The following is a 55,724-nucleotide window of genomic DNA, read 5'->3' on the forward strand; positions in this document are numbered from 1 at the left end:
CGCGCCACGGCGGCGCCGCGCCGGGTTGAGCAATGTCGGGGGAGAGACGCAAGACTACGGCGTTTGCGCCGGGCGGGGCAAGCCCGCCGCCACAGGAAATCCGTCTTGAAAACTCGCCCTGAAAATTCGTTCTGAAAATTCGTCCTGGCGGCGAAGCGTGATTCACTTTCCGCGCAAAGGCTATAACGTGCGCCGACTCGGGTGATGAGGGGACGGCATGGTGACGCGCGAGGCTGAAGGGGTGGACAAGCGGCTCGATGCGGCGCGGCGGCTGCTGCGGCACGTCGGTGACAGGCTGGGCGCCGACCTGTCCGTCAGGCTGTGGAACGGTGAGACGATCCCGCTCGGGCCCAAGGCGAACGGCGATCTCGTCTTCTCCATCGCGGCGCCGGAGGCCGTGACCCGCCTCGTGCGCTCGCCCCGGCTGACGACGCTGGTCGAGCTCCTGGCGGCCGGCGACATCGACCTGCACGGCGGCACGCTGCTCGACGTCGCGGCGCGTCGCGGCGAGGCCAATACCAAGGGCCTCCTGAAGCGGCTCGACAAGGGGCTTCTCATTCGCTCCCTGCTGCCGTTCCTCTTCGGCCGGGCGCACAAGCCGGCCGGGAGCCATGCCTATCAGGGCGCCCAGGTCGACAAGGACGCCGCCGGCCGCGACAACAAGGCCCTCGTGCAGTTCCACTACGACCTGTCGAACGCCTTCTACGGCCTCTTCCTCGATCCCGAGATGCAATATTCCTGCGCCTATTTCCCGCGCTGGGACGCCGGCATCGAGGAGGCGCAGAAGGCCAAGCTCGACATGATCTGCCGCAAGCTGCGGCTGAAGGAGGGCGAGCGCTTCCTCGACATCGGCTGCGGCTGGGGCGGCCTCGTCTGCCACGCGGCGCAGCATTACGGCGTCACGGCGCACGGCGTGACGCTGAGCGAGGCGCAGCTCGCCTTCGCGAAGGAGAAGATCGCCCGCCTCGGCCTTCAGGACCGGGTGACGGTGGAGCTGAAGGATTACCGCGAACTCACCGGCAGCTTCGACAAGATCGCCTCCATCGGCATGTTCGAGCATGTGGGGCTCGACAACCACGGCGCCTATTTCACCAGGATGCGCGAGCTCCTGCGCCCGCGCGGCCTCCTCCTCAACCACGCCATCACGCGCCCGGCCAAGAAGTCGGCCCGCGCCTTCCGCAGGAAGCGGCCGGAATATGCGGCCATCGTCAACTACATCTTCCCGGGTTCGGAGCTCGACCACATCGGCGGCTCGGTGACGAGCCTCGAGCGCTACGGCTTCGAGGTGCACGACGTCGAGGCCTGGCGGGAGCATTATGCGCGCACGACGCGGCTGTGGTGCGAGCGCCTCTACGCCAACCGCGAGGCGGCCGAGCGCGAGGTGGGGGCGGCGAAGACGCGGCTGTGGCTGCTCTACCTTGCCGGCGTCTCGCTCGGTTTCGAGCGCGGCACCATCGGCATCTTCCAGACGCTCGCCTCCCGCCGCGCCAAGGGCCCGTCGGGCCTGCCCCCGACGCGCGAGGACCTTTACCGGTAAGGCCGCTGCGAGCGCACTCGTTGCCCGAACGCATCGAGCGCGAGCGGAATGCGACCTCCCCACCCGTCCTGGCCAGGCTCGTCCCGGCCATCCATGCCCTTCAGTCTGGTGCCGGCGTCACCGGCGTGGATGCCCGCGACGAGCGCGGGCATGACGGCAGGGCAACGGCGTGCCGGTGTTGGGCTGGGGGCCAAGCACGACCTCCCCACCCGTCATGGCCGGGCTCGTCCCGGCCATCCACGCCTTTCAGCCTGGCGCCGGCGTCACCGGCGTGGATGCCCGCGACGAGCGCGGGCATGACGCAGGGAAACGGCGTGCCGGTGTTGGGCCGGGCGCGGAGCACAACCTCTCCTCCCGTCATGGCCGGGCTCGTCCCGGCCATCCACGCCTTTCAGCCTGGCGCCGGCGTCACCGGCGTGGATGCCCGCGACGAGCGCGGGCATGACGCAGGGAAACGGCGTGCAGGTGTCGGGCTGGGGGCCGAGCACGACCTCCCCACCCGTCCTGGCCGGGCCCGTCCCGGCCATCCACGCCTTTCAGCCTGGCGCCGGCGTCACCGCGTGGATGCCCGCGACGAGCGCGGGCATGACGCAGGGAAACGGCGTGCAGGTGTCGGGCTGGGGGCCGAGCACGACCTCCCCACCCGTCCTGGCCGGGCTTGTCCCGGCCATCCACGCCTTTCGACTCCGCTCCAGCGTCACCGCGCGGATGCCCGCGACAAGCGCGGGCATGACGGTGGAGGGGGCGGAACGGGACGGGGAGCGTCGGCCTGCGCCGGGCGCTTCGGCGGCACCCGGCCGCTATGGCAGCACCACCACCGGCGTGCCGACGGCGACGCGCTCGAAAAGGTCGATGATATCGGCGTTGTGCATGCGGATGCAGCCGTAGGACGCGAACCGGCCGATGGAATCGGGCCGGTTGGTGCCGTGGATGGCGTATTCGTCGCCGGTCAGCGTCAGGGCCCGCTCACCCATCGGGTTCTGCGGCACGCCGCCGGGGATGACGTCCGGCAGGTGCGGGTTGTCGCGCTTGACCTCGGCGGGCGGCGACCAGGCCGGCCTGACGTATTTGCCGTCGATACGGGCGATGCCGCGCCATTGCTTGCCCGGCTTGCCGACGGCGACCGGATAGCGCAGTGCGACGCCCTCGCCGGCGACGAAATAGAGCCGGCGCTCCTTGGTGCGCACCACCACCGTGCCCGGCGCGTAGCCGGAGAAGGACACGATCTCCCGGCTCTTTGCCGGCGCCGCCAGAAGGGCGAACGCGACCGAGGCCGCGCTCGCCGCCATCACAATCTTCATCGTCGCCACCCTGTTCGTCTTCTCGCGAACGTCGGTGGCGATTGAAGCCTCACGGCGGTGAACAGGCTCTTGCCGGAAAACGGCTTTCGGCCGCGAGGGTGAACGGCCGGTTACGTCCGCTGGTTGACGCCGATGAGGATCAGGGCGCCCGTACCGAAGAAGAGGACGAGCACGGCGAGCCCCGCCGTCTGCGTGCCGCTCGCCTGCGTGGCGATGGCGACCATGGTCGGCGCGAGGAAGGACGTGACCTTGCCCGACAGCGCGAAGAGGCCGAAGAACTCGCCCGCGCGCCCTTGCGGCGCGAGGCGCACGAGGAGGCTGCGCGAGGCCGCCTGCATGGGTCCCGCCACGAGCCCGATGAGGAGCCCGAGCCCGAGATAGACCTTCTCCGGCAGGCTCGCATAGAGCCCGTCGCCCGGCTGCGGCGGCTCCGCCGGCACGATGAAGAGGATGCGGTCGCTCGACAGCGACAGGATGCCGATGCAGCAGGCGATGAGGACGCTGAGCGCGCCGAGGATGACCGGCTTCGAGCCGATGGCGTCGTCGAGGCGCCCGCCGACGAAGGCGCCGATGGTGCCGGTGATGGTGAGCAGGATGCCGAAGATGCCGATCTCGATGGTGCCCCAGCCGAAGACGCCGGCCGCGTAGATGCCGCCGAAGGCGAACAGCGCCACGAGCCCGTCCTGGTAGACCATGTTGGCGAGGAGGAAGCGCATGACCGAGCCGTGCCGCCTCGCATGGGCAATCGTGTCGGCGAGCGCGCGCACGCCCCGCCCGGCCGCCTCGCGCAGCGAAGCTCCCGTTGCCGGGACGTCCGGCGTCAGCAGGAACATGGGCATGACGAAGACGACGAACCACAGCGCCGTCAGCGGCCCCGCCGCCCGGTCGCCTGCGGCGGTCGCCGGATCGAGGCCGAAGAGCGGGACGAGGCCCAGGAGCGTGCGCCCGGTCTCCGGGCTCGCGGCGAGGAAGCCGAGCGTGACGACGAGCGAGATCAGCCCGCCGACATAGCCGGTGGCCCAGCCGGTGCCGGACAGGCGCCCGAGCTTCTCCGGCGGCACGAGGCGCGGCATCATGGAATTGTTGAACACCGTCGCGAATTCCGCCCCGATCGTGCCGATGGCGAAGGCGACGAGGGCGAGCGGCACGGCGAAGGGCACGCCCGGCGCGGCCCACCACAGGGCCGCGCTGGCGAGCGCCATCATGGCGCCGAAGGCGGCGATCCACGGCTTCTTCGGCCCGCTCGCATCGGCAATCGCCCCGAGGACGGGGGAGGCAAGGGCGATGGTGAGCCCCGCAAGGCCCGTCGCATAGCCCCACAGCGCCTGCCCCTCGGCCGGGTTGGCGGCGAGGCGCGCGGCGAAATAGGGCGCGAACACGAAGGTCGTGATCAGCGTGAAGAAGGGCTGGCAGGCCCAGTCGAAGAAGAGCCAGGCGACGACCGAGCGCCGGGGCGGATAGGCCGCGGCAAGGCTCGGCTCGGGCGGCGCGTCGGTCGTCACGGCGGTCATCAGCGCTCCAGGATGGTGCTGTCGGGCGCCAGCCGGTCCTGCCAGCCGTGGCGCACGAGTTCGGGATCGAGGTGTTCCTCGCAAGGATAGCCGACGCACAGATAGCCGATGAAGCGCCAGTGTGCCGGCACGTCGAGCGCCGCCGTCAGCTCGCCGGGATCGAGGATCGAGATCCAGCCGACGCCGAGCCCGGCTGCCCGCGCCGCGAGCCAGAAGGTATGGATCGCGGTGACGACGGAATAATGCAATGTCTCCGGCATGGTGCGCCGGCCGAGGCCGTGACCGGTGTCGGCCCCCTCGTCGCAGAAGGCGGCGATGTGCACCGGTGCTTCCGCGAGGCCTTCCAGCTTCAGCCGGGTGTAGAGCTGCGCCCGCTCGCCGGCATAGTCCGAAAGGGCCTCGGCGTTGCAGCGCTCGAAATTGGTGCGCACCGCCGCCCGCCGGGACGGTTCGTCGACCATGACGAAGCGCCACGGCTGCGCATTGCCGACGGACGGCGCCTGCGCGGCGAGCGCGAGGAGGGCGCTGATCGCGTCCCTGTCGACGGGCGTCGGGAGGAAACGGCGCACGTCGCGCCGCCAGGCGACGAGTTCCGCGAGGCGGGCGCGAAAGGCCGCATCGAACACCGGCGGCGCGAAGCCGCCGGTGCCATGGCCCGCATCAGCCACGGGCGAGATCGCCGAGCAGGCTTGCCGCCACCGTCAGCTTCGACAGCGTCAGCCCGGAGGCGGCGATGGTCTCGACGGTGTTGCGGATGCGGGTGACCTCGCTGCCGCGGCGCTCCTCCCACGCCTCGATGGCCTGCGGCCCGGAGCCGTCGGCGACGATCTCGGCCGTCAGGCGGCGGTGAGCGTCGGACAGGCCGTCGATGGCCCGGTCGAGCGCCAGGCGGTCGTAATAATCGGCCACCTTGATCTCCCGTCCCTGCGCGGCGAGCGCCCCGAGCCGGAAGATGCCCTCCACGGCGAAATGCGTGGCGGCCACGTCGCGCACCGGCCGGCCGGCGAGCGTGGCGACCCTGACGATGTCGGGGCCTTCCGCGAGCACGGGCAGCGCCGCGAGGCGTCCCGCGAGCTCCTCCGGCACGCCCTGGGCCACGAGCGCCTCGGCGCGCTCCCTGAGCCCCTCCCGCGCAGCGGCGGGCAGGATGGCGTCGAGATAGGCCGCGATCTCGGCCAGCCCGTCGCGGTAGCGCGCCACGACGGCATCGAGATCCTCGCCGGCGAGATCGACATTGCGGATGAACCAGGCGAGCTGGCCGATCAGCATGTCCTGCAGCTCGCCGTAGAGCCTGAGCTGCAGCGCCCCGCTGACCTTGCCGTCGAGGGCATCGATAGCGGCGTTGAGCTCGGTGAGGCCGAAGGCGTCGCGCGTCGCTGCATAGGCCGTGGCGATCGCCGGCGCGTCGGCGCCCGTCTGGTCGGCGAGCTTCGTGACGATGGTCGGCCCGCCGCGGTTGACGATGGCGTTGGCGAGCTGCGTCGCGATGATCTCGCGCCTCAGGCGATGGCCTTCCACCGCATCGGGGAAGCGCTCGCGCACCGGCCCCGGCATGTAGCGCGCCAGCTCGCGGGCAAGATACGGCTCGTCCGGCACGGTGCTGTCGAGCAAGGCGTCGTGCAGGGCGAGCTTGGCATAGGCGAGAAGCACGGCGAGCTCCGGCCGCGTCAGGCCCTCGCCGCGCTGCTCGCGCTCGGCGAGGTTCGTATCGTCCGGCAGGTTCTCGACCGTGCGGTCGAGCCGGCCGTGCTGTTCGAGCACCTGCATCAGGCGGCGCGCAAAGCCGATCTCGCCCACCCCGTGCCGCTCGGCCAGCGACAGGGCGAGCGTCTGCAGGTAGTTGTTGCGCAGCACGAGCGCCCCGACCTCGTCGGTCATCTCGGCGAGGAGGGCGTTGCGCGCCTCGCTCGTCAGGCGGCCGTCGCGCTCGGGCTGGCTGAGCGCGATCTTGATGTTGACCTCGACGTCCGACGTGTTGACGCCGGCCGAGTTGTCGATGGCGTCGGTGTTGAGCCGGACGCCCCGCCGCGCCGCCTCGATGCGCCCGCGCTGGGTCGCGCCGAGATTGGCGCCCTCGCCGACGACGCGGGCGCGGATCTCGCCGCCCGTGATGCGGATGGCGTCGTTGGCGCGGTCGCCGACGTCCTCGTTGTCCTCCTCCTGCGAGCGCACATAGGTGCCGATGCCGCCGAACCAGAGCAGGTCGACGCGCGCCTTGAGGATGGCGTTCATCACCTCGCTCGGCGTCGCGCTCTCCTTGTCGAGATCGAGCAGGGTGCGTATCTGCGGCGAAAGCGGGATGGCCTTGAGCGAGCGCGAGAAGACGCCGCCGCCCTCGGAGATCAGGCTCTTGTCGTAGTCCTGCCAGCTCGAGCGCGGCAGGTCGAACAGCCGCTTGCGCTCGGCCCAGGACGCGGCCGGGTCGGGATCGGGGTCGATGAAGATGTCGCGGTGGTCGAAGGCGGCGACCACCTTCAAGGCCTGCGACAGCAGCATGCCGTTGCCGAAGACATCGCCGGACATATCGCCGACACCGACGACCCTGACGGGCTCGCTCCCGATGTCGATATCCATCTCGCGGAAGTGGCGCTTTACCGCTTCCCAGGCGCCGCGGGCGGTGATGCCCATGCCCTTGTGGTCGTAGCCGTGGCTGCCGCCGGAGGCGAAGGCGTCGCCCAGCCAGTGGTGATGGGCCTCGGAAAGACCGTTGGCGATGTCGGAGAAGGTGGCCGTGCCCTTGTCGGCGGCGACGACGAGATAGGGGTCGTCGCCGTCATGGCGCACGGTGTCGGCCGGCGGCACGATGGTTTCGCCGTCGAGATTGTCGGTCAGGTCGAGCAACGTGCCGACGAAGATCTTGTAGGCCTCGGTGCCCTCGGCGAGCCACGCCTGCCGGTCGCCCGGCGGCGGCAGGCGCTTGGGCACGAAGCCGCCCTTGGCGCCGACGGGCACGATGACGGCGTTCTTCACCTGCTGCGCCTTGACGAGCCCGAGCACCTCGGTGCGGAAGTCCTGCGGCCGGTCCGACCAGCGCAGGCCGCCGCGCGCCACCTTGCCGAAGCGCAGGTGCACGCCCTCGACGCGCGGGCTGTAGACGAAGATCTCGTAGAGCGGGCGCGGCAGCGGCAGGCCGTCGACGCGGGCGCATTCGAACTTGAAGGCGATGGGGTCGCGCGTCTGCCCGTCCGGCCCGAGCTGGAAGAAGCTGGTGCGCACCGCGGCTTCCATCAGATTGACGAAGCGGCGCAGGATGCGGTCGTCGTCGAGGCTCGTGACCGCGGCCAGCATCTCCTCGATCCTGGCGCGCTCGGCTGCGCAGTCTTCGGCGCGCGACGCCTCTTCGCCGCGCGGGTCGAAGCGGGCGTAGAACAGGCGGATGAGTGCGAGCGCGATCTGCGGCTGGCGGGCGAGCGCGGCGGCGATGTAGTCCTGGTCGTAGGGGATGCCGATCTGCTGCATGTAGCGGCCGAAGGCGCGCAGCATGGCGACGTCCCGCCAGTTGGCCCCGGCCTCCAGAACGAGCGCGTTGAAGCCGTCCGATTCGGCGCCGTCGCGGAAGACGGCCATGAGGGCGGCTTCCAGCGGGCGCTCGAGCCCGGCGATGTCGATCGGCCCGCCGGCGCTGCGCTCCAGCGCCATGTCGTGCAGCCACACCTGCGCGCTCTTGGGCTCGCCTTCCGGCAGCACGCGATAGGTGCGCTCGTTGACGACGCGGAAGCCGAAGCGCTCCAGCATCGGCACGCGCTGCGACAGCGGCATCGGGGCGCCGCGGGCGAAGACCTTCAGGTTGGCCCGCTCCTCGCCGTCGCCCTCGCGCCGGTAGAGGTCGACCGCCCGCGGCCGCTTGTCGGACAGCCGCTCGAGGATGCCGATGTCCTTGAGCACCGCCTCGCCGGAGAAGGCCTCGCGGTAGGCGGCGCTGAAGGCCTCCGCATAGCGCTGGGCCGCGACGCGCGCCTTGTAGCCGCCGACGGTGTTCTCGAGCGCGCTGCGCAAAGCGTCGGCCCAGGTGCGCACGATGGCCGTGATGCCGGCTTCCAGGGTTTCGCGGCTGACGTCCGGCGTCTTGCCCTCGTCGCGGCCGATGATGTAGTGCGTGCGCGCCAACGGGCCTTCCGGATAGCTCGGATAGGCGGCGGAGACGCGCCCCTGGTAGGTCTCGGCGAGGAACTCGCCCACCCGCCGGCGCACGGACGTGTCGTAGCGCTCCTTCGGGATGAAGACGAGCACGGAGACGAAGCGGTCGAATTCGTCGAGCCGGGCGAGGGCGCGCACGCGCGGGCGCTCGGTCAGGTGCAGGATGTCGAGCGAGAAGCGGTAGAGCGTCTCGATGTCGACCTGGAACAATTCGTCGCGCGGATAGTCCTCGAGGACGTGCATGAGCGCGCGGCCGGAATAGCTCGCCGGGTCGAAGCCGGCGCGCTGGATGACCTGCGCCACCTTGTGCCTGAGGTAGGGGATGGTGCGGGTCGAGCCGGTATAGGCATTGGCCGTGAACAGCCCGACGATGCGCAGCTCGCCGGCGAGCTCGCCCTCTTCCGAGAACAGCTTGACGCCGATGTAGTCGAGATGGGCCCGGCGGTGCACCCGGCTCTTGACATTCGCCTTGGTGATGATGAGCGCCACCGGCCGGGCGAGGAAGGCCGTGATCTCGGGGCTCATGACGACGAGCTCGCGCCCGCGGCGCAGCACGCGCACCTCCGGATCGCGCAGGATGCCGAGCCCGGTGCCCTCGATCGGCGCCGAGCCGGCGTCGCCGCCGGCAAAGCCATATTCCCGGACGCCGAGAATGGTGAAATTGTCCGCCGCGATCCACTCGAGGAAGCGCACCGCCTCCGCGACTTCCTCCGCCGGCAGGGGCGGCGGGTTGATCTTGTAGGCCTCGGCGGCACCCGCGAGGCGCCCGCGCATGGCGCTCCAGTCGCGCACCGCCCGCTCGACGTCGGTATAGACCGCCTCGAGCCCCTGGGTGAGCCTCAGGCGCACCGCTTCGTCGTCGATTCGCGGCAGGTGGATGTGGATGAGGCTCTCGCGCCGCGCGCCGCGCGGCGCCCCGGCCGCCGCCTCGCCGGCAAAGCGCAGGAAGGCGCCGTCCTCCCCCCGCTCCACGGCGAGGATCGGGTGGGTGACGAGATAGGGCTCGTATCCCTGATCGACGATCTCGGCGAGCGTCGAATCGAGGAGGAACGGCATGTTGTCGTTGATGACCTCGACCACGGTGATGTCGCGGCGGTGCCCGTCGTGCTCGATCTCGTGGTCGATGAGGCGCACGTCGTGCCGGCCGGCCGGGCGCGGCTCGGTCAGGTGGCGGTAGGATGCGACGGCAAGGGCGGCGAGGCTTGCGACGGGATAGCCGGCGAGATCCTCGAGGGCGGCGCGGCCGATCAGGAGATCGACGAAGCCGGGTGGCAAGACCTCACCCATCGAATCGAGCGCTTCGTCAATGGCTTTTACCAGTCCGGCCCGTTTGTCGGCCGCAGCGAGCTCCATCATCGTCCTCCCGACAGCGTCGAAGCTGCTCATCCTTAGATCATGTCGTGGACAAATGCAGCCTTGCGGCCGACATTCTCGGCATGGCCGGACGCCGCACAGGCAATTGCGGCAGCAGGAAATGCGAAGGAGGAGACGCGCGCATGTCGAAAGTCGACCGGCAGGAGGAAAAGCCCGCCCGCCAGGACGTGGCACCGGCGCCGACGGCGCTGTCGTTGGCACCGGGGGAATTGTCGCCGCCGATGCAGGCCTATTTCGCGAAATGCGAGGAGAAGCTCGGCTTCGTGCCCAACGTCCTCGCCGCCTATGCGCACGACAATGCCAAGCTCGAAGCCTTCGCCGCCTTCTACAACGATCTGATGCTGGCGCCGTCCGGCCTCAGTAAGCTGGAGCGGGAGATGATCGCCGTCGTCGTGTCGAGCATCAACCGCTGCTACTACTGCCTAACGGCGCATGGGGCAGCGGTGCGCCAGCTCTCGGGGGATCCGGTCCTCGGCGAGATGATGGTGATGAACTACCGCGCGGCGGACCTCTCCCCGCGCCACCGGGCGATGCTGGACTTCGCCGCGAAGCTGACCGAACGGTCGCACGAGATCGGCGAAGAGGACCGGCAGGCGCTGCGCGAGGCCGGCTTCGACGACAAGGCGGTCTGGGACATCGCCGCCGTCGCGTCGTTCTTCAACATGTCGAATCGGATGGCTTCGGCCGTCGACATGCGGCCGAACCGCGAATACCACGCCGAGGCGCGTTAGAGGCAGCGGCCGCGATTCGCGGGCGGGCGCGCAAAAGAATAGGGCCGGTGCGGGGACACCGGCCCTAGTTACTCTTACACGGAACCGAGTGGTCCGGCATCTCGTCCACCCCGGGGGGCTGGGGGGCTGACTAGATCCAGGGCGGCGAGCGCCGGACCATCGAGGCAACGTCCTTTTTATCGCCCCGCACTAGGGCACCTGATTGACCGCTCTGCGGCTAAATTGTGGTTTTTCTTTCGGATTTGCCTGTATCGCTCACCGGTCCGGTCCGTGCCGCGATGAGGCTTGCGCCGGCCCGGCGGCGGTCGCATCATGACAGGCACATGACGCAGGCGGGCAGCCCGCCTGCTCTCCTCGCCAAGCCGGACGGAGGTCATGAGCGAAACGGAGACGAGCGATCCCTCTTCCGATCCCTTTCGCACCGGGGGCGGAGCGGCCGTCGTGCCCTTCACCCCCCGGCGGAAGGACCAGGGCCCTGCCCAGCCGCATGGGCACCCGATCGCGCCTGCGGCGTCCCGCGCGCCCAATGTCGTCTCGTTCGACGCGCGCGAGCTCAGGGAGATCCTCAATGTCTACGGGCGGATGGTGGCGCTCGGCGAATGGCGCGACTACGCGCTCGACTTCCTGAAGGACCGGGCGGTCTTCTCCGTCTTTCGCCGAACGAGCGAGGTGCCGCTCTACCGCATCGAGAAGGATCCGCAGCTCGCCCGCCGCCAGGGCGCCTATAGCGTGGTCTCGGCCTCCGGCCGCATCCTGAAGCGCGGGCATGACCTCGCCCGCGTGCTGCAGGTTCTCGACAAGCCCGTGCGCCTCGTGGCGCAGTAGCCGGCCTATCCCCCGTTTACAGCAGGATGAAGCTCGCACGGGCCGAGCTCGCCAGACGCAAAAAGAAACCCCGGCAAGCCGGGGTTTCTGGTTTCTTCGCTGTGCGCCCGCGCTTATTCGCGCGACTGGCCGAAGAGCTGCAGCAGCATCACGAACATGTTGATGAAGTCGAGGTACAGCATCAGCGCGCCGAGGATCGACTTGCGGGCGGCGACGTCGCCCTCGTCGAGCTCGTAGTACATCTCCTTGATGCGCTGCGTGTCCCAGGCGGTCAGGCCCGCGAAGACGAGCACGCCCACCACCGAGATGGCGAACTGCAGGGCGCTCGACTGCAGGAAGAGGTTGACCAGCATGGCGATGATGAGGCCGAAGAGGCCCATCACCAGGAAGGAGCCGATCGCCGAGAGGTTCTTCTTCGTCGTGTAGCCGTAGAGGCTCAGCGCACCGAAGGCGGCCGCCGTGATGAAGAACACGCGCACGATGGACGCGCCCGTGTAGACGAGGAAGATCGACGACAGCGACAGGCCGACGAGCCCCGCATAGACGAGGAACAGCGCCCGCGCCGTGCCCGGCTGCATGCTGGCGATGCGGAAGCTGAGGAAGAACACGGCCGCAAGCGGCGCCAGCATCACCACCCACTTCAGCGGGCTCGCGAAGAGGGCGTAGCCGAACTGCGTCAGCATGATGCCGCCGCGCATCTGCGCCACGGCCGCCGACGGGTCGTTCGTCACAGCGAGCATGAAGGTGCCGAGGGCGGCAAGGCCGGTGACGGCAAGGCCCAGCACCATGTGGTTGTAAACGCCGAGCATGAAAGCCCGCAGGCCCTGGTCGAGCTCTGCGGTCCCGGCCCGGGCGACACCCGTGCCGTAGGCATAGGTGTTGCGGTTCAGATCGGACATTTTTCCCTCTCGAAGCTAAATCACACGAACGGCGCGGCCCGGAGGCCGCACTTGCACCGAAATATGGGCTGAACGCGCCCGCCTTACAAGGCTGATTCGGTGGCCGGGCGCGGGAAAGCGGCGCCCGGGACGCTGTGACAAGAGGCCCTCGGACGAATTTCCTCCGGCCCCGGCGGTGGTCACAGGTTGCGCAGGTAGGGCGCCGGCTTCTGGCCGAGGATGCGCCAGGTGCCGGCGAGCCCGAGGCCGATGGTGACGACGATGGCGAGCAGCGCCGCGACGAGCGCCCCGCCCGGCTCGAAGGTGAACGACAGGCGCATGACGCGCGTCACGATGACATAGGCGCTGATGGTGCCGGCGATGAAGCCGAAGATGGCGGTCGCGATGCCGAGCGCGCCGTATTCGAGGCTGAAGGCGCTGATCAGCCGCGCGCGCGTCGCCCCGAGGGTCTTGAGGACGACGGCATCGTGCAGCCGGGCCTGATGGCCGGCGGCCAGCGCCCCGCCGAGGACGAGCAGGCTCGCCGCAAGCGCCACGGAGCTCGCGGCGCGCACGGCGACGGCGAGCTGGCTGACGACGTCGTTGACGGCATCGAGCGCATCGCGCACGCGCACGCTTGTTACCATCGGGAATTCCTTGGCGAGCGTCCGCATCACCGCGCCTTCGTCGATCCGCTCGCCCGCCCCGTTCGCGGTGAGCGTGGCAAGATGCGTATGCGGCGCGCCGGCGAAGGTGTTGGGCGAGAACACCATGACGAAATTGATGCCGAGCGTGCGCCATTCCACCGTGCGCAGGTTGGCGATCCTGGCCTCGATGTTGCGCCCGAGCACGTTGACGACGAGCCGGTCGCCGACGGCGAGGTCGAGCTCCTGCGCAAGCTCCCGGTCGAAGGAAACGAGCGGCTCGCCCGCGTAATCGGCTGGCCACCATTCGCCTGCGACGACGGTCGAGCCCTCGGGCGGCGTTGCGGCATAGGTGATGCCGCGGTCGCCCTCGAGCACCCACGCGGCTTCCTCCGGCGCCTTGTAGTCGCTCGCCCGGATGCCCTTCAGCGAGACGACGCGGCCGCGCATCATCGGCACCCGGTCCACCGTCCCTTGCGGCGCCTCGCGGGCGAGGAAGGCCTCGAAGCGGTCGGCCTCGCCGTTCTGGATGTCGAGGAAGAAGAAGCTCGGCGCCTGGGCCGGCAGGGCGCGCGTCAATTGTCCGCGGATATTGGCGTCGATCATCGCGAGCGCGACGAGCAGCGTCACGCCGAGGCCGAGCGACAGGACGAGCGAGGGCGTCAGCGCACCCGGCCGGTGAATATTGGCGAGCGCAAGGCGCGGCGCCGTGCGCCGTGGGCGCGGCAGGCGGCGGGCGAGCGCCATGAGGCCGAGCGCGACCAGCCTCAGCAGCAGGAAGGCACCCGCCGCGGCGGCGATGAAGATGAGCGCGACGCGCCGGTCGTAGGCAAAGACGACGGCGACCACCACCAGCGCCGCGACGGCCGCGAGGCTCGCGAGCCGGTAGCGCAAACGCGGCCCCTTCGCGGCGGGGTCGACTTCGTCGCGGAACAGGGCCGAGACCGGCACGTCGTGGGCCCGGCCGAGCGGGCCGAGCGCGAAGGCAAGCGCCGTGAGGAGGCCGTAGAGCGCGGCGACGGCGAGTTCGAGCGGGGCGAGCGCCGGCGTCAGCGGCAGGGGCAGCAGGCTCTTGGCCGCTTGGGCCACGGCGAAGGGCATCGCCGCGCCGATAACGAGCCCGATGGCGATGCCGACCGCGGCGATGATCATGACCTGGGTCAGGTACACGGCCACCACCTGCCCGCCCGGCGCGCCGAGGCTCTTCAGCGTGGCGATGGAATGCAGCTTGCGTTCGACGAAGGCGTTCACCGCATTGGCGACGCCGACCCCGCCGACCATGAGGGCGGTGAGGCCGACGAGGGTGAGGAACTGCGTGAAGCGCTCGATGTTGCGGGCGAACTGCGGCGAGGCGTTGTTGCGCGAGCGGATCTGCCAGCCGGCATCGGGCAGGCGCTGCCGCGCCTCGGCTTCGAGGCGCTCCAGGGCGCGCTCGCCCCCGCTCGCAGCGGGCAACGCCACGCGGTAGGTCCAGCGCACGAGGCTGCCGGGCTGCACGAGGCCGCTCGCCGCGAGCCCCTCCTGCGACATCAGGAGCCGCGGGCCGAAGCCGACGCCGGCCGCGATCTTGTCCGGTTCCGAGACGAGGCGCGCCCGGAGCGCGACGCGGGCGTTGCCGAGGCTGACGACGTCGCCGACCGCAAGGCCGAGGCGATCGAGCAGGACGGGGTCGACGAGAGCCCCATAGGTGCCGTCGCGCGCGGCGAGCAGCTCCGCGACCGGGGCGGCGGGCTCGCTCTCCACCGCGCCGATCATCGGATAGGCCCCGTCGACGGCCTTGACCTCGACGAGGGCGGATTCGCCGTTCGTCGCGATCGCCATGGCGCGCAACGTGGCGATGGCGGAGACGCGCCCCGCAGCGTCGAGGAAGGCGCGCTCCTGCGGGCTCGCCTCGCGCTGCACGAGGCTGAAGGAGAGGTCGCCGCCGAGGATGCGCCGCCCCTCCACGGCAAGGCCCTCGGTCAGGCTGCGCGAAACGGAGGAGACGCCGGCGATGGCTGCGACGCCGAGCGCGATGCAGGCGAGGAACACGCCGAAGCCGCGCACGCCCCCGCGCAGCTCGCGCAGGGCGAGGCGCAGCACGAGCGGCAGGCGTGGGCCGGGGCGGGACGCAGAGGCGCCGACGAAACCGTGCATGGCCGCCCTCATGCGCTCACGGGCGCTTCGTCCGGCACGACGGTGCCGGAGCGCAGCCGCACGACACGGTCGCACTGCTCGGCGAGGCCCATGTCGTGCGTGACGAGGACGAGCGTCGCACCCCTGTCGCGTTTGAGCGCGAAGAGGAGGTCGACGATGCCGCGCCCGGTGCGCTCGTCGAGATTGCCGGTCGGCTCGTCGGCGACGAGGATGGCCGGGTCGGCGACGATGGCGCGGGCGATGGCGACGCGCTGCTGCTCGCCGCCCGACAGCTGGGAGGGATAGTGATGCAGCCGCTCGCCGAGCCCGACGGCCGCAAGCTCCGCCTCGGCCCGGGCGAAGGCGTCGGGCGCATCGGCGAGCTCGAGCGGCAGGGCGACGTTCTCGAGCGCCGTCATGGTCGGCACGAGATGGAAGGACTGGAAGACGATGCCGACGTTGCGGCCGCGGAAGCGGGCGAGCGCGTCCTCGTCGAGCCGGGCGAGATCCTTGCCGGCGACGGTCACGGTGCCGCTGTCCGGCCGCTCGAGCCCGGCCATGGTCATGAGCAGGGTGGACTTGCCGGAGCCCGACGGGCCGACGAGGCCCACGGCCTCGCCGCGCCGCACGCCGAGCGATACGCCCTGGAGGATGTGCACGCGCGCGGCGCCGCGTCCGAGGCTCAAATGGACATCCGCGAGGGAAATGACCATATCGGCAGGTGGCGTCAGATCCGTCGCGCTGTCCATCAATCGATCCGTCGAGGCTGAGGGGTATGAGAACACCCCGTCATATGGGACCTGGTCCGGGATGATCAAACGTCTTCGTCGCGCCCTGCCGCTCGCTCTCCTTCATGTGATGCTGGTCCTTGCCCCGGCCGGCGGCGCGCTCGCCGAGCCGCTGCGCCTCGTCGCCCTCGGCGACAGTCTGACGGCGGGCTATGGCCTGCCGCAGGAGGCGGCCTTCCCCGTCGTCCTCGAGAAGGCCCTGCGCGAGCGGGGCGTGGAGGTCGAGATCGCCAATGCCGGCGTCTCCGGCGATACCGCCTCGAGCGGCCTCGCACGGCTCGACTGGTCGGTGCCGGAGGGGACCGATGCGGTCATCCTGGCGCTCGGTGCCAACGACATGCTGAGGGGTCTGTCGCCGGAGGTGACGCGCAAGGCGCTCGAGGACATCGTCACGCGGCTCAAGGCACGCAACATCCCCGTGATGCTGGTCGGCATGGTGGCCGCGCCGAACCTCGGCGAGGATTACAGGCGCCGCTTCGACGCCATCTATAAGGATATTGCGGCGCGACACGGCCTCGTGTTCTATCCTTTCTTCCTCGAAGAGGTGGCGGCGGATCCCGGCCTCAACCTCCCCGACGGACTGCACCCCAATGCCGAGGGCGTGAAACGCATCGTCGCGCGCATGCTGCCGACGGTCGAGCGTTTCGTGTCCTCCCTGCCTCCCCGCGGCTGACCGGCCGCTTTCTCTTGCAAGGGCCAGACGCGGCGCCATGGCGCCGCACGATGAGGACTGCCTTATGAACTACCGCAAACTCGGCCGCACCGATCTCATGGTCAGCGAATTGTGCCTCGGCACCATGACCTGGGGCGAGCAGAACACCGAGGCCGAAGGCCACGCGCAGATGGACTACGCCCTCGAGCGCGGCATCAACTTCTTCGACACCGCCGAACTCTATCCGATTCCGCCCAAGGCCGAGACGCAGGGCGCCACCGAACGCGTCATCGGCTCCTGGTTCAAGGCGCGCGGCAATCGCGACAAGGTCATCCTCGCCACCAAGGTGGTCGGCCGCACCGACATGGACTGGTTCCGCGACGGCGGCCGCAAGGGCGAGCTCAACCGGGCGCAGATCGAGGAGGCGGTGAACAAGAGCCTCAAGCGGCTCCAGACCGACTACATCGACCTCTACCAGCTGCACTGGCCGGACCGGGCGGTCACCCAGTTCGGCTCCAACCCCACCATCTTCCGCGCCGCCGAGGGGCCGGAGAACCCGATCGACGAGATTCTCGCCGTGCTCGGTGACCTCGTGAAGGCCGGCAAGGTCCGCCACATCGGTCTCTCCAACGAGAGCGCCTGGGGCACGATGACCTTCCTTCATCACGCAACCGTGAAGGGCCTGCCGCGGGTGCAGTCGATCCAGAACGCCTATTCGCTGGTCAACCGCACCTTCGAGGTGGGCCTCGCCGAGATCGCCATGCGCGAGAACGTCGGCCTTCTCGCCTATTCGACGCTCGCCCAGGGCTACCTCACCGGCAAGTACCGCGACGGCGCCCTGCCGCCCGGCAGCCGCAAGCAGCTCTTTGATCGGCTGCAGCGCTACGAGAAGCCCGGCGCGGCCGAGGCGGTCGACGCCTATGTGACGCTGGCTGCAGACCTCGGTCTCGACCCGGCGCAGATGGCGATCGCCTTCGCAACCAGCCGGCCCTTCGTCACCGCGACCATCATCGGCGCGACGACCATGGAGCAGCTGCGCACCGACATCGACGCCCTCGACGTGAAGATCACCGAGGAGGTCGAGGCCCGCATCGACGCCATCCACCAGCGCCAGGGCAATCCCTGCCCCTGAGGCCGCGGCGCCGAAGCAGGCCGAAGGCGGTCCGCCCCGCTCTGGACAGGGGCGGGCGGGCGCGCGATCCTTGGGTGAGGGAGCGATTCGCCAGGGCCGGTGCCGCCTGCGGCATACAAGGCCCAGCGGGAGGGGGAGCCCGGCATCCGTGACGGCTGCCGGTGCCGCGAAGCCTCTGGAACGAAGGAGGATGGCCATGCCTCGTCTGTTCACCGGCCTCGAAATTCCCGCCGACATCGCCGAGGCGCTCGCGCGCCACCGCGGCGGCCTCTACGGCGCGCGCTGGATCGATGTCGAGAACTATCACATCACCCTGCGCTTCGTCGGTGACGTCGACGCCACGACGGCGGCGGACATCTACGATTCCCTCGCCGACATCGACCGTCCGCCGGTGACGGTGACGCTCGACATGCTGGATTCCTTCGGAGGCGGCCGGCCGCGGGCGATCGTCGCGCGCGTGCGGCTCAACTCCGCGCTCACCGAGTTGCAGGCCGACCACGAGCGCTGCGTGCGCCGCGCCGGCCTGCCGCCCGAGCCACGCAAGTTCACGCCGCACGTCACCCTGGCGCGGCTGCGCGATGCTTCGCCGCTCGATGTCGCGGATTACTTTGCCGGGCAGGGCGCCTTCCGGCCGCTGACCTTCACCGCCGACCGCTTCGTGCTGTTCTCCTCGCGCGCCTCGGTCGGCGGCGGCCCCTACATCGTCGAGGCCGCCTACGCGCTATCGCGTCATCCCTACATGTCGGGCCGGCGCCTGGCGGCCGGCGCCTGATCAGGCGAGGCGGTCGAGCCGGGCTGTCAGCGTCACGACGAGGCCGTCCGGCCGCCACGCGCGGGCGAGGGAGCCGCCGAGCTGGCTGCGCACGGTGCTGCGGGCGAGCACGCTGCCGAAGCCTTCGTCCGCCGTGCCGCCGGACGCGGCGGGGCCTCCCTCCTCGCGCCAGACGAGGTGCAGCGTGTCCGCATCCGTGCGCCAGGAGACGATGACGCGCCCTCGGGATGAGGACAGCGCGCCGTATTTGGCGGCGTTGGTGGCGAATTCGTGCAGCAGCAGGGCAAAGCTGGTCAGGCCCCCGCCGCCCAAGGTGATCTCAGGCCCGTCGACGACGATCCGCGGCTCCTCGGGACGGGCGTCGACGAACGGCAAGACGATCGTGTCGATCAGGGCGGCAAGCGTCGCGCTGCGCGCCTCTTCGCGGCCGAGGCCGGCGGCCGGCAGCGTCAGGGTGTGGGCCCGGGCCAGCGCTTCGAGGCGGCGCCGGGCCGTCTCGGCGGTTTCCTGCGGGGTCGTGGCGCCCCGGGCGCTGAGACCGACGATGCCACTCGCCAGCGCGAAGAGGTTCTTGACGCGGTGGTCCATCTCGCGCAGCAGCAGCTCCTGCCGCTCGTGCATCCGCCGCCGCTCGCTGATGTCGCGGAAGCAGTTGACGGCGCCGACCACCGCGCCGGAGTCGTCACGGATCGGTTCGATGTTGACGAGGACGAACAGCGTCTCGCCGTCGGGACGCTCGATGACCACCTCGGCATCGCTCACCGCCTGGCCGGTCCTCAGGGCGTCGGCCATGGGGCAGCAGGCATGCGCGATGGGCGTGCCGTCGGGCGCGCGAAGGGCGAGGGAGCCGCAGAAGCGGTCCTGCGGCGCCGGCTCGCGCCCCCACAGCTCGGCCGCGGAGCGGTTGTGCCGCACGATGAAGCCGTCCCGATCGCAGACATAGATGGCGACCGGCAGCAGATCGATGAAACGTTGCGAGGCCCCGAGCACGTCACTGGCGCTCCCGGGCCGGGAAGCAAGGGTCGCGTTCACGATGGGCCGTACCAACCGCCCGTGCTGCCGTTTCCCGTCATGCCGTCTCCTGCGGTTCGCGCGACCGGTCACCGGAGGGCTAGAATGGCCCCCGGCCGGAACGCGCGCCAACAGAACGCGGCATTGAGGCAGCAATGGGCCGAGGCCGCGCCGGCCTTGCCGCGCGGCCGGCTGCTACTTCGGCGCGAGGCGGATGGCCCCGTCGAGGCGGATGGCCGAGCCGTTGAGCATGTCGTTCTCGATGATGGCGCGCACGAGCGCGGCATATTCCTCCGCCTTGCCCAGCCGGGACGGGAAGGGCACGCTCGCCTCGAGCGCCGTGCGGTAATCCTCGGGGACGGAAGCGAACATCGGCGTCTCGAACAGCCCGGGCATGATCGTCATGACGCGGATGCCGAGCGTCGAAAGGTCGCGCGCCACCGGCAGCGTCATGCCCACCACGCCCGCCTTGGAGGCGGCATAGGCCGCCTGGCCGATCTGCCCGTCGGTCGCCGCGACCGAGGCCGTGCAGACGATCACGCCGCGCCCGCCGTCGGGCGTGACGGGCGCGAGGGCCGCCATATCGGCGGCCGCCTTGGCCGCCACGGTGAACGTGCCGACGAGGTTGATCGCGACGGTGCGGGCGAAGGTCGCGATATCGTGAGCGACGGGCTCGCCGGTGTCGCGCTTCTTCGCCACGGTGCGCTTGCCGGGGGCGATGCCGGCGCAGTTGACGACGATCCGCGCCGGCCCGTGGGCGGCTCTGGCCGCCGCGAGCGCGGCATCGACGGAAGCCTCGTCCGAGACGTCCGTGCGCGCGAAGAGCCCGCCGATATCCTCGGCCACGGCCCGCCCGCGCTCCTCGTTCATGTCGAGGATCGCCACCTTGGCGCCAGCCGCCGCGAGCATGCGCGCCGTGGCCTCGCCGAGGCCGGAGGCCCCGCCGGTGACGATGGCGGCCATCGATGCGTCGAGCTTCATGCCTGCTCCTCCCTCGTGTTCTCTTGCCGGCAAGCTTTGCCGGGATGTGCCAGGGTCCGATGCTCCTTCGGGGTTTAGCGCACCTCGGGCCTGGTGCAAACGCCGTGGGCGGTGCGCCGGTGCCAATGCCGATGGGACGCCGGTCGCGAAACCTTGTGTGGCCGGCCTTGGCAAACCATCTTCTGGCCTTGGTCTTGCGGCACCAGAGCCGATGGTGGGCGATGCGCTGTCGCCCGTGAAGGAGACAGGGAATGGACGAGACGATCGCGCGCCCGCTGACGCGCGAGGAGATGCAGGCCATGCGGCGTGCGGTGCGCGACGAGGAGAGCGTCACGCGCCGCTTCTGGAAGGCGCTGCGCCGTGTCGCCGCGAATACCCCCTTCGCCGAGGACCTCGTCGCCGTCTACTTCTGTGCGACCGACCCGGCGACACCGCGCCGCGTCAAGCTCACCTTGCTCGGCGCGCTCGGCTACTTCATCCTGCCGACCGATGCCGTTCCCGATTTCCTGCCGCTCCTGGGCTTCAGCGACGATATGGCCGTCCTCGCCGCCGCGATCGCCATGGTGGCGGGCGCCATCACCGATGATCACAGGCGCCGCGCGCGGGAAATAATCTCTCAATAAAATTCGATTAACGTTTCGGCTTCATGAACGGCTGCGCACCGGGACCGATGCCTGCCGGCGCGACCATAATTTCGCCCCCTTCCGGACGCCTAGGAGGCGCCGGGCGGGATGTGTTCCACTCGAACGAGGGAGTGTGACGCTCTGATGATTCGAGGATTCTCGGCGCGGCCCGGCGCGGGCCTTTTCATGATCGGCGCGGCTGTCGCCGCTGCCCTCGTCGCGAGCCAGCCGGCGGCGGCGCAGGGCGCGGCCGGCGGCCAGGCGACGCTGCTTGCCACCTATGGCGACTGGGGCGCCTATGCCTCCGGTCAGGGCAACGCGCGCGTGTGCTATGCCATGACCCAGCCCAAGCAGCGCCTGCCGGCCGGCCTCAACCGCGATCCGGCCTATCTCTTCGTGTCGAAGCGGCCGGCCGAGAACGTGCGCAACGAGGTCAGCTTCGTGATGGGCTTCCCCACGCGCGAGAATGTCGACGCCCGTGCGACGGTGGGCGATGCGGCCTTCGCGCTCGTGACGAAGGGTGAGAACGCCTGGGTCAAGGACCCGGCGCAGGAGGGCCAGGTGATCACGTCCCTGCAGCGAGGCGCGAAGCTGGTCATCAACGTTGAATCGCGCCGCGGCAACAAGCTGACCGATGAATATTCGCTCCAGGGCTTCACCCAGGCGCTGAAGCGGGTGAACGACGAGTGCAAGTGAGCGACAAGTGAGCGGCCGCGGCTGACCGGCTGCGATCGATCGTTGCCGGATGCGCGTGGCGCGCCCGGCACGAGGTGACGATGACGGCCCCGGCGTGTTATAGCGCCGGGACTTTCTGTTTTGGACCGGACCCATGCAAGTGCCCTCGCAGGAGGCGGCGCTCCGCGCCCCTTCACAACCGCGCCCCGTGGCGATGCCCGTCAAGCCCTCGCTCGTGGGCATGACGCGCCAGGAGCTGCGCGACAGCCTCGCCGCGCTCGACATCCCCGAGCGCGAGCTGCGCATGCGCGTCGGCCAGCTGTGGCACTGGATCTACCTGCGCGGCGCCCGCGACTTCGACGTCATGACGACCATCGGCAAGGGCCTGCGCGCGCGGCTCGCCGACGCCTATACGCTGGCGCGGCCCGAGGTGGTCACCGAGCAGGTCTCGCGCGACGGCACGCGCAAGTGGCTCATGCGCATGCCCTCGACCGGCCCCTTCGACAAGGGCGCCGAGATCGAGTGCGTCTACATTCCCGAGGTCGATCGCGGCACGCTCTGCGTCTCGAGCCAGGTCGGCTGCACGCTCAACTGCTCCTTCTGCCACACCGGCACGCAGAAGCTCGTCCGCAATCTCACCTCCGCCGAGATCGTCGCCCAGGTGATGGTCGCGCGCGACCGGCTCGGCGACTGGCCGGACGAGAGCCCGCCCGAGGGCGCCTTCGTGCCGAGCGACGGCGGGCGCTTCGTCACCAACATCGTCCTCATGGGCATGGGCGAGCCGCTCTACAACTTCGACAACGTCAAGGCGGCGATGGACGTCGTCTGCGACAACGAGGGCCTCGGCATCGGCCGCCGCCGCATCACGCTGTCGACCTCCGGCGTCGTGCCGATGATCGCCCGCGCCGGCGAGGAGATCGGCTGCATGCTGGCCATCTCCCTGCACGCCGTGCGCGACGACCTGCGCGACGTGCTGGTGCCGCTCAACAAGAAATATCCCATCGCCGAGCTGCTCGAGGCCTGCCGCACCTATCCCGGCGTCTCCAACGCCAAGCGCATCACCTTCGAGTATGTGATGCTGAAGGGCGTCAACGACAGCGAGGCGGACGCCCGCGCCCTCGTGCGCCTGCTCAAGGGCATCCCGGCCAAGATCAACCTCATCCCGTTCAATCCCTGGCCGGGCACCGAATACGAATGCTCGGACTGGGAGACGATCGAGCGCTTCTCGCAGATCGTGTTCGACGCCGGCTATGCGAGCCCCGTGCGCACGCCGCGCGGCCGCGACATCCTGGCGGCCTGCGGCCAGCTCAAGAGCGAGACGGAAAAGCTGAGGGCCCGCGCCCGCATGATGCTCGAATCCGGCATCGGCGCCGAGGGCATGTTCTCCGCCGCCGAATAAAGGCCCCTCATGCGCTTTCTCGCCCGGCTCGCCGTCGTCGCCTTCGCGCTCGGGGCCGCCATCACGGCCGGCTTCATCTTCATGGTCATCGCCGGCCTCGGCGAGCCCGCCATGCACGAGCTCATCGCCGGGCTCGGCTTTGCCGGCTTCTTCGCCCTGTTCGACGCCATCATGAGCGAGGGCGCGCCGGATGCGGCGGCGCTCGCCATCGGCGCCGCGCTGTGGACGATGGCGCTCATGGTGCTCGTCCTGCCGCCGGTGGTCGCGGCGGTCGTCGGCGAGATCGGCGGCTGGCGTTCCTTCGTCTGGTATGGCGGGGCGAGCGGCGCCATCAGCGCCGCCGTGCCGTGGGCGGCCGGCGCCGGCCGGGCCGGCGAGGGCGAATTGCGCATCACCTTGCTTCTGTTTCTCACCGGCACGCTGTCGGGGCTCGTCTATTGGCTCATCGCCGGCCGCACGGCCGGCGTCGAGCGCGGCGAGCCTCCGGCATGAGGCCAGATCATTTCAAGAAGGAGTTCAGTCGATGATCTCGCGCCGATTTGCGCTCGTTGCCGGCCTCGCCGTGATCGTGGCGGCCGCTGCCTGGGTGGCCGTCAGCGCCAACAATGCGCCGCATTACGGCGCGGCGGCGCGCGAGGCCTGGCGCGAGGTGGAGCAGCAGTTCCGTGCCCGCGCCGACATGGTGCCCGAGATCATCGCCATGGTGGAGACGGTCAACACCACCCAGGGGGCTCTCATCGAGCGGCTGCGCGAGGCGCAGGCCGCGGTTCTTGCCCTGCCGCCCCAGCCGGAGGCGCCGACGGATCCCGCACGCTTCCGGACCTTCATGGACACTCAGGACAACCTCTCCCGTGCGCTCGGCAAGGTCATGGACCTCATGAACCTCTATCCCGACCGGCGCTCCAACCCCGAGATCCGGCAGGTGCTCGACGCGCTCGAGACGCGCGAGAACCGCATCGTCGTCGCCCGCAGCGATTTCGTGAGCCTCGCCCGCAACTACAACCTGTCGATCAGCCGCGTGCCCGACCGCTGGGTGGCGCTCGCCTTCCTCGGGCCCCAGCCGCTCATGATCGAGACCTTCGATCGGCCGCGCAACAGCTGACGGCAGGCGTTCTCCCGTCAGCGGCCCTGGGTCGCGAGGATCTTCAGCGCGAAGGCGCCGAAGAGGCCGGCGAAGGCGAAGTCGAGCCCGCGCATGATTCGCAGGCGGCCCTTGAGGGCGTGCACCACCTTGTCCGCCGCCAGGATGAGCAGCACGGCGAGCGGCAGCGAGAAGGCGACGAAGTAGAGGCCGAGGAAGACGAGCTTGGCCGAGGCATGGGGGTCGCTGGCCGCGACGAACTGCGGCAGGAAGGTCACGAAGAACAGCACGATCTTCGGATTGGTGAGATTGACGCCGATGCCGAGGAGGAAGGTGCGCGCGAAGGACGCCGGCGGGCGCGCCCCCGCCTTGACGTTGAGCGCCGAGCCGTTGCGGACGGCATCCACGGCGAGCCACAGCAGGTAGAGCGCACCGACCACCTTGAGGATGGTGAAGGCCGTCGCCGAGGCTGCGAGCAGGGCCGAGACGCCGAGCGCCGCGAGCAACGTGTGCACGCAGCAGCCGGTGAGCGCGCCGAGCATGGCGGCGATGCCCGAGCGCCGCCCTTCGGCCATCGTCTTGGCGAGGAAGAGGCTCATGTCCGGCCCGGGCGTGACGAACAGCACGAAACAGGCCAGCGAATAGGCGATGAGGACGGCGGGATCGGGCAGGAACGTCATGCGAGACCTCGTATGGGCAGCGGCTGCCACTTTTCCACGGCGCGCACCACATGCGGCATGTTTATCAGCATGCGGACAAGACGCTAACCTCCACTTTCGCATGTGGAGGAGATCCATGACGTCATTCCGCACCATCCGGCCGCTCCAGGCGCTTCTTGCCGCCGCTTCCATCGCCGTCGCCGCCCCGCTCGCCCTCGCCCAGCAGCCGGCGGCGACGCCCCCGGCCGGCCAGCCCATCCTCTCCGCCCAGGCGCGGCTGCTGCCGGTCATCGCGCCGAACGGCATGGTCTCCTCGCAGGAGGCCGAGGCGACGCGCGTCGGCGTCGAGGTGTTGCGCAAGGGCGGCAACGCCGTCGACGCGGCGGTCGCGGTCGGCTTCGCGCTCGCCGTGACGCTGCCGCGGGCGGGCAATCTCGGCGGGGGCGGCTTCATGCTGGTGCATCTTGCCGAGCGCAACGAGACCGTCGCCATCGACTATCGCGAAAGCGCGCCCGCCGCCGCGCACCGCGACATGTTCCTCGACGAGAAGGGCGAGCCGGACCCGAAGAAGTCACGCGATTCGGGCCTCGCCGTCGGCGTGCCGGGCACTGTTCTCGGCCTTGCCCATGCGCTCGAGAAATACGGCTCGGGCAAGTTCACCCTCGCCGATCTCGTCGCCCCGGCCGAGCGGCTGGCGCGCGAGGGCATCGCGGTCGAGGACGACCTCGCTGATTCGCTGCCGCAGGCCGCGGCCCGTCTCGGCCGTGATCCGGCGACGGCCGCCATCTTCCTGAAGGACGGCCGGCCCTTTCACCGCGGCGAACGCCTGGTGCAGACCGATCTCGCCGACACGCTCGCCGCCATCGCCAGGGGAGGGCCGGATGCCTTCTACCGCGGCCCCGTGGCCGAGAAGATCGCCGCCTCCGTCAAGACGGCGGGCGGCGTCATGACGGTGGAGGATCTTGCCCGCTATCGAGTCATCGAGCGCAAGCCCGTGCGCGGCACCTATCGCGGCCACGAGGTGGTGTCGATGCCGCCGCCGAGCTCGGGCGGCGTGCATCTCGTCCAGATCCTCAACGTCCTCGAGGGCTTCGATCTTGCCGCCATGGGCGCCGGCAGCGCCGACGCGCTGCACGTCATGGCCGAGGCGATGAAGCCGGCCTATGCCGACCGGGCGGCCTGGCTCGGCGATCCCGACCGCGTCGACGTGCCGGTCCGGGGCCTCACGTCGAAGCTCTATGCCGACAGCCTGCGCGTCGCGCTCGACAAGGACCGCGCCCGCCGCGCCGAGGAGGTCAAGGCCGGGGATCCCCTGCCGCACGAAAGCGACCAGACGACGCATTTCTCGGTGGTCGACAAGGACGGCAATGCGGTCGCCAACACCTATACCCTCAACTTCTCCTACGGCGCCGCCTTTGTCGCCGCCGGCACCGGCGTGCTGATGAACAACGAGATGGACGATTTCGCCGCCAAGGTCGGGGCGCTCAACGCCTACGGCCTCGTCGGCGGCGAGACCAACAGCGTCGCCCCGGGCGCGCGCCCGCTCTCCTCGATGACGCCCACCTTCCTGTTCAAGGACGGCAAGCTCGTGCTCGTCACCGGCAGCCCCGGCGGCAGCCGCATCATCACCACGGTGCTGCAGGTCATCGTCAACGTGGTCGACTTCGGCATGAACCTCGCCGAGGCGGTGGTCGCCCCGCGCATCCACCACCAGTGGCAGCCCGACCGGCTGCTGGCCGAGGGCGGTCTGTCTCCCGACACGCTGAAGATCCTGACCGCGCGCGGCCAGAAGATCACCGTCGGCGCCACCTCGGGCTCGGCGAATTCGATCATGGTGACGCCGGAGGGGCTCGCCGGCGCGTCCGACACGCGCCAGCGCGGTACGCTCGCCGCCGGCTACTGACAAGAGGCCCGGGCTTACAATCCCGGGCTTTTGGCGGCGCCGAGGATCGGCCCCGGCGCCTTGCCGGTGCCGCGCTGCAGGATGAGCACGTAGCCGTCGCATCCGTCCGGGCGGGCGATGTCCTGCGGCAGCATGAAGGTGGCCTCGCGGCCATACCACTTGCCCACCTTCATGATGCCGCGCACCACGTTGGTATAGATCACCTGCCGGCCGGTGTTCTCGCCACGGCCGATCTTCACGCGCTCGCGGCGCTTCACCGGCATCAGCCACAGCACGCCCTTCGGCGGGCCCTTCTTCGCCTCGCCCTCGTCCGTGGCGGCGACGTCGGCCGGGCCAACATCCTCATCCCCTTCGGGCGCCGCTGCGACGGAGACGTGTACCGTCGTCTCGTCTGACGAGATCGTGAGCGGTACGCTCATGGCGCCGGCCTCCTTCTCGGCGGCGAGCGCCGCCTCGACCGCCTTGCGGTCCGAGCCGATGGCGTGGCGCTGTCCGTCGATGACCATCTGCGGGGTGTAGACCTGCCGGTCGCCCCGCTGTTCGGCATAGCCGCGCTGGCGGGCGGTGTAGGAGGCGCTCGCGAGCGTGTCCTTCCAGCCGAGATAGTCCCAGTAGTCCACCGGCAGCGTCAGGGCGACGAGCCCCGTTTTGTCCGCGAGCTCGCCGAGCAGCGCGTCGGCCGGCGGGCAGGAGGAGCAGCCCTGGCTGGTGAACAGCTCGACCACGCCGCGGACCGCCTGCTCCGCCTGGGCGCGATGCCCGGTGGCGGCGGCGAGAACCATGGTTGCGAGGACGAGGCTGGCGGCCCAGCGCTTCATGAAGACCGATCCCTTTTCAGAAGGGTCACAATGAAGCGCAAGCCGTGCCGTTGCGAAAGTCACTTTGCCTTGATCGTGGGCGACGCCCGGCCTCATCGCCCCGGAACCCGCCAGCGCCGGTGCATCCACAGCCATTGCTCCGGGTGCTCCCGCACCCAGCCTTCGACCACTGCCGTCATGGCGGCCATGGCGCCCTCGACGTCGATCTCGCCGTCCGCGTCGCGCGGCAGGTCGATGGGCGGTGTCAGCTCCAGGCGAAAGCGCAGGCCGGGGAGGCGGATCACCCGCACGCCATGCACCGGACAGTCGAAGCGCCTGGCGAACTTGGCGAGGATCGGGTTGGTCTTGGCCGGGCGGCCGAAGAAGGGCACCGTGACGCCGCGGGTGAAGTGCTGGTCGATCAGCATGCCGAGATGGCCGCCGCGCTCCAGCACGCTCTGCATGGCGAAGGCTGCGCCCTGCCGCGCCGCCTCGAGCCCGCCCATGGTGCCGCTGCGCACCTCGTGCACCACGCGGGCGACGGCCGGCGTGTTGGGGGCGCGGAAGACGGCCGTGGCGTCGAGCCCGTAGCGGGCGGCGCAGATGGCCGGCAGTTCCCAGTTGGCGAGATGGGCGGAGAAGATGATGCCCGGCTTGCCGTCGTCGCGCAGGGCCTCGAAATGCTCGATGCCCTTAACCTCCACCCGCGCGTCCGCCTTCGGATTGAAGTGGTCGTAGTCGAAGAGCACGTCGAGATGGGCATATTCGGCGCCGGTGCGGCCAAGGTTTTCCCACGCGCCGCGCACGATGGCGCGAATCTCGGCCTCGCTCCTGTCCGGAAAGGCCGCGCGCGCATTGGCGAGGCCGACGCGGTGGACAGGCAGCAGGGGGCCGATGGTGCGGGCGACGGCTCCGCCGAGATTGCTCGCCCGCTCAGGGCCGAGGAGGCGCAGGAAGCCGAAGACGGTCCGCACGAGGCCGACCATCACGACCTCGGCGACCGCAAGCCCGGCCCGCTCGAGCGCGGAAGCCGGCCTCACGCGCACGCCCCTTCGCGGGCCGGCCGCCGGGTCGATGCCATGCGCCGCACCTTCGGCCGCATCGTCAGAAGCGCACCAGGATCTTGCCGAAGACCTTGCGGCTCTCGAGCCGCTCCAGCCCTTGCGCGAAATCCTCGAGCGGGAACACGGTGTCGATCACCGGCGTGAGGCCCGACGCCATCTTGTCGAGCGATTCGCTGATGTTGCGCATCGAGCAGCCGAAGGATCCGAAGATGCGGTACTGCTGCTGGAAGAGCTGCATCAGGTTCATGGTCGTCGATACGCCCGAGGTTGAGCCGCAGGTGACGAGCCGGCCGCCGCGCTTGAGGCAGAGCAGCGAGCCGTTCCACGTGTCGGCGCCCACATGCTCGAAGACGACGTCGACGCCCTTGCGCTTGGTGAGGCGCCTGACCTCGCCCTCGAAACGCTCGTTGCGGTAGTTGATGACGTAATCGGCGCCGAGCGCCTTCGCCTTCTCGCCCTTCTCGTCGTCGCCGACGGTGGTGTAGACCGTGCAGCCGATGGCCTTCGCCATCTTGATGGCGGCGGTGCCGATGCCCGAGCCGCCGGCGTGCACCAGCACGCTCTCGCCCGGCTCCAGCCGCGCATTGTCGAACAGCATGTGCTGCACGGTGCCGAAGGCGATCGGCGCGCAGGCCGCCTCCTCGAAGGAGACGCCGTCCGGCACCTTCACCACGAGCCGCTGCGGCATGTTGACGAAATCGCAGGCGAAACCGTCGATGTGGAAGCCCATGATGCCGCCGACGTTCTCGCACAGGTTGTCGCGGCCCTCGACGCAGGCCCGGCAGGTGCCGCAGGTGCGCGCGCCGTACATGACGACCTTGTCGCCGACGTCGACATGCGTCACGTCCTCGCCGATGGCGACGACCGCGCCGGCGGCCTCCGCGCCGACGACGAGCGGCATCTTGCGCTTGGCGAAGGCCATGCCGCGGAAGCCCCACACGTCGATGTGGTTGAGCCCGACGGCATGGACGCGGATCTGCACCTCGCCGGGGCCGGGATGGGGCGGGTTCTCCACCTCCTCCAGCCTCAGGTCGCGGTCGCCGTGGAGCCTTAATGCGCGCATGAGCCTCGCCGTCTCTTCGAAATTCTGGTCTGGGGCGTGCCGCCTCAGCGGTGCACGCCGATCTGTGCGGTGAGCCCGCCGTCGATCGGCAGGACCGTACCCGTGATATAGCCCGCCGGCTCCGAGAAAAGGAAGGCGACGAGGCCGGCGACCTCTTCCGGCCGGGCGAAGCGGCCGGTCGGGATCTGCTTTTCCATATTGGCGCGATAGGCGGCGTAGGGCGCCATCATATCCGTGTCGATGAAGCCCGGCGCCACGTAGTTGACGGTGACGCCGCGCTTGGCCGTCTCCACGGCGAGCGTGCGGATGTAGCTGAGGAGCGCACCCTTGGAGGCGGCATAGGCGGCATTGCCCGGGTTGCCCTGCAGGGCCGCCACGGAGCCGATGACGACGATGCGCCCGGCCCGCGCACGCAGCATGGTGCGCATCAGGCTCTTGGCGATCTGGGTCAGCGACCAGAAATTGACCTGCATCGCCGCTTCCGCCTTGTCCTGCGCCATCATGGCCGCGAGCGCGTCGTAGGACTGGCCGGCATTGTGAACGAGGCCGAAATAAGCCGTCTCCTCGACGGCCGCGCAGAAGGCGTCGAGCGCCGCTCGGTCGGCCAGGTCGAGCGCGAGCGTCCGCACCGAGCGGCCGGGATGGGCCTGTTCGAGCTCCGCGGCGAGGGCCTCGGCCGCCTCGGCCGAGGCCCGGTAGGTGAAATCGACGTCGAAGCCCTGCGCCACGAGCGCGCGCACGATGGCCCCGCCGACGCCCTTGGCGCCGCCGGTGACGAGGACGCGCCTTGCGGTTTCGCCGCTCATGCCGGTTCCGCCGCGAAGACGAGGCAGGTGTTCTGCCCGCCGAAGCCGAAGGAGTTGGAGAGCACGCGGCCGACCCTTGCGTCCCGCGCCACGTTCGGCACCACGTCGAGCGGGATCGTCGGGTCGGGCACCTTGTAGTTGATGGTGGGCGGAATGCGCCCCTCGCCGATGGTCAGGAGCGAGAACACCGCCTCGATGGCGCCGGCCGCCGTCAGCGTGTGGCCGATCATCGACTTGTTGGAGGAGATCGGCACCTCGCGCATGCGCTCGCCCATGACGGCGAGGCAGCCCGCGGACTCCATCTTGTCGTTCTCCGGCGTCGAGGTGCCGTGCGCGTTGATGTAGTCGATGTCGTCGGGCGTCAGCCCCGCATCCGCGATGGCCTCGCGCATGGCGGCGATGGCGGGCGCCCCGTCCGGGCTCGAGCGCGTGCGGTGGAAGCCGTCGCCCTTCTCGCCGCAGCCGAGGACGAAGCCGAGGATCTTCGCCCCGCGCGCGAGCGCGTGGTCATAGTCCTCCAGCACCAGCGCCGCCGCGCCTTCGCCCATGACGAAGCCGTCGCGGTTCTTGGAGAAGGGCTTGGCCGCCTCCTCCGGCGGGTCGTTCTGGGTCGACAGTGCCGAGAGCAGCGAGAAGCGGATGAGCGATTCCGGGTTCACCGAGCCGTCGGTGCCGATGGCGAGCGCCGCCGAGACCTCGCCGCGGCGGATCGCCTCGACGCCGAGCTGGATGGCGGTGGCGCCCGACGAGCAGGCGGTCGACAGCGAGACGGGCGAGCCCTTGGTGCCGAAGCGGTCCTGGATGCGGGCCGCCACCGTGCCGAAGAGGAACAGCTCGTGCCAGGCCTTGAAGCGGCCGGTCTGGGCGCCGGCGAGCAGCGTGCCGTAGTCGGCCTCGCCGTTGCGCCTGCCGGCTTCGGCGAGTGCCTCGCGCTGCGGCCATTCCATCTCGACCGGCGGCACGGCCATGAACAGCGCCCCCGGAAAGTCGCCCGGGTGGCCGATGCCGGCCTGGCCCACGGCCTCGCTCGCCGCGCGCAGGGCGAACTGCTCCGAAAGGGCAGGGGCGCAGAACGGCTCGGCGGCGACGAAATCGACCGTGCCGGCGATGGTCGTGCGCAGGTTGTCGGTGGCGAAGCGGCTGATGCGGTGGATGCCGGACCGCCCGGCCGTCAGCGCCGCCCAGTTGTCGGCCTTGCCCTCGCCGAGCGAGGTGACGACGCCCATGCCCGTCACGACGACGAGGGGGCGCCCATGCTTGTCCCTGTGTGGCGTGGCCATTCCTGCCTCCGCTCAGATGCGCTCGACGAGGGCGAGGCCCTCGCCGCGGGCATGTCCGATGCTGGTCACCGCCGCCTGCCGCGCGTCGCCGCGCTTGACGAGGGCCGCTGCCAGCGCCACGCCGGCGGGGAACTGCGGCTCCAGCATGTTGCCGAAGAGATCGCCGGTGGCGATGCGCCGCGCGCCGTCGGTGCGCCGGTCGAGCACCGCCTTCTCTTCCGCCGTGATGCCGGCGACGCCGGTGGCGCCCGAGACGACGAGGCCGCTCGCAGCATCGAAGCCGCCGGCCTTTTCGAACAGGCCGTCGAGCGCCTCGCCCGCCGCGCCGGGTGCACGGCGCACCTGGTCGGCGCCGACATGCGCCAGCCGGGCGATCGGCGTCGCGCCGCGCGCCTCGGCATGGTCGCGCGCCTCGAGCACGAGGAAGGCGGCGCCGCTGCCGGGAATGAAGCCGCCACCCTTCGCCTCGCGCTCCCACACGCCGGCGAAGCTGTCCTTCCACAGGAGGCCGGCCATCTCGTAGACGAGCAGCACGTCCGGCCGCTCGGCATTGTAGGAGCCGCCGACGAGGAAGATGTCGCCCTGGTCCGCGGCGATGCGCGCCTGGGCGATGCGTAGCGCGTCGACGCCGGCCTGCTCCTCGCCCATGAAGGTGCGCGTCGCGCCGGTCACCCCGTGCACGATGGAGATGTTGCCGGCGAGCAGGTTCGACAGCTGGGCGAGAAAGAGCGTCGGCCTCAGGTCGCCCATCAGCCGCTCGTTGAGGAAGGCGCCGGGGTCGGCCGCCTGCGGCAGGCCGGTGAGCACCTGGCTGTCCACCTGATAGTCGCGCTCGCCGCCGCCGGCTGCGCAGATGAGGTGGAGATGGCCGAGGAGCGCCTTGTCCTCCTTGATGCCGGCGTCGTCGAGGGCGAGCCCCGCCGCATAGACGCCGAGCTTCTGCCAGGCCTCCATCTGCCGCTGGTCGGACTTCTTCGGAATCTGCCGCTCCCATTCGAGCGGCACGACCGGATGCACCAGATGCGGCTTGAAGCGCTCGGCCTCGACGGTCCCCGGGCGGCCGGCATCGACGGCGGCGAGATGCGCCTCGATGCCTTCGCCGAGATTGGAGACGATGCCGATGCCGGTGATGAAGACCTCGCGCGTCATGTCATGCCTCCGGGGCGGGCGCGTCGAGCGCAAGGCCGAGCCCAAGGGCCTGCTCGCGCATGCGGCCCGACAGCCCCTCGGGGAAGGGCAGCATGCGGAACATGAGCTCGGCGTCGCAGATGTCCTTGCCGGCGCTCGAAATCTTCGCCTTGGTCACGGCGTAGCCGGAACCCTGGTGGATGCGCCTGGCCTCGATGACGAGCGACGCGCCCGGCCCGACGAAGGAGCGGAACTTCGCCTTTTCGACGCCGGCGAGGAAGGGCATGTGCGTGAAGCGCGTCAGCGCCAGGATGAGATAGCCCGAGGCCTGCGCCATGGTCTCGGTGAGGAGCACGCCCGGCATCAGCGGGTGGTCGGGAAAATGCCCCTCGAAGACGGGGCTTTCCATGGGCACCGTCGAATGGGCTTCGAGCCGCTCGCCCGCCTCGTCGAAGAGGGCGACACGGTCGATCATCTGGAAATATTCGAGGCGCATGGGCTCTTCGGGATCTGCCGGCCCCGGCGCCGCGGTGAAAGGCCGCGCCGCCGGTGGAAAGACGTGTTCAGGCGTGCATCAGGCCTTGGCGGCGACGAGCTCGTCGATGCGCGCGCACAGGTTCTTCAGCACGAAATATTCCTCGGCGGGCACCTTGCCTTCGTTGACTTCCTGCGTCCACGTCTCGAGCGGCAGCTTGATGCCGAAGGCCTTGTCGATGGCGAAGGCGATGTCGAGAAAGGCGAGCGAGTCGACACCGAGATCGTCGATCGCGTGGCTCTCGGGCGTGATCTGCTCACGGGGGATGTCGCACGTCTCCGAGATGATGCCGGCGACGGTCTCGAAAGTGGAAGCCATCGCTTCTCTCTCCTGTCTGTTTGCGGCGGGGCGGAGCAGCGGTCGCGGATGGGCGCCCCGTCATCCGCCGAACGCAGGTTCCGTTGAAAGCGGTTCCCTATACATGAGCGCCGGCGGTTGTCCAACCGCCGGCGTCGTTGTTCTCCATAAACCCGCTGCCGGTGCCTGCGCAAGCGCCGGCCTGCCGGCCCGGATCAGGCCGCGAGCTGGCGCAGCACGTAGTGCAGGATGCCACGGTTCCTGAAGTACTCGAGCTCGTCGAGGGTGTCGATGCGGCAGGTCAGCGGCACCGTCTTCACCGTGCCGTCGGCGAAGGTGATCTCGGCCTCCAGCTTCTGGCGCGGCTTGAGGCCGGCCGAGATGCCGCGGATGGTCACCGTCTCGTCGCCCTTGAGGCCGAGCGTCTCCCAGGACGTTCCTTCCTCGAAGACGAGCGGCAGGACGCCCATGCCGACGAGGTTGGAGCGGTGGATGCGCTCGAAGCTCTGGGCGATCACGGCGCGCACGCCGAGGAGGTTGGTGCCCTTGGCCGCCCAGTCGCGCGATGAGCCGGTGCCGTATTCCCGGCCGGCGAAGACCACGAGCGGCACGCCCTCGGCCTTGTACTTCATGGCCGCGTCGTAGATCGGCAGGCGTTCGCCGTCCGGCTGGTGCAGGGTCAGGCCGCCCTCGACGACGTTGCCCGCCTCGTCCTTCACCATCTGGTTCTTGATGCGGATGTTGGCGAAGGTGCCCCGCATCATCACCTCGTGATTGCCGCGGCGCGTGCCGTACTGGTTGAAGTCGGCCACCGCGACGCCGTTGTCGATCAGGTACTTGCCGGCCGGGCTCGCCGCCTTGATGGAGCCGGCGGGCGAGATGTGGTCGGTCGTGATCGAATCGAGGAAGAGGCCGAGCACCCGCGCCCCGACGACGTCGCTCGTCGCCTCGGGCGTCTTGCCCATGCCGACGAAATAGGGCGGGTTGGCGACATAGGTCGACTGGCCGTCCCAGGCATAGGTCTTCCCGGTCGGGGCGTCGATCTTCTGCCAGTTCTCGTCGCCCTTGAAGACGTCCGCATATTTCGTGCGGAACATCTCGTTGGTGATGTAGGCGTCGATGAACTCCTGGATCTCCTTCGGCGAGGGCCAGATGTCCTTGAGGTAGACCGGCTTGCCGTCCGAGCCCGTGCCGAGCGGCTCGGTGGTGAGGTCGACCTGCATGGAGCCGGCGATCGAATAGGCGACGACGAGGGGCGGAGAGGCGAGGTAGTTCGCCTTCACGTCCGGATTGACGCGGCCCTCGAAGTTGCGGTTGCCGGAGAGCACCGCCGCGGCGACGAGGTCGGCCTCGTTGATGGTCTTCGAGATCGGCGCTTCGAGCGGGCCCGAGTTGCCGATGCAGGTCGTGCAGCCGAAGCCGACGAGGTTGAAGCCCATGGCGTCGAGGTCGGTCTGCAGGCCGGACTTGTCGAGATATTCGGCCACCACCTGCGAGCCGGGCGCGAGCGAGGTCTTCACCCACGGCTTCGGCTTCAGGCCCTTTTCCTTCGCCTTGCGGGCGAGGAGGCCGGCGCCGATGAGCACGCTCGGGTTCGAGGTGTTGGTGCAGGAGGTGATCGCCGCGATGACGACGGCGCCGTGGCCGAGTTCGAAGGTGTCGCCGCGCAGGTTGGAGGAGGCGGCCGTCTTGGTGGCCTCGCCCGGCTTCTTGAACTCGTTCTCGAGCGAGGTGAGGAAGCCGGCCTTGGCGTCGGCCAGCGTCACGCGATCCTGCGGGCGCTTGGGGCCGGCGAGCGAGGGCACGACGTCGTCGAGGTCGAGCTCCAGCGTGTCCGAGAAGACCGGGTCGGGCGTGCCGTCCTCGCGGAACATGCCCTGCACCTTGGCATATTCGCCGACGAGGGCGATGCGGTCGGCGTCGCGGCCCGTCTTGTCGAGATAGCGCAGCGTCTCGGCATCGACCGGGAAGAAGCCGCAGGTCGCGCCGTATTCCGGTGCCATGTTGGCGATGGTCGCCTTGTCCTCGAGCGTCATGTGCGCGAGGCCGGGGCCGTAGAACTCGACGAACTTGCCGACGACGCCCTTCTTGCGCAGCATCTGGGTGACGGTGAGCACGAGGTCGGTCGCCGTCACGCCCTCCTTGAGGCGGCCGGTGAGCTTGAAGCCGATGACCTCGGGCAGCAGCATGGACAGCGGCTGGCCGAGCATGGCGGCCTCCGCCTCGATGCCGCCGACGCCCCAGCCGAGCACGCCGAGACCGTTGACCATCGTGGTGTGCGAATCGGTGCCGACGAGCGTGTCGGGATAGGCCGTCGTCTCGCCGCCCTCGCTCTTCGTCCAGACGGTCTGGGCGAGATATTCGAGGTTGACCTGATGGCAGATGCCGGTGCCGGGCGGCACCACGCGGAAGTTGTCGAAGGCGCTCTGGCCCCACTTCAGGAAGCGGTAGCGCTCCTGGTTCTGCTCATACTCGCGCGCGACGTTCTGGGCGAGCGAGGAGGACGAGCCGAAGAAGTCGACGACCACCGAGTGGTCGATGACGAGGTCGACGGGCACGAGCGGGTTGATGCGCGTCGGATCGCCGCCGAGCTGCTTCATGGCGTCGCGCATGGCCGCAAGATCCACCACCGCCGGCACGCCGGTGAAATCCTGCATCAGCACGCGCGCCGGGCGGAAGGCGATCTCGCGCCCCGCGGCGCCCTTGTTGACGAGCCACTCCTTGACGGCGACGATGTCGTCCTTCGTCACCGAGCGGCCGTCCTCGAAGCGCAGCAGGTTCTCGAGCAGCACCTTCATCGAGAAGGGCAGGCGCGAGATGCCTTCGAGGCCGTTCTTCTCCGCTTCCGCCAGGGAGTAGTAGGTGTAGGTCTTGCCGCCGACGGAAAGCGTCTTGCGGCTGTTGAAACTGTCGATGGTCGTCACGGCTGGGATCCTCACATCACGATGATCGAACTAGAGGTTCGTTCGGCCGATGCGCGAAGTGCGCGCGCCGCTCCGGGGGCGCCCGGGGATCCACGCGACGAGGCGCGCGGCGCAGCCACGGGTCATATAGAGAATTTTCCTGCGTTCCGCTACACGGACGACAATCATTCTAAAGAAGGCAGGCATGCGAGAGGGGCGGGCTCATGCGCATTTCGGTTGAAGGGCTCGCCTGCCGGCGCGGGGAGCGCCTCCTGTTCAGGGACCTGTCGTTCTCGCTGGCGAGCGGCGAGGCCCTCGTCGTCACCGGTCGCAACGGCGCCGGCAAGTCGAGCCTCATCGCCATGCTCGCCGGCCGCCTCGCGCCGGCGGCTGGAGCGATCCGCGCCGAGGGCATCGGCGAGGCGACGCTCGCCGAGGTCACCAACCATGTCGGCCACAAGGAAGGGCTGAAGGCGGCGCTGACGGCCGAGGAGAACCTCGCCTTCGCCGGCGCCATGCTCGGCCGGCCGCGGCTCTCCCCGCGCGAGGCGCTCGCGCGCGTCGGCCTCGCCCGCGCCGCGGACCTGCCGGCGGGCTATCTCTCCGCCGGGCAGCGGCGGCGCGTCGCGCTTGCCCGCCTTTTCGTCTCCCGTCGCCCGCTGTGGCTCCTCGACGAGCCGACCTCGGCCCTCGACGCGGCCTCGCAGGTCCGGCTCGCCGAGGTCATGCAGGGCCATCTGGCCGAGGGCGGCCTCATCATCGCCGCGACCCATGCGCCGCTCGGGCTCGAGGGGACGAAGACGCTGAGCATCGATGCGCATGTGCCCAGCGTCGACTTGCCCGGCGGGGCAGAGGGGGAGCGGGCATGAGGATGGAGAACACGGTCTTTCAGCCAGGCGCGCCTCTCCCCTCCCCCTTGCGGGGAGGGGTCGGGGGTGGGGGGCGCTGGGGAAGTGATGGGAGGTGCGAGGGAGGCGCAAGGCGTCCTGCATGCGGCACCACCCCCACCCCTCCCCCTCCCCGCAAGGGGGAGGGGCTAGACCGTGCCGCCCTCCTAAAACCCCAAAGCCCCCTGACATGACCCGCGCCTTCCTCGCCCTCGTTCTGCGGGATCTCAGGCTCGCGGCCCGCGTCGGCGGCAGCGGCGCCATGGGGCTCGTCTTCTTCCTGATGCTCGTCGCCGTGGTGCCCTTCGCGCTCGGGCCGGATCTCAACCTCCTCGCCCGCATCGGCCCGGCGCTTCTGTGGTTCTCGGCCGTGCTCGCCACGCTCATCGGGCTCGACCGGCTGTTCCAGACCGACGTCGAGGACGGCGCCATCGACCTCATCCTGTCGAGCGACACGCCGCTCGAGGTGCTGGTGGCGGCGAAGGGGGTGGCGCACTGGCTGACCACCGGCCTGCCGCTCGCGCTTCTCGCGCCGCTCTTCGGTCTGCTCCTGGCGCTGACGCCCGGGGCGATGCTCGCCGTCGCGGCGACGCTCGTCGTCGGCACCCCGGCGCTGACCTTCATCGGTGCCGTCGGCGCCGCGCTCACGGCCTCGCTCGGGCGCGGCGGGCTGCTGCTCGCCATCCTCGTCATGCCGCTGATGGTGCCCACCCTCATCTTCGGCGTCTCGGCGGCCAATGCGGCGACGGGCGGCACCATCGCCTTCCTCACCCCCTTCCTGATCCTTGCGGCCTTGTCTCTTGTCGCGATCGTGATCGGCATCTTCGCCGCCGCCGCCGCCCTGCGGCAAAGCGCGTGACGAAGCGCCCAATTGCAGCCACGATCGCGCGACGTTAGATCAGGCCCAAGATTCCTCGAAACCTGGAACGAACGACCGCGTGCCGCGCCTCTCGAGCCTCTGGAACCTCGCCAATCCGACGCGCTTTCTCGGCCTCGCCGACAGGCTGCTGCCGTGGCTCGCCGCGCTCGCGGCCGCGCTGCTCGCGGTCGGGCTCTACCTGTCGTTCTTCGTCGCGCCGCCGGACTACCAGCAGGGCGAGACGGTGCGCATCATGTTCATCCACGTGCCGGCCGCCTGGCTCGGCCTGTTCATGTACGTGATGATGAGCGCCTCGGCGCTCGGCACGCTCGTGTGGCGCCACCCGCTCGCCGATGTCGCGCAGAAGGCCGCCGCGCCCATCGGCGCCGCCTTCACCTTCGTCTGCCTCGTCACGGGTTCGCTCTGGGGCAAGCCGATGTGGGGCACCTGGTGGGTGTGGGACGCGCGGCTCACCTCCGTCCTCGTGCTCTTCCTCATGTATCTCGGCATCATGGCCCTGTGGCGGGCGGTGGACGATCCCGGCCGCGCCGCGCGGGCCGTCGCCGTCCTGACGCTCGTCGGCGTGGTCAACATCCCGATCATCAAGTTCTCGGTGGACTGGTGGAGCACGCTGCACCAGCCGGCGGCCGTCTTCCGCATCGACGGGCCGACCATCCATCCCTCGATGCTGTGGCCGCTCCTCGTCATGGCGCTCGCCTTCACGGTGCTCGCCGTTGCCCTCCATGTCGCCGGCATGCGCAACGAGATCCTGCGCCGGCGCGTGCGCAGCCTGTGGCTGATGGAGGCCGAGCGCCTCGACGCGGGCGCCGAGACGGCTGCGGGAGCCGCCCGATGAGCGATCCCCACGCCGGCTTCATCATCGCGAGCTATGCCCTCACCGGGCTCGTCGTCGGCGGGCTCGTGCTGCGCGCCGTCGTCGAGCATCGCGCCCTGCGGCGCGCGCTCGAGCAGCTCGAGGCGCGCGGCGTGCGCCGCCGCTCCGCCCGCCAGGAGACCGCCCGATGAGCGAGCAGCAGAACGGCATCGCGGCAGAGGACCCTGCGGGCTCGCCCGAGGTGCGCCGCCGCCGGCTCATCCTTCTCCTCCCGCTCGGGGTCTTCCTGCTGCTCGCCGCGCTCTTCCTCGTGCGGCTCTTCGCGGGCGATCCCTCGCGCGTGCCTTCGGCGCTGATCGGCCGCCCCGTGCCGGCCTTCTCCCTGCCGCCGCTCGAGGGGCTGTCGGGATCGGGCGGCACGCCGGTCCCGGGCTTCTCCGACGCGGAGCTGAAGCGGGGCGAGGTCACCATCGTCAACGTCTGGGCCTCCTGGTGCGCGCCCTGCCGGCAGGAGCATCCCCTGCTGATGGAGCTCGCGGCCCAGCCGGGCGTGCGCCTCCTCGGCCTCAACTACAAGGACAATCCCGAGAACGCGCGCCGCTTCCTCGGTGCCCTCGGCAATCCCTTCGGCGCGGTCGGCGTCGACGAGAGCGGCCGCGCCGCCATCGACTGGGGGGTCTACGGCGTGCCCGAGACCTTCATCGTCGGCCCCGACGGCACCATCAGGCACAAGCACATCGGCCCGTTGACGCCGGACAGCCTGAACGGCACTTTCCTGCCGGCACTGAGAGCGGCGCAGCAACGCTAGAGGAACCGATGGCGCCAGCCCTTCCGGCGAATGGCAGCGAACGCCTGCTGCTCGAGGCCGACCTGTCGGCCGAGCGGGCGGCGAGCGTGGTCCGCATGGCCATCGCCATCGTGCTCCTCGTCACCGTCGAGGTCGTCCTCAAGCGCAGCAACGACATCTCGCTGCTCGATCTCACCGAGGCGCGCAACCAGGCGCGGGCGACGCTCGGCCTGCTCTTCTTCGCGGGTCTTGCCGTCTATCTCCTCGTTAAATTCGGCCGCTGGCGGCCTTGGATGGCCTATGTGACGGTGACGGTGGACATCGCCGTCCTCGTCGGCAGCCTTCTCGCCGACCTGCGCGACCTGCGCCTGCCGGTCGCGTTCATGAGCATGTTCCCGGTGGTCGGGGTCTTCCCGCTGCTGCTTGCCGTCAGCGCCCTGCGCATCCGCCCCTGGGTGCAGCTCTATGCCCTCTGCCTGACCCTCGTCGGCCTGGCGCTGGTCGCCTGCATGGGGGGATGGGGCTCGAACCTCGCTCCGGAGACCTTCCTGCGCGATGCGGAGATGTTCTATTCCGTGCCGGCGAACACGGCCCGCGCCGCCATGCTCGCGCTCGGCGGGGCGGTGCTCGTGCTCGGCGCCCTGCGCGGCCGGCGCCTGCTCAACCGGGCGGTGGCCGAGACGACTCGCCGGCTCAACCTCGCGCGCTATCTCCCTGCCGAGCTCCTGCCCGTGCTGTCGAGCGACAACATCGAGGAGCTGCGGACGGGGCGCCGCGCCGAGGTGGCGCTCGTCTTCATCGACATTCGCGGTTCCACCGCCATGGGCGAGGCGATGAGCCCGGCGGCGCTCACCGGCTTCATCGGCGCCTTCCGCGCCCGCGTCACGCGGGCGGCGCGCCAGCACGGCGGTGTCATCGACAAGTTCATCGGCGACGGCGCCTTCATCATCTTCGGCCTGCCGCAGACGAACGGCGACGATGCGGCCCGGGCGCTCGCCTTCTGCCGCTCCATGCTCGCGTCCGTCGACGAGTGGAACGGCCTGCGCAAGGCAACCGACGCCGTCCCGGTCGCAGTCGGCATCGGCGTGCACTTCGGCACGGCCTTCGTCGGCGCCATCGGCGACGAGCAGCGCCTGGAATTCACCGTCATGGGCGATGCCGTGAACGTCGCGGCCCGGCTCGAGGATGCGACCAAGGCCTTCGAGGTGCCGCTGGTCGCCTCGCGCGACGCGCTCAAGGCGGCGGGCGAGGATCCACAGAGCGCCGGCTCGCCATGGCGCAGCCTCGGAACGCAGGCCCTGCGCGGGCGCAACGAGGCGATGCCGATCTACACGCTGGAGAACAGCGCCGTCTGAGCCTGCGGCTCAGGGCTTGCGGTCCTCTTCCGTCGCCGGGCTGTGGCGCATGATGAGCGGCGTCTGCGCGAGCGCGAAGGCGAGCGTGATGGGCATCACGCCGAAGACCTTGAAGTTCACCCAGAAGTCCGTCGTCTGCGTGCGCCAGACGACCTCGTTCAGCAGCGCCAGAAAGAAGAAGAACAGGCCCCAGCGCAGGGTCAGCTTGCGCCAGCCCTCGGCGTCGAGCTCGAAGACGCTGTCGAGCACGAAGCCGAGCAGCGACTTGCGGAACAGGAGCCCGACGAGCAGCACCGAGCCGAACAGCGTGTTGACGATGGTCGGCTTCAGCTTGATGAACAATTCGTCGTGCAGGACGAGCGTCAGCGTGCCGAAGACGAGGACGACGACGCCGGAGACGAGCGGCATGATCGGCAGCTTGCCGACCAGCCGGTAGTGGAGGGCGAGCGCCACCAGCGTCGCCAGCATGAAGACCGCCGTCGCCGTAAAGATGCCGGCCTGTCCGCCCGCGAGGATCGAGGCCGGCACGAGCGGCTGCATGAGCGGCGCGAACAGCTCGGGGCGGGTGTTGGCGAGGAAGAACAGCCCGAGCGGCCCGAGCTCCAGCGCGAGCTTGATGAGCGGCGGCAGGTGCTGGCCCTTCGGGTCGCTTTCCACGAGTTCTTTCGACATGCTTTTAGGCTTCCAGTCCGGCGATGGCGCGGGCGAAATCGCGCGCCGTGAAGGGTTCGAGGTCCTCGACGCCCTCGCCGACGCCGATGAAATGCACGGGCAGGCCGAACTTGGCGGCGATGGAGACGAGAATGCCGCCGCGGGCGGTGCCGTCGAGCTTGGTCATGACGAGGCCGGTGACGCCGGCCGTCTTGCCGAAGATCTCCACCTGGTTCACCGCGTTCTGGCCGGTCGTGGCGTCGAGCACGAGGAGCACGGCATGCGGCGCCGTCTCGTCGAGCTTCTTCATCACGCGCACCACCTTCTCGAGCTCGGCCATGAGGCCGGCCTTGTTCTGCAGGCGCCCGGCGGTGTCGACGAGCACGATGTCCGTGCCGGTTTCGCGCGCCTCGCTGAGGGCGTCGAAGGCGAGGCCCGCCGCATCCGCCCCCTGCTCGCGGGCGATCACCGCCGCGCCGGTGCGCTCGCCCCACACCTTGAGCTGCTCGATGGCCGCGGCACGGAAGGTGTCGCCCGCCGCCAGCATGACCTTGCGCCCCTCGGCGCGGAACTTCGCCGCGAGCTTGCCGATGGTGGTCGTCTTGCCCGAGCCGTTGACCCCCACCATGAGGATGACGAAGGGCTTCCTGCCGGCGTCGACGGCAAGCGGATGCGCCACGGGGGCGAGCACCGCCTCCACCTCGCGCGCCAGCACGGCCTTGACCTCCTCGGGGTCGATGGCCTTGTCGTAGCGCCCCTCGGCGATCGAGCGGGTGATGCGAGCGGAAGTCTCGATGCCGAGGTCGGCCTGGATCAGGATGTCCTCGAGGTCATCGATGGTCGCGGCGTCGAGGCGGCGCTTGGAGAAGAGCTCGGTGATGCCGAGGCCGAGCGAGGACGAGGTGCGCGCCAGCCCCTCCTTCAGCCGCTGCCACCAGCTGCGCCGGGGCGCGGGCTGGGGAGTGGCCTCGGGCGACGTTTGGGGCACTGCCTGGGGCGGAGCCTCCTGCGGCGGTGATGGCGGCTGCGGCGCCTCGGCTTCGGGAGGCGGCGCCTGCGGCTCCGGCTGGGCGGTCTCGCCGCGCCGGAAGAGCCGGGCCAGCATCCCGCGCTTGTCCTTGTCGCCGTCGCTCATCTGTCCTCGCGTTCTTTTCCCTTGCCCTCGGCCTGCCCCCTCGATAGCCCGAAGCGCATGAACGAGAAAGAGTTGCCGTTCGATATAGTGTCGTGCCTCCTCTATCGCGACGCGCTGATGCTGGTGATCGACAAGCCGGCGGGCATGCCCGTCCATCCCGGTCCGCGCAGCGGCACAGCGACGAGCGACGAGACGCTGAGCGACCATCTCGACGCATTGCGCTTCGGCCTGCCGCGGCGGCCCGAGCTCGCCCACCGGCTCGACCGCGACACCTCCGGCTGCCTCGTGCTCGGCCGCCATCGCAAGGCGCTCGACAAGCTGGGACGCCTGTTCCAGTCGGGCAAGGTCGAGAAGACCTACTGGGCCATCGTCGAGGGAGGCCCCGCCGGCGACGCGGGCGAGATCGACCTGCCGCTCGCTCCGCGCGATCCCGCGCGCGGCTGGTGGATGAAGGTGGACGCCGCCGGCCAGCCGGCTCTGACGCGCTGGCGCGTCCTCGGGCGGGGCGAAGGCCTCGCCTGGCTCGCACTGACGCCGGTGACCGGCCGCACCCACCAGCTGCGCGTCCATTGCGCCGCGGCGGGCTTTCCGATCCTCGGTGACGCCATCTACGGCAACGCCCCGCGCATCGGCGGGCCGGGGCTGCACCTGCATGCCGCCGCGCTCGCCATCCCGCTCTATCCCAGCCGCGAGGCCGTGCGGATCGCGGCCCCCGCGCCGCCGCATATGCACGCGGCCCTCCGCGCAGCCGGCTGGTGCGCGACATCCCCGGACGCGGTGGCCGGCCGCTGAGGCGGTGATTCGCTGCCCGCACGACGTCGCCGCGTCCCGGTGCCATATCGCTCGACGTATCTGCATGCCATCCTGTGTCGGGTGAATGGCGGGCTTTCAGTCACTCATGGTGCAATCAATAATATTCAGCTGGTATTTTGCTTCCAGCGCAATTGATGTGGCGCCCTTGTCACTCAGGTTTATTGAGTAAAATTGTAGGCGTATACAGATTGTGCGGGCGCTTCCGGTCAGGGGCGCTTCGGCCGGGGGGCGGCGGTCCTTCCACCTTCCCCCACGGTGTGCCGCAGCACGCCGCCCCCCGGCTCCGCACCCGGCGGCTGCGCGATTGCCGCGTCTGCCTGACGTCATCCGCTGCGGCGGACTGTCCTAGGGACACGAGCCGATGAGTGAGCCGCGCAGTGAACTGGCGACTGCATTTCGGCGACTGCGTTGGGTTTTCGGAGGCCTTGCCCTCATCTCCGGCGTGGTCAACTGCCTGGCGCTGTCCGGCTCCATCTTCATGCTGCAGGTCTACGACCGGGTGCTGTCGAGCCGCAGCGAGGCGACCCTTGCCGCGCTGTGCGTTCTCGTCGTGCTCCTGTTCGGGTTCCAGGGACTGCTCGAGGCGGTGCGCAGCCGGGTGCTGGCCCGCATCGCCAGTCAGGTTCATGCCGAACTCGGGCCTCGCGTCTTCCGCTGCGTTCTGGCGCTGCCGCTGAGGAGCGCGATCGAGGACGACGGCCTCACCCCGGTGCGCGACCTCGACAACCTGCGCAACTTTGCTGCCGGGCCCGGCCCCTCGGCCTTCTTCGACCTGCCGTGGATGCCGCTCTACCTGCTCTTCGTCTTCGTGCTGCATCCCTTCCTCGGCCTCCTCGCGACGGCGGGCGCCCTGGTGCTCGTCGGCCTGACCGTGGCGGCCGAGATCCTGTCGCGCCGGCCCCAGCGCGTGTTGGCCGCGCAGAACGTGCAGCGCATCAGTCTCGGCCTCGCCGGCCGCCGCAACGCCGAGGTGCTGCGCGCCATGGGCTTCGGCGAGCGGCTGACGGCGCGCTGGCTGCGCCTCAACGACGCATTTCTCGCCGAGCAGCGGCGGGCGGGCGACATCGTCGGTGGGCTCGGCGCTGCCTCACGCGTCCTGCGCCTCTTGCTGCAGTCGCTCATCCTGGCGCTCGGCGCGTGGCTGACCATCCGCGGCGAGGTGACGGCGGGGGCGATCATCGCCGCCTCCATCGCCGCGACCCGGGCGCTTGCGCCGGTGGAGCTCGCCATCGGGCAGTGGAAGTCCTTCGTCGCCGCGCGCGCGAGCTGGCGCCGGCTCGCCGGGCTGCTCCAGGCCCTGCCGCCGCCGGCGCGGCCGCTCGATCTGCCGCCGCCCGTCGCCGGCCTCGCCGTCGAGCAGCTGTCGGTCGCCGCGCCCGGCCAGCGCCGGCCGAGCGTGCGCAATGTCTCCTTCAAGCTGCAGGCGGGGCAGGGGCTCGGCATCATCGGCCCGAGCGCCGCCGGCAAGTCGTCCCTCGTGCGCGGCCTCGTCGGCGTCTGGCCGCTCCTGTCGGGAACGGTGCGCCTCGACGGCGCCGCGCTCGACCAGTGGGACGAGACGGCGCTCGGCCGCCACATCGGCTATCTGCCCCAGGACGTGGAACTGTTCGCCGGCACCGTCGCCGCCAACATTGCCCGCTTCGAGGACGAGCCGGACGCCGCGGCGGTCATCGCTGCCGCCACGGCAGCGGGCGTGCACGGGATGATCCTGCGCCTGCCCGACGGCTACGAGACCGAGATCGGCGAGGGCGGCGAGGCGCTGTCGGCGGGTCAGCGCCAGCGCCTGGCGCTCGCCCGGGCGCTCTATCGCGATCCCTTCCTCGTGGTCCTCGACGAGCCCAATTCCAACCTCGATGCGGAGGGGGAAGCGGCGCTGACGCAAGCCATCCGGGGCGTGCGCGCCCGCGGCGGCATCGTCGTCGTCGTGGCCCACCGCCCGGCCGTGCTCGTCGGGGTCGACCTGATCGCCATCCTCCGTGACGGGGCGCTGCAGGCCTTCGGCACGCACCAGGAGGTGATGCGCGGGCGCAGGCAGCCCGGTCCGGCCCGGAATGGTCCGCCGCTCGCGGTGGTCGAGGACAGGAAGGCTGGCGTGCAATGAGCGCGACGTCCTCCCTCCGCGGCCGCGAGGAACGCTCGATCCGGCGCAACATGGCGCTGGGCCTCGCGATCTCCTTCCTGCTGCTCGGCACGATCGGCGGCTGGGCGTCGGTGGCGCAGCTGGCCGGCGCCGTCATCGCCCCCGGCGTTCTCGTCGTCGAATCGAACGTCAAGCGGGTGCAGCATCCGACGGGCGGCGTCATCGGCCAGCTCGATGTCAGGGAAGGCGACGTGGTGCGGGCGGGCGACGTTCTGGCGCGGCTCGACGCCACCGTCGCCACGGCCAGCCTGCAGCTCGTCTCCAAGCAGCTCGACCAGGCGGTCGGCCGCGTCGCGCGGCTCGCCGCCGAGCGGGACGGCCTCTCCGAGATCGCCTTCCCGGCGGAGCTGGCCACCAGGGCCGGCACGGATGCAGAGGCCGCCGCGGTGATCGACGGCGAAAGCCGCCTCTTCAGGGCGCGCCGCTTGGCGATGGAGGGGCAGAAGGCGCAGCTGCGCGAGCGCATCTCGCAGTCGCTGCGCGAGATCGAGGGCCTCGATGCCCAGCAGGCCGCGAAGAGCGAGGAGATCGCGCTGATCGAGGACGAGCTCGCCGGGGTCCTGGCGCTGTTCGAGCGCAACCTCGTCCAGATCAACCGGCTCAAGCTGCTGCAGCGGGAGGCCGCCCGCCTCGGCGGCGAGCGCGGCCAGATCGTCGCCGCCATCGCCCAGGCCCGGGGGCGCATCGCCGAGACGCAGCTGCAGATCATCCAGCTTGACCAGAACCGCCGGACCGAGGTGATGCAGGAGTTGCGCGACTACGAAACCCGCATCGGGGAATATGTCGAGCGCAGGGTCGCGGCGCAGGACCAGCTGGCGCGCGTCGACATCCGCGCGCCCCAGGACGGCATCGTCCACCAGCTCGATGTACACACGGTCGGCGGGGTCGTCAGCGCGGGACAGGTCATGATGCTCATCGTGCCGCGCAGCGACGAGCTCATCATCGAGGCCCGGGTCTCGCCTGTCGACATAGACCAGGTGACGCCGGGCCAGACGACGGTGGCCCGCTTTTCGGCCTTCAACCAGCGCACCACGCCCGAACTCGCCGGCACCGTCACCGGTGTCGCGCCCGATCTCCTCACGGTCGCGGCGACGGGCGAGACGTTCTACAAGGTCCGGATCCACATCGCGCCGGAGGAGCTCGCCCGCCTGCGGGATCTCAAGCTCGTCCCCGGCATGCCGGTCGAGGTCCATATCCGGACCGGCTCGCGCTCGGCCCTGTCCTACGTGATGAAGCCACTGACCGACCAGCTGGCGCGCGCCTTCCGGGAGGAGTGACGCGCGCCGGCAGGGCTCAGCCGTTGGCGATGTACTGGCCGCCGTTGATGGTCAGCACCGAGCCGGTGGCGAAGGCGGCGGCATCGGAGGCGAGATAGACCACCGCGGCGGCGATTTCCTCGGCGCGGCCGAGGCGGCCGACGGGGATGCCGGCGATGATCTTCTTGAGCACGTCCTCCGGCACCGCCGCCACCATGTCGGTGTCGATGTAGCCGGGGCAGATGCAGTTGACCGTGACGCCCTTGGCGGCGTTCTCCTGCGCCAGCGCCTTGGTGAAGCCGATGACGCCGGCCTTGGCGGCGGAATAGTTGGACTGGCCCATCTGGCCCTTCTGGCCGTTGATGGACGAGATGTTGATGATGCGGCCGAAGCCGCGCTCGCGCATGCCCTCGATGACCGGGCGGGTCATCGTGAACATGGAATCGAGATTGGTGCGGATCACCGCCTGCCACTGCTCGAGGTTCATGCGGTGGAACATGCCGTCGCGGGTGATGCCGGCATTGTTGACGAGGACGTCCACCGGGCCGAGATCGGCCGCGACGCGCGCGAGCCCGTCCGCACAGGCGCCGGCATCGCCCACGTCCCATTTGTAGACGGCGATGCCGGTCTCGCTCTTGAAGCGGGCGGCGGCCTCGTCGTTGCCCGCATAGTTGGCGGCCACCGTGTGCCCCGCCGCTTTCAAGGCGCGCGCGATCGCCGAGCCGATGCCGCGCGTGCCGCCGGTGACGACTGCAACTCGTGCCATGTTTCTCTCCCTCTGGCCGTTATCGTTGTCGGGAAGGGGCGTGCCGCCGCCGGAACGCCCCTCCGGGTCCGCCCTCCTCAGCGCTCCACGCACATGGCGACGCCCATGCCGCCGCCGATGCACAGCGTCGCGAGGCCCTTCTTCGCGTCGCGCCGGCCCATCTCGTGCAGCAGGGTCGTCAGGATGCGCGCGCCGGAGGCGCCGATGGGATGGCCGATGGCGATGGCCCCGCCATTGACGTTCACGATGTCCGGGTTCCAGCCCATGTCCTTGTTGACGGCGAGCGCCTGGGCGGCGAAGGCCTCGTTGGCCTCGACGAGGTCGAGGTCCTGCGCCTTCCAGCCCGCCTTCTCGAGGGCCTTGCGCGAGGCGGGGATGGGGCCTGAGCCCATGACGGCGGGCTCGACGCCGGCCGTCGCCCAGGAGGCGATGCGAGCGATCGGCTTGAGGCCGCGCCGCTCGGCTTCCGCCGCTGTCATCAGCACGAGCGCCGCGGCCCCGTCGTTGAGGCCCGAGGCGTTGCCCGCCGTCACCGTGCCGTCCTTCTGGAAGGCGGGCCGCAGCTTGGCGACCGCGTCGAGCGTCGCCCCGTCGCGGATGTACTCGTCGGTGTCGACGACGACGTCGCCCTTGCGCGAGGCGACCGTCACGGGCGTGATCTCCTCCGCGAAGCGGCCGGCCTTCTTGGCGGCTTCCGCCTTGTTCTGGGAGGCGACAGCGAAGGCGTCCTGCTCCTCGCGGCTGATCTGCCACTTCTGGGCCACGTTCTCGGCCGTCACGCCCATGTGGTAGCCGTGGAAGGCATCCCACAGCCCGTCGCGAATCATCGTGTCGACGAACTGCACGTCGCCGAACTTCGTGCCGGCACGCATGTGGGCCGCGTGCGGCGCCAGCGACATCGATTCCTGCCCGCCGGCGACGATGACGGAAGCGTCGCCGTTGGCGATCTGCTGCATGCCGAGGGCGACGGCGCGCAGGCCCGAGCCGCAGACCTGGTTGAGGCTCCAGGCCGTCTTGTCGACCGGGATGCCCGCCTTCATGGCGGCCTGGCGGGCCGGGTTCTGTCCTTCGGCGGCCGTCAGCACCTGGCCGAGGATGACCTCGTCCACTTCCTCGGCGGCGACGCCCGCCCGCTCGAGGGCGCCCTTGATGGCGGTGGCTCCCAGCACATGCGCGGGCACGTTGGCGAAGGCGCCGTTGAAGGAGCCGACCGCAGTGCGCGTGGCGGCGACGATGACGATGTCCGTGGAGGCCATGGTGATCTCCCTTGTTCCTTGTTCCGCCGCTCTTGGCGGCCTTGCTGTCATGCTGCGGCCGCCTGGACGGGGGCCATGTGGACGGGTCGAAGCCATCTTCGGGGGGCCTCCGCGGAGCGTCAAGCGCCACATCGGGCGCGCACCGCGCCCCCATGTCGCACAAATGAGTTTTCGTCGGGCTGATTAGCGCCTATCGTCTGCGCCGGGGAGGCCGTGCGCAGGCAACCGGTTCCGATGCCGGGAATGCTTCGGGCGCCGCGGCATGAGCCCTTACCGGGGCCGGGACGAGACAAAGTAGAGCCATGGCGACAGAAGAAAATCCGACCGTCATCAAGAAATACGCCAACCGCCGCCTCTATCACACGGGAACCAGCACATACGTCACCTTGGAGGATCTCGCGCAGATGGTGCGGGACGGCGAGGACTTCATCGTCTTCGACGCCAAGACCAACGAGGACATCACCCGTTCGGTGCTGACGCAGATCATCTTCGAGGAAGAGAACAAGGCCGGGCAGAACCTGCTTCCGGTCGCCTTCCTGCGCCAGCTCATCCGCTTCTACGGCGACAGCATGCAGGCGCTCGTGCCGAGCTACCTGGAGTTCTCCATCGAGAACTTCACGCGCGAGCAGCAGAAGTTGCGCGAGAAGATGGCCGAGGCCTTCGGCCCGGCAGCCGCCTTCAAGAGCATGGAAGAGCACGTGCGCACGAACATGGCGATGTTCGGCGAGGCGCTCAAGCTGTTCTCCCCCTTCAGCCCGCGCGGCGAGCAGCAGGGCGAGGCCGCGGCGAGGCCGCGCGAGGGCGAGGCCCGGCAGCCGGGCGGCGACCTCGACGACCTCAAGCGCCAGGTGCTCGAGATGCAGGCGCGGCTGGACGCACTGGCCGGCAAGGGCTCCGGCCGCGGCTGAGGGCGCGACGCCACTGTCATCGGGATGACGCGGAAGAGCGGTTGAGATGATCTCTTAACGTGCCGCCCGTCCCGATTCGCCGGCCTCGGTTGCCGGGGGAGCGGCCGGTTCGGGCAAGGGCATGATCGAGACGACCAAGAACAGCCTGCGGCTTAGCGCCAATGCCATCGCGCTCAGAACCGCCGGCCTCAGCAGCGCCATCTTCACGCTCGCCGCGCTCGCCGGCGGCTCGGTCGGGATCTCGACCGCGCTCGCCGCGGTTGCCAGCCTCGTCGTCGCAGGGCTCGCCTTCCGCGACCGACGGCCGCTGAGCGGCCGCGTCGTCACGACGAGCGAGCGGCGCCAGAAACACGCCTTCGGGCCGGCGGCGGTGCTGGCGGCCCTGCCGGATCCTGTCGTCATCGTCGATCGGCGCGGCCTCGTGGTTGACGCCAATCGGGCGGCGACAGCGGTGCTGCCGGGCCTGCGCAACGCCCATCCTCTGTCCTTCGCGCTGCGCGCGCCCGACGTGCTCGACGGCCTCGAGCGGGTGGTGAAGGGCGGCCAGGCCGAGGCGGTCGAGTATGTCGAGCGCGTGCCGGTGGAGCGCGCCTTCGAAGTGCATATCGCCCCCCTGTCCGGCGAAGCCGGCGACGATTCCGGCCGTGCCGGCGCCGCCCTCTATTTCCGCGATCTGACGCCGGCGCGCCGGCTCGAGCACATGCGGGTCGACTTCGTCGCCAATGCGAGCCATGAGCTGCGCACGCCGCTCGCCTCCCTGATGGGCTTCATCGAGACCCTGCAGGGGCCGGCCCGCAACGACGCGGCCGCGCGCGAGCGCTTCCTCGCCATCATGCGCGAGCAGGCGCAGCGCATGGCGCGGCTCATCGACGACCTCCTGTCGCTGTCGCGCATCGAGCTCAGCGTGCACGTGCAGCCGACGGCGATCGTCGACGTCATCGCCCTGCTGCGCCACATGATCGACACGCTCTCGCCGCTGGCGCGCGAGCGCGGGGTCGAGATCGTGCTCGAGGCCCCGCCGGGACCGGTCAACGTACGCGGCGAGCGCGACGAGCTCCTGCGCGTCTTCGAGAACCTCATCGAGAATGCCGTGAAATACGGCGAAGGCGGCGGCCGGGTCGACGTGCGGGTCGCGACCACGGTGCCCGGCAGCGGCGGCGGCGAAGTGTCGGTCGTGGTGCGCGACTATGGCCCCGGCATCGCGCCCGAGCACCTGCCGCGCCTGACCGAGCGCTTCTACCGCGTCGATGTCGCGGCCAGCCGGGGCAAGGGCGGCACGGGCCTCGGCCTCGCCATCGTCAAGCACATCGTGATGCGCCACCGCGGACGCCTCGCCATCGCCAGCGACGTGGGCCGGGGCGCCTCGTTCACGGTGACGCTGCCAGCGCTCGGCGACGAATCGCAAAATTAAGACAAATCAAATTGTTAGGCTGTCATTCGGTTGTCACCTTGCCGTCATAGACAAGGGGCCGTCGGTGGTGCCTGCGGCATCGCCGAAGCGGATGCGGCATGGCCCCCGTCACAGCCGTGCGATCGTCGCCCCGCTCCAAGAGATCAGGGAGATATACCGTGAATTTCCGTTCCCTCGTCAGCGTCGCCGCCCTCACGCTGGCCGGCGTCGCCGCTGCCGGTGCCGCTCAGGCGCGCGACCAGATCCGCATCGTCGGCTCCTCGACGGTCTATCCCTTCACCACGGCGGTCGCCGAGCAGTTCGGCCGCTCGGGCGCCGGCAAGGCCCCGGTCGTCGAGTCGACCGGCACGGGCGGCGGCATGAAGCTGTTCTGCGCCGGCGTCGGCACCGACCACCCGGATGCCACCAACGCCTCGCGCCGCATCAAGAAGTCCGAGTTCGACGACTGCCAGAAGAACGGCGTCGCCGACATCATCGAGCTCAAGGTCGGCTTCGACGGCCTGACCGTCGCCAATTCCAAGTCCGGCCCGGACTTCAACCTGAGCAAGGAGCAGCTCTTCCTCGCCCTCGCCAAGGAAGTGCCCGGCGCGGACGGCAAGCTCGTCGCCAACCCCTACAAGAACTGGTCGGACATCGACAAGGCGCTGCCGAACGAGAAGATCGAGGTGCTCGGTCCGCCGCCGACCTCCGGCACGCGTGATTCCTTCCTCGAGCTCGTCATGGAGCCGGGCGCCGAGAAGATCCTCGCCGACCTCAAGAAGAGCGACGCGAAGGCCTTCGCCGCTGCCTGGAAGACGATCCGTGAGGACGGCGCCTACATCGATGCCGGCGAGAACGACAACCTCATCGTCCAGAAGCTCGACGCCAACCCGAAGGCGGTCGGCATCTTCGGCTACTCCTTCCTCGAGGAGAACGCGGCCAAGATCAAGGGTGCCAAGATCGACGGCGTGACGCCGGACTTCGACACCATCGCCGACGGCAAGTACTCGGTGTCGCGCCCGCTGTTCGTCTACTTCAAGAAGCAGCACATCGGCGTGGTGCCGGGTCTCGACAAGTTCATCGGCGAGTACGTCTCCGAGAAGGCGCTCGGCGAGGATGGCTACCTCTCGCGCAAGGGCCTCGTGCCGCTGCCGGCCGACCAGCTCACGCAGGTGCGGGCGGACGTCGAGGCGCAGAAGCCCCTGTCGGCCGACGCCGGCCTCTGATCCGCTGACGAAGGCGAAGCGGGTGGACGGCCACCCGCTTCGTTTTGCCGTCAAAATGCGGTAGAGCCCGTCGCCGACGCGGCCTCCTGCCGCTGCTCTCCCGGGGGCGGAGATGGTTAGCTTATTCTTCCTGCTCATTGTCGCCGTCGCGCTGGCGGCCTTCGCCTTCGGGCGCTCCAGGGGGCGTGCGTTCGTAGGCGGCGGCGCGCGGCTTCATTCGTTGCCCGTCTATCACGGCCTGTTTCTGGCCACGCTCTGCGTCCTGCCGATGCTCGTCGCCCTCGCGGTGTGGACGCCGCTTGCGCCGCGCTACGTCGAGGCGCGCACGCTCGCGGCCCTGCCGGCGGATCTCGCGCCGCAGAACGCGCTGGAACAGGAAGGGCGCCTGCGCGAGGCGCGCCTCGTCGCCCTCGGCCAGTTCGCGGGCACGCCCGATCCCGGCATCGCCGTTGCGGCCGACGCCTACTCGGGCGCGCGCACGGAGGCGGAGGTGGCGCTCCTCGTCCTCGGCCTTGCCGGGGCGGCGGCGGGTTTTGCCTTCGGCCGCCGGCGCCTTGCGCCCGACTTCCGCGCCCGCAACAGCTTCGAGCACGTCACCAAGGTCGTCCTCATCGCCTGCTCGGGCGTCGCCATCCTGACGACCGTCGGCATCGTCTTCTCGGTGCTGTTCGAGACGCTGCGCTTCTTCGCACGCTATCCCTGGTACGATTTCCTCTTCGGCCTGCAGTGGTCGCCGCAGACGGCGATCCGGGCCGACCAGGTCGGCCAGTCCGGCACCTTCGGCGCCGTGCCGCTCTTCGCCGGCACCACCTTGATCATGCTGATCGCGATGATGGTCGCAGGGCCGGTCGGCCTCTTCGCGGCGATCTACATGTCCGAATACGCGACACCGCGCGTCCGGGCCGTCGCCAAGCCCGTGCTGGAGGTGCTCGCCGGCATCCCGACCGTGGTGTTCGGCTTCTTCGCCGCGCTTACCGTGGCGCCCTTCATCAAGAGCGTCGGCGAAACGCTCGGCCTCTCCGTCGCGTCGGAGAGCGCGCTCGCCGCCGGCCTCGTCATGGGCGTCATGATCATCCCCTTCGTCTCGTCCCTGTCGGACGACGTCATCAACGCCGTGCCGCAGTCGCTGCGCGACGGCTCCTACGGCATGGGCGCGACGCGGTCGGAAACCATCAAGCGCGTCGTGCTGCCGGCCGCGCTGCCCGGCATCGTCTCGGCCCTCATGCTCGCCATCTCGCGGGCCGTCGGCGAGACGATGATCGTCGTCATGGCGGCGGGCCTCGCCGGCAATCTCACCTTCAATCCGCTCGAGGCCGTGACGACGGTCACCGTGCAGATCAAGACGCTGCTCGTCGGCGACCAGGAGTTCGACAGCGCCAAGACCCTGTCGGCCTTCGCCCTCGGCTTCGTGCTCTTCTTCTTCACGCTGGCGCTCAACATCATCGCCCTGCGCATCGTCCGCAAATACCGAGAGCAATATGACTGACATTGCTGCACCCCCTCCAGGCGCCCGTCGGTTCGGTCTCTCCTCGGACGAGGCCCAGGCGCGGCTGAGGCGGCGCCACGCCGCGGAGGCACGGTTCCGTGCCTATGGCATCGGCGCCATCGCGCTCGCGGCGATCTTCCTCGTCGTCCTGATCAGCGACGTCGTCGTCAAGGCGATGCCGGCCTTCACCGAATATCGCCTGACGATGACCGTGACGCCGACGCTGGAGCAGGTCTCCAGCGACGGCACGACCGATCCGCAGGCGCTGCGCAGCGGCGACTACGACGCGGTGCTGCGCGCGGGCCTGCAGGAGCTCTTCCCGCAGGTCACGACGCGTGCCCTGCGCCGCAAGCTCAACAACGACCTCCTGTCCTCCGGTGCGGCCATGACGCTGCGCGATCGGGTGCTGGCCGATCCCGCCGTCATCGGCCAGCCGGTGACGATCGAGGCGCTGTTCGACGACGCGGCCGACCTCTATCTCAAGGGCCTGATGACCGGGCGGCGCGAGAGCGCCGGCCAGGGGCAGGCGCAGGTGACGCTCGACGGCGAGGACGTGGTGCTGACGAGCTCGGCCCCCGACTTCGCCCGCGCCCTCGCCGAGGTCAAGGAGAGCCTGCGCGAGGAAGCGGCCGCCGACCGCCGCGAGGCCGCGCGGCTGACCGCCGCGGCGGCCGATGTCAGCGGCGACCAGCGCGAGGCCCTTCAGAGGCGCATCGCCGACCTCGAGGGTGAAGCCGCTGCCGCCGAAGCGCGCGCTGCCGCGGCGGATGCGCCCGAGCGGCTGACGGCAGACCTGCCCTCGAAGCTCGTCTTCATCAACGGCGGCATCGTCAAGCTGACCGAGATCAGTGCCTCCGAGGCACGCGGCACGGTGCTCGTGCCGCTGGCCAACACCGACGCCGTGGCCGCCGGCCGGTGGGACATCCTCACCCTGACCCAGCCCGAGGCCAACCGCCGCCTCGACGACCAGGTGGTCGCCTGGCTCGAGGACCTGAAGCAGCGCGGCATGGTCGCGTCGCATTTCGCCAGCCGCTTCTTCACCTCCGGCGACAGCCGCGAGCCGGAGCAGGCGGGCATCCTCGGGGCCCTCATCGGCTCGGCGCTGACCATGCTGGTGACACTGGTCCTGTGCCTGCCGATCGGCGTCGGCGCCGCTGTCTATCTCGAGGAATTCGCACCGAAGAACCGGCTGACGGATCTCATCGAGGTCAACATCAACAATCTCGCGGCCGTGCCCTCGATCGTCTTCGGCCTGCTCGGCCTCGCGATGTTCCTCAACTTCTTCGGCCTGCCGCGCTCGGCGCCGCTCGTCGGCGGTCTCGTGCTCGCCCTCCTGGTGCTGCCGACGATCATCATCGCGAGCCGCGCCGCC

General features: G+C 70.0%; 50 protein-coding genes (1 of these 50 running past the window's edge). 26 read left to right on the forward strand and 24 right to left on the reverse strand.

The annotated features are described in order from the left end of the window. The first annotated feature begins 217 nt into the window (after positions 1-217). Positions 218-1,537, forward strand: coding sequence for an SAM-dependent methyltransferase (locus GGR16_RS20670; protein ID WP_183317874.1), 1,320 nt, complete (start codon positions 218-220; stop codon positions 1,535-1,537). A gap of 536 nt (positions 1,538-2,073) precedes the next feature. On the opposite strand, the gene GGR16_RS26455 is transcribed toward GGR16_RS20670, so the two are convergent. The 5 genes from GGR16_RS26455 to GGR16_RS20690 all read right to left on the reverse strand — a co-directional run bounded on the left by GGR16_RS26455 (position 2,074) and on the right by GGR16_RS20690 (position 9,872). After that, a complete protein-coding gene (locus GGR16_RS26455; protein ID WP_281380646.1) occupies positions 2,074-2,208 on the reverse strand; it encodes a hypothetical protein in 135 nt (44 codons plus the stop codon). A gap of 129 nt (positions 2,209-2,337) precedes the next feature. Next, positions 2,338-2,838, reverse strand: coding sequence for a L,D-transpeptidase (locus GGR16_RS20675; protein ID WP_183317876.1), 501 nt, complete (start codon positions 2,836-2,838; stop codon positions 2,338-2,340). Positions 2,839-2,948: 110 nt separating this feature from the next. Next, the gene (locus GGR16_RS20680; protein ID WP_183317877.1) at positions 2,949-4,349 is read right to left on the reverse strand and encodes an MFS transporter; all 1,401 of its coding nucleotides are present in this window, start codon (positions 4,347-4,349) and stop codon (positions 2,949-2,951) included. Then, entirely contained in the window at positions 4,349-5,017 is a 669-nt protein-coding gene (bluB, locus tag GGR16_RS20685) for a 5,6-dimethylbenzimidazole synthase (RefSeq protein WP_183317880.1), read from the reverse strand. Before bluB ends, GGR16_RS20680 begins: the two co-directional genes overlap by 1 nt. Next, positions 5,010-9,872 (reverse strand): NAD-glutamate dehydrogenase, encoded by a 4,863-nt coding sequence (locus GGR16_RS20690; protein WP_425486589.1) that lies wholly within the window; start codon positions 9,870-9,872, stop codon positions 5,010-5,012. Before GGR16_RS20690 ends, bluB begins: the two co-directional genes overlap by 8 nt. Positions 9,873-9,982: 110 nt before the next feature. On the opposite strand from GGR16_RS20690, the gene GGR16_RS20695 reads away from it, so the two are divergent. Together GGR16_RS20695 and GGR16_RS20700 are read left to right on the forward strand one after the other, a co-directional pair. Beyond that, positions 9,983-10,591 carry a peroxidase-related enzyme gene (locus GGR16_RS20695; RefSeq protein ID WP_019402364.1) on the forward strand — a complete coding sequence of 203 codons (609 nt, stop codon included), beginning with the start codon at positions 9,983-9,985 and terminating at the stop codon, positions 10,589-10,591. 375 nt (positions 10,592-10,966) lie between these two features. Then, positions 10,967-11,416, forward strand: coding sequence for a DUF2794 domain-containing protein (locus GGR16_RS20700; RefSeq protein WP_019402365.1), 450 nt, complete (start codon positions 10,967-10,969; stop codon positions 11,414-11,416). A 113-nt stretch (positions 11,417-11,529) separates the two neighbouring features. Here GGR16_RS20700 and GGR16_RS20705 read toward each other — a convergent pair whose 3' ends face one another. From GGR16_RS20705 to GGR16_RS20715, 3 genes are all read right to left on the reverse strand, one after another. Further along, complete coding sequence (locus GGR16_RS20705) at positions 11,530-12,315, reverse strand: Bax inhibitor-1/YccA family protein (RefSeq protein ID WP_019402366.1); 786 nt, start codon at positions 12,313-12,315, stop codon at positions 11,530-11,532. A gap of 179 nt (positions 12,316-12,494) precedes the next feature. Then, complete coding sequence (locus GGR16_RS20710) at positions 12,495-15,074, reverse strand: ABC transporter permease (protein WP_183317882.1); 2,580 nt, start codon at positions 15,072-15,074, stop codon at positions 12,495-12,497. 8 nt (positions 15,075-15,082) lie between these two features. Beyond that, positions 15,083-15,802 (reverse strand): ABC transporter ATP-binding protein, encoded by a 720-nt coding sequence (locus GGR16_RS20715; RefSeq protein ID WP_019400843.1) that lies wholly within the window; start codon positions 15,800-15,802, stop codon positions 15,083-15,085. 61 nt (positions 15,803-15,863) lie between these two features. Here GGR16_RS20715 and GGR16_RS20720 point away from each other — a divergent pair, with 61 nt between their 5' ends. The 3 genes from GGR16_RS20720 (at position 15,864) to thpR (ending at position 18,397) form a co-directional block, all read left to right on the forward strand. Beyond that, positions 15,864-16,514 (forward strand): arylesterase, encoded by a 651-nt coding sequence (locus GGR16_RS20720; RefSeq protein ID WP_019400844.1) that lies wholly within the window; start codon positions 15,864-15,866, stop codon positions 16,512-16,514. 64 nt (positions 16,515-16,578) lie between these two features. Next, positions 16,579-17,625, forward strand: coding sequence for an aldo/keto reductase (locus tag GGR16_RS20725; RefSeq protein ID WP_019400845.1), 1,047 nt, complete (start codon positions 16,579-16,581; stop codon positions 17,623-17,625). A gap of 196 nt (positions 17,626-17,821) precedes the next feature. Then, entirely contained in the window at positions 17,822-18,397 is a 576-nt protein-coding gene (thpR, locus tag GGR16_RS20730; protein WP_026014895.1) for an RNA 2',3'-cyclic phosphodiesterase, read from the forward strand. Here thpR and GGR16_RS20735 read toward each other — a convergent pair whose 3' ends face one another. Next, complete coding sequence (locus tag GGR16_RS20735; protein WP_343059880.1) at positions 18,398-19,387, reverse strand: HWE histidine kinase domain-containing protein; 990 nt, start codon at positions 19,385-19,387, stop codon at positions 18,398-18,400. Between the two features lie 216 nt (positions 19,388-19,603). Continuing rightward, positions 19,604-20,389, reverse strand: a complete 786-nt coding sequence (locus GGR16_RS20740; protein WP_183317884.1) for an SDR family NAD(P)-dependent oxidoreductase — start codon at positions 20,387-20,389, stop codon at positions 19,604-19,606. Between the two features lie 251 nt (positions 20,390-20,640). Here GGR16_RS20740 and GGR16_RS20745 point away from each other — a divergent pair, with 251 nt between their 5' ends. The 5 genes from GGR16_RS20745 to GGR16_RS20765 all read left to right on the forward strand — a co-directional run bounded on the left by GGR16_RS20745 (position 20,641) and on the right by GGR16_RS20765 (position 24,188). Further along, positions 20,641-21,012 carry a YkvA family protein gene (locus GGR16_RS20745; protein WP_425486590.1) on the forward strand — a complete coding sequence of 124 codons (372 nt, stop codon included), beginning with the start codon at positions 20,641-20,643 and terminating at the stop codon, positions 21,010-21,012. Positions 21,013-21,156: 144 nt separating this feature from the next. After that, a complete protein-coding gene (locus GGR16_RS20750) occupies positions 21,157-21,708 on the forward strand; it encodes an invasion associated locus B family protein (protein ID WP_156332723.1) in 552 nt (183 codons plus the stop codon). 193 nt (positions 21,709-21,901) lie between these two features. Next, the gene (rlmN, locus tag GGR16_RS20755; RefSeq protein WP_425486592.1) at positions 21,902-23,086 is read left to right on the forward strand and encodes a dual-specificity RNA methyltransferase RlmN; all 1,185 of its coding nucleotides are present in this window, start codon (positions 21,902-21,904) and stop codon (positions 23,084-23,086) included. 9 nt (positions 23,087-23,095) lie between these two features. After that, complete coding sequence (locus tag GGR16_RS20760) at positions 23,096-23,578, forward strand: hypothetical protein (RefSeq protein WP_183317886.1); 483 nt, start codon at positions 23,096-23,098, stop codon at positions 23,576-23,578. Positions 23,579-23,609: 31 nt separating this feature from the next. Next, positions 23,610-24,188, forward strand: a complete 579-nt coding sequence (locus tag GGR16_RS20765; RefSeq protein ID WP_183317888.1) for a LemA family protein — start codon at positions 23,610-23,612, stop codon at positions 24,186-24,188. Positions 24,189-24,205: 17 nt separating this feature from the next. Here the strand turns inward: GGR16_RS20765 and GGR16_RS20770 are convergent, their stop codons facing one another. After that, positions 24,206-24,847, reverse strand: a complete 642-nt coding sequence (locus GGR16_RS20770) for a LysE family translocator (RefSeq protein WP_183317890.1) — start codon at positions 24,845-24,847, stop codon at positions 24,206-24,208. A gap of 115 nt (positions 24,848-24,962) precedes the next feature. Between GGR16_RS20770 and ggt the strand changes: the two genes are divergently transcribed. Further along, positions 24,963-26,729: a gamma-glutamyltransferase gene (gene ggt / locus GGR16_RS20775; RefSeq protein WP_183317892.1), complete on the forward strand. Its 1,767-nt coding sequence runs from the start codon at positions 24,963-24,965 to the stop codon at positions 26,727-26,729. 14 nt (positions 26,730-26,743) lie between these two features. Here ggt and GGR16_RS20780 read toward each other — a convergent pair whose 3' ends face one another. The 9 genes from GGR16_RS20780 to acnA all read right to left on the reverse strand — a co-directional run bounded on the left by GGR16_RS20780 (position 26,744) and on the right by acnA (position 36,623). Further along, the gene (locus tag GGR16_RS20780) at positions 26,744-27,547 is read right to left on the reverse strand and encodes a DUF1223 domain-containing protein (RefSeq protein ID WP_183317894.1); all 804 of its coding nucleotides are present in this window, start codon (positions 27,545-27,547) and stop codon (positions 26,744-26,746) included. A gap of 92 nt (positions 27,548-27,639) precedes the next feature. After that, the gene (locus GGR16_RS20785; RefSeq protein ID WP_183317896.1) at positions 27,640-28,572 is read right to left on the reverse strand and encodes a lipid A biosynthesis lauroyl acyltransferase; all 933 of its coding nucleotides are present in this window, start codon (positions 28,570-28,572) and stop codon (positions 27,640-27,642) included. 58 nt (positions 28,573-28,630) lie between these two features. Then, a complete protein-coding gene (locus tag GGR16_RS20790) occupies positions 28,631-29,653 on the reverse strand; it encodes a zinc-binding dehydrogenase (protein WP_026014898.1) in 1,023 nt (340 codons plus the stop codon). Positions 29,654-29,697: 44 nt separating this feature from the next. Next, on the reverse strand, positions 29,698-30,459 hold the full coding sequence (locus GGR16_RS20795; protein ID WP_183317898.1) for an SDR family oxidoreductase: 762 nt from the start codon (positions 30,457-30,459) through the stop codon (positions 29,698-29,700). Continuing rightward, complete coding sequence (locus GGR16_RS20800) at positions 30,456-31,739, reverse strand: beta-ketoacyl-ACP synthase (protein ID WP_019400861.1); 1,284 nt, start codon at positions 31,737-31,739, stop codon at positions 30,456-30,458. Before GGR16_RS20800 ends, GGR16_RS20795 begins: the two co-directional genes overlap by 4 nt. Before the next feature lie 12 nt (positions 31,740-31,751). Then, a complete protein-coding gene (locus GGR16_RS20805) occupies positions 31,752-32,888 on the reverse strand; it encodes a beta-ketoacyl-ACP synthase (protein WP_019400862.1) in 1,137 nt (378 codons plus the stop codon). Position 32,889: 1 nt separating this feature from the next. Continuing rightward, the gene (locus tag GGR16_RS20810; RefSeq protein WP_183317900.1) at positions 32,890-33,363 is read right to left on the reverse strand and encodes a 3-hydroxyacyl-ACP dehydratase FabZ family protein; all 474 of its coding nucleotides are present in this window, start codon (positions 33,361-33,363) and stop codon (positions 32,890-32,892) included. Between the two features lie 78 nt (positions 33,364-33,441). Beyond that, the gene (locus GGR16_RS20815; protein WP_019400864.1) at positions 33,442-33,720 is read right to left on the reverse strand and encodes an acyl carrier protein; all 279 of its coding nucleotides are present in this window, start codon (positions 33,718-33,720) and stop codon (positions 33,442-33,444) included. Positions 33,721-33,914: 194 nt separating this feature from the next. Continuing rightward, positions 33,915-36,623 (reverse strand): aconitate hydratase AcnA, encoded by a 2,709-nt coding sequence (acnA, locus tag GGR16_RS20820; RefSeq protein ID WP_183317902.1) that lies wholly within the window; start codon positions 36,621-36,623, stop codon positions 33,915-33,917. 203 nt (positions 36,624-36,826) lie between these two features. On the opposite strand from acnA, the gene ccmA reads away from it, so the two are divergent. The 6 genes from ccmA to GGR16_RS20850 all read left to right on the forward strand — a co-directional run bounded on the left by ccmA (position 36,827) and on the right by GGR16_RS20850 (position 41,325). Beyond that, the gene (gene ccmA, locus GGR16_RS20825) at positions 36,827-37,471 is read left to right on the forward strand and encodes a heme ABC exporter ATP-binding protein CcmA (protein WP_183317904.1); all 645 of its coding nucleotides are present in this window, start codon (positions 36,827-36,829) and stop codon (positions 37,469-37,471) included. Between the two features lie 208 nt (positions 37,472-37,679). Continuing rightward, the gene (ccmB, locus tag GGR16_RS20830; protein WP_183317906.1) at positions 37,680-38,348 is read left to right on the forward strand and encodes a heme exporter protein CcmB; all 669 of its coding nucleotides are present in this window, start codon (positions 37,680-37,682) and stop codon (positions 38,346-38,348) included. A 79-nt stretch (positions 38,349-38,427) separates the two neighbouring features. Beyond that, the gene (locus tag GGR16_RS20835) at positions 38,428-39,204 is read left to right on the forward strand and encodes a heme ABC transporter permease CcmC (RefSeq protein WP_183317907.1); all 777 of its coding nucleotides are present in this window, start codon (positions 38,428-38,430) and stop codon (positions 39,202-39,204) included. After that, positions 39,201-39,374 carry a heme exporter protein CcmD gene (gene ccmD / locus GGR16_RS20840; RefSeq protein WP_183317909.1) on the forward strand — a complete coding sequence of 58 codons (174 nt, stop codon included), beginning with the start codon at positions 39,201-39,203 and terminating at the stop codon, positions 39,372-39,374. Before GGR16_RS20835 ends, ccmD begins: the two co-directional genes overlap by 4 nt. Beyond that, positions 39,371-39,991, forward strand: coding sequence for a DsbE family thiol:disulfide interchange protein (locus GGR16_RS20845; protein WP_183317911.1), 621 nt, complete (start codon positions 39,371-39,373; stop codon positions 39,989-39,991). The genes ccmD and GGR16_RS20845 overlap by 4 nt, the downstream gene beginning before the upstream one ends. A gap of 8 nt (positions 39,992-39,999) precedes the next feature. Further along, positions 40,000-41,325 carry an adenylate/guanylate cyclase domain-containing protein gene (locus tag GGR16_RS20850; protein WP_183317913.1) on the forward strand — a complete coding sequence of 442 codons (1,326 nt, stop codon included), beginning with the start codon at positions 40,000-40,002 and terminating at the stop codon, positions 41,323-41,325. 9 nt (positions 41,326-41,334) lie between these two features. On the opposite strand, the gene GGR16_RS20855 is transcribed toward GGR16_RS20850, so the two are convergent. Both GGR16_RS20855 and ftsY read right to left on the reverse strand, forming a co-directional pair. Next, complete coding sequence (locus GGR16_RS20855) at positions 41,335-41,997, reverse strand: septation protein A (RefSeq protein WP_183317915.1); 663 nt, start codon at positions 41,995-41,997, stop codon at positions 41,335-41,337. 4 nt (positions 41,998-42,001) lie between these two features. Further along, positions 42,002-43,111: a signal recognition particle-docking protein FtsY gene (gene ftsY / locus GGR16_RS20860; protein ID WP_183317918.1), complete on the reverse strand. Its 1,110-nt coding sequence runs from the start codon at positions 43,109-43,111 to the stop codon at positions 42,002-42,004. 57 nt (positions 43,112-43,168) lie between these two features. On the opposite strand from ftsY, the gene GGR16_RS20865 reads away from it, so the two are divergent. The 3 genes from GGR16_RS20865 to GGR16_RS20875 all read left to right on the forward strand — a co-directional run bounded on the left by GGR16_RS20865 (position 43,169) and on the right by GGR16_RS20875 (position 47,341). Then, positions 43,169-43,903 carry an RluA family pseudouridine synthase gene (locus tag GGR16_RS20865; RefSeq protein ID WP_183317920.1) on the forward strand — a complete coding sequence of 245 codons (735 nt, stop codon included), beginning with the start codon at positions 43,169-43,171 and terminating at the stop codon, positions 43,901-43,903. 382 nt (positions 43,904-44,285) lie between these two features. Then, positions 44,286-46,025 (forward strand): type I secretion system permease/ATPase, encoded by a 1,740-nt coding sequence (locus GGR16_RS20870; RefSeq protein WP_183317921.1) that lies wholly within the window; start codon positions 44,286-44,288, stop codon positions 46,023-46,025. Then, positions 46,022-47,341, forward strand: coding sequence for an HlyD family type I secretion periplasmic adaptor subunit (locus GGR16_RS20875; protein ID WP_183317923.1), 1,320 nt, complete (start codon positions 46,022-46,024; stop codon positions 47,339-47,341). The genes GGR16_RS20870 and GGR16_RS20875 overlap by 4 nt, the downstream gene beginning before the upstream one ends. Positions 47,342-47,357: 16 nt before the next feature. Here the strand turns inward: GGR16_RS20875 and phbB are convergent, their stop codons facing one another. Beyond that, on the reverse strand, positions 47,358-48,086 hold the full coding sequence (gene phbB / locus GGR16_RS20880; RefSeq protein ID WP_183317925.1) for an acetoacetyl-CoA reductase: 729 nt from the start codon (positions 48,084-48,086) through the stop codon (positions 47,358-47,360). A gap of 77 nt (positions 48,087-48,163) precedes the next feature. Continuing rightward, the gene (locus GGR16_RS20885; RefSeq protein ID WP_183317927.1) at positions 48,164-49,342 is read right to left on the reverse strand and encodes an acetyl-CoA C-acetyltransferase; all 1,179 of its coding nucleotides are present in this window, start codon (positions 49,340-49,342) and stop codon (positions 48,164-48,166) included. Between the two features lie 302 nt (positions 49,343-49,644). Here GGR16_RS20885 and phaR point away from each other — a divergent pair, with 302 nt between their 5' ends. The 5 genes from phaR to pstA form a co-directional block, all read left to right on the forward strand. Then, the gene (gene phaR, locus GGR16_RS20890; protein ID WP_183317928.1) at positions 49,645-50,250 is read left to right on the forward strand and encodes a polyhydroxyalkanoate synthesis repressor PhaR; all 606 of its coding nucleotides are present in this window, start codon (positions 49,645-49,647) and stop codon (positions 50,248-50,250) included. Between the two features lie 121 nt (positions 50,251-50,371). Next, entirely contained in the window at positions 50,372-51,661 is a 1,290-nt protein-coding gene (locus GGR16_RS20895) for an ATP-binding protein (RefSeq protein WP_183317930.1), read from the forward strand. A gap of 158 nt (positions 51,662-51,819) precedes the next feature. Further along, positions 51,820-52,866 (forward strand): PstS family phosphate ABC transporter substrate-binding protein, encoded by a 1,047-nt coding sequence (locus tag GGR16_RS20900; RefSeq protein ID WP_019403744.1) that lies wholly within the window; start codon positions 51,820-51,822, stop codon positions 52,864-52,866. Between the two features lie 112 nt (positions 52,867-52,978). Beyond that, positions 52,979-54,352: a phosphate ABC transporter permease subunit PstC gene (gene pstC, locus GGR16_RS20905; protein ID WP_183317935.1), complete on the forward strand. Its 1,374-nt coding sequence runs from the start codon at positions 52,979-52,981 to the stop codon at positions 54,350-54,352. Then, positions 54,345-55,724 carry the 5' portion of a phosphate ABC transporter permease PstA gene (pstA, locus tag GGR16_RS20910; protein WP_183317937.1) on the forward strand. 375 nt of this gene lie beyond the right edge of the window, so the window shows 1,380 of its 1,755 coding nt (coding positions 1-1,380); its start codon is at positions 54,345-54,347; the stop codon falls past the right edge of the window. The genes pstC and pstA overlap by 8 nt, the downstream gene beginning before the upstream one ends.

The sequence above is a fragment of the Chelatococcus caeni genome, assembly GCF_014196925.1.
Classification (GTDB): Bacteria; Pseudomonadota; Alphaproteobacteria; order Rhizobiales; family Beijerinckiaceae; genus Chelatococcus_A; species Chelatococcus_A caeni.

What these genes read in the sequence shown, in the direction of transcription:
- GGR16_RS20670 (WP_183317874.1), top strand. Translation starts at nt 218, where the DNA reads ATGGTGACGCGCGAGGCTGAAGGGGTGGACAAGCGGCTCGATGCGGCG.
- GGR16_RS26455 (WP_281380646.1), bottom strand. Translation starts at nt 2,208, where the DNA reads ATGGCCGGGACAAGCCCGGCCAGGACGGGTGGGGAGGTCGTGCTCGGC.
- GGR16_RS20675 (WP_183317876.1), bottom strand. Translation starts at nt 2,838, where the DNA reads ATGAAGATTGTGATGGCGGCGAGCGCGGCCTCGGTCGCGTTCGCCCTT.
- GGR16_RS20680 (WP_183317877.1), bottom strand. Translation starts at nt 4,349, where the DNA reads ATGACCGCCGTGACGACCGACGCGCCGCCCGAGCCGAGCCTTGCCGCG.
- GGR16_RS20690 (WP_425486589.1), bottom strand. Translation starts at nt 9,872, where the DNA reads ATGAGCAGCTTCGACGCTGTCGGGAGGACGATGATGGAGCTCGCTGCG.
- GGR16_RS20695 (WP_019402364.1), top strand. Translation starts at nt 9,983, where the DNA reads ATGTCGAAAGTCGACCGGCAGGAGGAAAAGCCCGCCCGCCAGGACGTG.
- GGR16_RS20700 (WP_019402365.1), top strand. Translation starts at nt 10,967, where the DNA reads ATGAGCGAAACGGAGACGAGCGATCCCTCTTCCGATCCCTTTCGCACC.
- GGR16_RS20705 (WP_019402366.1), bottom strand. Translation starts at nt 12,315, where the DNA reads ATGTCCGATCTGAACCGCAACACCTATGCCTACGGCACGGGTGTCGCC.
- GGR16_RS20710 (WP_183317882.1), bottom strand. Translation starts at nt 15,074, where the DNA reads ATGCACGGTTTCGTCGGCGCCTCTGCGTCCCGCCCCGGCCCACGCCTG.
- GGR16_RS20715 (WP_019400843.1), bottom strand. Translation starts at nt 15,802, where the DNA reads ATGGACAGCGCGACGGATCTGACGCCACCTGCCGATATGGTCATTTCC.
- GGR16_RS20720 (WP_019400844.1), top strand. Translation starts at nt 15,864, where the DNA reads ATGATCAAACGTCTTCGTCGCGCCCTGCCGCTCGCTCTCCTTCATGTG.
- GGR16_RS20725 (WP_019400845.1), top strand. Translation starts at nt 16,579, where the DNA reads ATGAACTACCGCAAACTCGGCCGCACCGATCTCATGGTCAGCGAATTG.
- thpR (WP_026014895.1), top strand. Translation starts at nt 17,822, where the DNA reads ATGCCTCGTCTGTTCACCGGCCTCGAAATTCCCGCCGACATCGCCGAG.
- GGR16_RS20740 (WP_183317884.1), bottom strand. Translation starts at nt 20,389, where the DNA reads ATGAAGCTCGACGCATCGATGGCCGCCATCGTCACCGGCGGGGCCTCC.
- GGR16_RS20745 (WP_425486590.1), top strand. Translation starts at nt 20,641, where the DNA reads ATGGACGAGACGATCGCGCGCCCGCTGACGCGCGAGGAGATGCAGGCC.
- GGR16_RS20750 (WP_156332723.1), top strand. Translation starts at nt 21,157, where the DNA reads ATGATTCGAGGATTCTCGGCGCGGCCCGGCGCGGGCCTTTTCATGATC.
- rlmN (WP_425486592.1), top strand. Translation starts at nt 21,902, where the DNA reads ATGCCCGTCAAGCCCTCGCTCGTGGGCATGACGCGCCAGGAGCTGCGC.
- GGR16_RS20760 (WP_183317886.1), top strand. Translation starts at nt 23,096, where the DNA reads ATGCGCTTTCTCGCCCGGCTCGCCGTCGTCGCCTTCGCGCTCGGGGCC.
- GGR16_RS20765 (WP_183317888.1), top strand. Translation starts at nt 23,610, where the DNA reads ATGATCTCGCGCCGATTTGCGCTCGTTGCCGGCCTCGCCGTGATCGTG.
- GGR16_RS20770 (WP_183317890.1), bottom strand. Translation starts at nt 24,847, where the DNA reads ATGACGTTCCTGCCCGATCCCGCCGTCCTCATCGCCTATTCGCTGGCC.
- ggt (WP_183317892.1), top strand. Translation starts at nt 24,963, where the DNA reads ATGACGTCATTCCGCACCATCCGGCCGCTCCAGGCGCTTCTTGCCGCC.
- GGR16_RS20780 (WP_183317894.1), bottom strand. Translation starts at nt 27,547, where the DNA reads ATGAAGCGCTGGGCCGCCAGCCTCGTCCTCGCAACCATGGTTCTCGCC.
- GGR16_RS20790 (WP_026014898.1), bottom strand. Translation starts at nt 29,653, where the DNA reads ATGCGCGCATTAAGGCTCCACGGCGACCGCGACCTGAGGCTGGAGGAG.
- GGR16_RS20795 (WP_183317898.1), bottom strand. Translation starts at nt 30,459, where the DNA reads ATGAGCGGCGAAACCGCAAGGCGCGTCCTCGTCACCGGCGGCGCCAAG.
- GGR16_RS20800 (WP_019400861.1), bottom strand. Translation starts at nt 31,739, where the DNA reads ATGGCCACGCCACACAGGGACAAGCATGGGCGCCCCCTCGTCGTCGTG.
- GGR16_RS20805 (WP_019400862.1), bottom strand. Translation starts at nt 32,888, where the DNA reads ATGACGCGCGAGGTCTTCATCACCGGCATCGGCATCGTCTCCAATCTC.
- GGR16_RS20810 (WP_183317900.1), bottom strand. Translation starts at nt 33,363, where the DNA reads ATGCGCCTCGAATATTTCCAGATGATCGACCGTGTCGCCCTCTTCGAC.
- GGR16_RS20815 (WP_019400864.1), bottom strand. Translation starts at nt 33,720, where the DNA reads ATGGCTTCCACTTTCGAGACCGTCGCCGGCATCATCTCGGAGACGTGC.
- ccmA (WP_183317904.1), top strand. Translation starts at nt 36,827, where the DNA reads ATGCGCATTTCGGTTGAAGGGCTCGCCTGCCGGCGCGGGGAGCGCCTC.
- ccmB (WP_183317906.1), top strand. Translation starts at nt 37,680, where the DNA reads ATGACCCGCGCCTTCCTCGCCCTCGTTCTGCGGGATCTCAGGCTCGCG.
- ccmD (WP_183317909.1), top strand. Translation starts at nt 39,201, where the DNA reads ATGAGCGATCCCCACGCCGGCTTCATCATCGCGAGCTATGCCCTCACC.
- GGR16_RS20845 (WP_183317911.1), top strand. Translation starts at nt 39,371, where the DNA reads ATGAGCGAGCAGCAGAACGGCATCGCGGCAGAGGACCCTGCGGGCTCG.
- GGR16_RS20850 (WP_183317913.1), top strand. Translation starts at nt 40,000, where the DNA reads ATGGCGCCAGCCCTTCCGGCGAATGGCAGCGAACGCCTGCTGCTCGAG.
- GGR16_RS20855 (WP_183317915.1), bottom strand. Translation starts at nt 41,997, where the DNA reads ATGTCGAAAGAACTCGTGGAAAGCGACCCGAAGGGCCAGCACCTGCCG.
- ftsY (WP_183317918.1), bottom strand. Translation starts at nt 43,111, where the DNA reads ATGAGCGACGGCGACAAGGACAAGCGCGGGATGCTGGCCCGGCTCTTC.
- GGR16_RS20865 (WP_183317920.1), top strand. Translation starts at nt 43,169, where the DNA reads ATGAACGAGAAAGAGTTGCCGTTCGATATAGTGTCGTGCCTCCTCTAT.
- GGR16_RS20870 (WP_183317921.1), top strand. Translation starts at nt 44,286, where the DNA reads ATGAGTGAGCCGCGCAGTGAACTGGCGACTGCATTTCGGCGACTGCGT.
- GGR16_RS20875 (WP_183317923.1), top strand. Translation starts at nt 46,022, where the DNA reads ATGAGCGCGACGTCCTCCCTCCGCGGCCGCGAGGAACGCTCGATCCGG.
- phbB (WP_183317925.1), bottom strand. Translation starts at nt 48,086, where the DNA reads ATGGCACGAGTTGCAGTCGTCACCGGCGGCACGCGCGGCATCGGCTCG.
- GGR16_RS20885 (WP_183317927.1), bottom strand. Translation starts at nt 49,342, where the DNA reads ATGGCCTCCACGGACATCGTCATCGTCGCCGCCACGCGCACTGCGGTC.
- phaR (WP_183317928.1), top strand. Translation starts at nt 49,645, where the DNA reads ATGGCGACAGAAGAAAATCCGACCGTCATCAAGAAATACGCCAACCGC.
- GGR16_RS20895 (WP_183317930.1), top strand. Translation starts at nt 50,372, where the DNA reads ATGATCGAGACGACCAAGAACAGCCTGCGGCTTAGCGCCAATGCCATC.
- pstC (WP_183317935.1), top strand. Translation starts at nt 52,979, where the DNA reads ATGGTTAGCTTATTCTTCCTGCTCATTGTCGCCGTCGCGCTGGCGGCC.